General features: G+C 72.2%; 51 protein-coding genes, 1 pseudogene and 1 CRISPR repeat array (2 of these 53 cut by a window edge). Of the genes and pseudogenes, 33 read left to right on the forward strand and 19 right to left on the reverse strand.

Translation table 11 applies throughout. The annotated features are described in order from the left end of the window. From rplT to B082_RS0133785, 7 genes are all read left to right on the forward strand, one after another. Positions 1–242, forward strand: the 3' portion of a protein-coding gene (gene rplT, locus B082_RS0133755) for a 50S ribosomal protein L20 (RefSeq protein ID WP_018103794.1). Its footprint begins 142 nt before the window's first position; the window shows 242 of its 384 coding nt (coding positions 143–384); the start codon falls outside the window, past its left edge; the stop codon is at positions 240–242. Between the two features lie 130 nt (positions 243–372). After that, complete coding sequence (locus tag B082_RS0133760) at positions 373–1,215, forward strand: TrmH family RNA methyltransferase (protein ID WP_018556193.1); 843 nt, start codon at positions 373–375, stop codon at positions 1,213–1,215. Between the two features lie 122 nt (positions 1,216–1,337). Next, positions 1,338–2,489 (forward strand): ATP-binding protein, encoded by a 1,152-nt coding sequence (locus B082_RS0133765; RefSeq protein ID WP_018556194.1) that lies wholly within the window; start codon positions 1,338–1,340, stop codon positions 2,487–2,489. A gap of 155 nt (positions 2,490–2,644) precedes the next feature. Beyond that, positions 2,645–3,772, forward strand: coding sequence for a phenylalanine--tRNA ligase subunit alpha (gene pheS, locus B082_RS0133770; RefSeq protein ID WP_018556195.1), 1,128 nt, complete (start codon positions 2,645–2,647; stop codon positions 3,770–3,772). Beyond that, positions 3,772–6,282 (forward strand): phenylalanine--tRNA ligase subunit beta, encoded by a 2,511-nt coding sequence (gene pheT, locus B082_RS0133775; RefSeq protein WP_018556196.1) that lies wholly within the window; start codon positions 3,772–3,774, stop codon positions 6,280–6,282. The genes pheS and pheT overlap by 1 nt, the downstream gene beginning before the upstream one ends. A 304-nt stretch (positions 6,283–6,586) precedes the next feature. After that, positions 6,587–7,936 (forward strand): hypothetical protein, encoded by a 1,350-nt coding sequence (locus tag B082_RS0133780; protein WP_018556197.1) that lies wholly within the window; start codon positions 6,587–6,589, stop codon positions 7,934–7,936. A 51-nt stretch (positions 7,937–7,987) separates the two neighbouring features. Then, positions 7,988–8,518, forward strand: coding sequence for an NUDIX domain-containing protein (locus B082_RS0133785; protein ID WP_026250459.1), 531 nt, complete (start codon positions 7,988–7,990; stop codon positions 8,516–8,518). Between the two features lie 57 nt (positions 8,519–8,575). Here the strand turns inward: B082_RS0133785 and B082_RS0133790 are convergent, their stop codons facing one another. Continuing rightward, positions 8,576–9,436: a 3-hydroxybutyryl-CoA dehydrogenase gene (locus tag B082_RS0133790; RefSeq protein ID WP_018556199.1), complete on the reverse strand. Its 861-nt coding sequence runs from the start codon at positions 9,434–9,436 to the stop codon at positions 8,576–8,578. 215 nt (positions 9,437–9,651) lie between these two features. On the opposite strand from B082_RS0133790, the gene B082_RS0133795 reads away from it, so the two are divergent. Further along, positions 9,652–10,905 carry a glycoside hydrolase family 10 protein gene (locus tag B082_RS0133795; protein WP_018556200.1) on the forward strand — a complete coding sequence of 418 codons (1,254 nt, stop codon included), beginning with the start codon at positions 9,652–9,654 and terminating at the stop codon, positions 10,903–10,905. A 64-nt stretch (positions 10,906–10,969) separates the two neighbouring features. Here B082_RS0133795 and B082_RS0133800 read toward each other — a convergent pair whose 3' ends face one another. Both B082_RS0133800 and B082_RS0133805 read right to left on the reverse strand, forming a co-directional pair. Then, positions 10,970–11,185 (reverse strand): DUF1918 domain-containing protein, encoded by a 216-nt coding sequence (locus tag B082_RS0133800; RefSeq protein WP_018556201.1) that lies wholly within the window; start codon positions 11,183–11,185, stop codon positions 10,970–10,972. 42 nt (positions 11,186–11,227) lie between these two features. Beyond that, positions 11,228–12,187 (reverse strand): DMT family transporter, encoded by a 960-nt coding sequence (locus tag B082_RS0133805; RefSeq protein WP_026250460.1) that lies wholly within the window; start codon positions 12,185–12,187, stop codon positions 11,228–11,230. On the opposite strand from B082_RS0133805, the gene B082_RS0133810 reads away from it, so the two are divergent. Continuing rightward, positions 12,186–13,652 carry a PLP-dependent aminotransferase family protein gene (locus B082_RS0133810; protein ID WP_026250461.1) on the forward strand — a complete coding sequence of 489 codons (1,467 nt, stop codon included), beginning with the start codon at positions 12,186–12,188 and terminating at the stop codon, positions 13,650–13,652. The genes B082_RS0133805 and B082_RS0133810 overlap by 2 nt on opposite strands. Before the next feature lie 72 nt (positions 13,653–13,724). Further along, positions 13,725–14,300 (forward strand): histidine phosphatase family protein, encoded by a 576-nt coding sequence (locus B082_RS0133815; protein ID WP_026250462.1) that lies wholly within the window; start codon positions 13,725–13,727, stop codon positions 14,298–14,300. A 122-nt stretch (positions 14,301–14,422) separates the two neighbouring features. Here the strand turns inward: B082_RS0133815 and B082_RS0133820 are convergent, their stop codons facing one another. From B082_RS0133820 to B082_RS0133835, 4 genes are all read right to left on the reverse strand, one after another. Continuing rightward, on the reverse strand, positions 14,423–15,202 hold the full coding sequence (locus tag B082_RS0133820) for a Clp protease N-terminal domain-containing protein (RefSeq protein WP_018556205.1): 780 nt from the start codon (positions 15,200–15,202) through the stop codon (positions 14,423–14,425). A 156-nt stretch (positions 15,203–15,358) separates the two neighbouring features. Continuing rightward, positions 15,359–15,856, reverse strand: a complete 498-nt coding sequence (locus B082_RS0133825) for a peptidylprolyl isomerase (RefSeq protein ID WP_018556206.1) — start codon at positions 15,854–15,856, stop codon at positions 15,359–15,361. Between the two features lie 46 nt (positions 15,857–15,902). Then, on the reverse strand, positions 15,903–16,415 hold the full coding sequence (locus tag B082_RS0133830) for a DinB family protein (RefSeq protein ID WP_026250463.1): 513 nt from the start codon (positions 16,413–16,415) through the stop codon (positions 15,903–15,905). Between the two features lie 51 nt (positions 16,416–16,466). Next, positions 16,467–17,255: a LysR substrate-binding domain-containing protein gene (locus B082_RS0133835; RefSeq protein ID WP_026250464.1), complete on the reverse strand. Its 789-nt coding sequence runs from the start codon at positions 17,253–17,255 to the stop codon at positions 16,467–16,469. A 67-nt stretch (positions 17,256–17,322) separates the two neighbouring features. Here B082_RS0133835 and B082_RS0133840 point away from each other — a divergent pair, with 67 nt between their 5' ends. Continuing rightward, complete coding sequence (locus tag B082_RS0133840) at positions 17,323–17,727, forward strand: DUF5997 family protein (RefSeq protein ID WP_018556209.1); 405 nt, start codon at positions 17,323–17,325, stop codon at positions 17,725–17,727. A 96-nt stretch (positions 17,728–17,823) separates the two neighbouring features. On the opposite strand, the gene B082_RS0133845 is transcribed toward B082_RS0133840, so the two are convergent. From B082_RS0133845 to B082_RS0133865, 5 genes are all read right to left on the reverse strand, one after another. Beyond that, positions 17,824–19,293, reverse strand: a complete 1,470-nt coding sequence (locus tag B082_RS0133845; RefSeq protein ID WP_018556210.1) for an FG-GAP-like repeat-containing protein — start codon at positions 19,291–19,293, stop codon at positions 17,824–17,826. A gap of 197 nt (positions 19,294–19,490) precedes the next feature. Continuing rightward, positions 19,491–20,489 carry a type I glyceraldehyde-3-phosphate dehydrogenase gene (gene gap / locus B082_RS0133850; RefSeq protein ID WP_018556211.1) on the reverse strand — a complete coding sequence of 333 codons (999 nt, stop codon included), beginning with the start codon at positions 20,487–20,489 and terminating at the stop codon, positions 19,491–19,493. A 145-nt stretch (positions 20,490–20,634) separates the two neighbouring features. Beyond that, positions 20,635–21,603 (reverse strand): GlxA family transcriptional regulator, encoded by a 969-nt coding sequence (locus tag B082_RS0133855; RefSeq protein ID WP_026250465.1) that lies wholly within the window; start codon positions 21,601–21,603, stop codon positions 20,635–20,637. Between the two features lie 77 nt (positions 21,604–21,680). Then, positions 21,681–22,442 carry a DUF6193 family natural product biosynthesis protein gene (locus B082_RS0133860; protein WP_018556213.1) on the reverse strand — a complete coding sequence of 254 codons (762 nt, stop codon included), beginning with the start codon at positions 22,440–22,442 and terminating at the stop codon, positions 21,681–21,683. Positions 22,443–22,491: 49 nt separating this feature from the next. Further along, positions 22,492–22,926: a VOC family protein gene (locus B082_RS0133865; RefSeq protein ID WP_018556214.1), complete on the reverse strand. Its 435-nt coding sequence runs from the start codon at positions 22,924–22,926 to the stop codon at positions 22,492–22,494. Between the two features lie 229 nt (positions 22,927–23,155). On the opposite strand from B082_RS0133865, the gene argC reads away from it, so the two are divergent. From argC to B082_RS0133890, 5 genes are read left to right on the forward strand one after another with little or no spacing between them, the layout of a single operon-like run. Then, a complete protein-coding gene (gene argC / locus B082_RS0133870) occupies positions 23,156–24,184 on the forward strand; it encodes an N-acetyl-gamma-glutamyl-phosphate reductase (RefSeq protein WP_026250466.1) in 1,029 nt (342 codons plus the stop codon). Then, complete coding sequence (argJ, locus tag B082_RS0133875; RefSeq protein WP_018556216.1) at positions 24,181–25,335, forward strand: bifunctional glutamate N-acetyltransferase/amino-acid acetyltransferase ArgJ; 1,155 nt, start codon at positions 24,181–24,183, stop codon at positions 25,333–25,335. Before argC ends, argJ begins: the two co-directional genes overlap by 4 nt. Beyond that, on the forward strand, positions 25,332–26,234 hold the full coding sequence (gene argB, locus B082_RS0133880) for an acetylglutamate kinase (RefSeq protein ID WP_018556217.1): 903 nt from the start codon (positions 25,332–25,334) through the stop codon (positions 26,232–26,234). Before argJ ends, argB begins: the two co-directional genes overlap by 4 nt. Beyond that, the gene (locus B082_RS0133885) at positions 26,231–27,442 is read left to right on the forward strand and encodes an acetylornithine transaminase (RefSeq protein WP_018556218.1); all 1,212 of its coding nucleotides are present in this window, start codon (positions 26,231–26,233) and stop codon (positions 27,440–27,442) included. The genes argB and B082_RS0133885 overlap by 4 nt, the downstream gene beginning before the upstream one ends. Positions 27,443–27,452: 10 nt before the next feature. Then, on the forward strand, positions 27,453–27,989 hold the full coding sequence (locus B082_RS0133890) for an arginine repressor (protein WP_018556219.1): 537 nt from the start codon (positions 27,453–27,455) through the stop codon (positions 27,987–27,989). Between the two features lie 15 nt (positions 27,990–28,004). Here the strand turns inward: B082_RS0133890 and B082_RS0133895 are convergent, their stop codons facing one another. Further along, positions 28,005–28,712 (reverse strand): L,D-transpeptidase family protein, encoded by a 708-nt coding sequence (locus B082_RS0133895; protein ID WP_018556220.1) that lies wholly within the window; start codon positions 28,710–28,712, stop codon positions 28,005–28,007. 28 nt (positions 28,713–28,740) lie between these two features. Then, positions 28,741–29,910: a hypothetical protein gene (locus tag B082_RS0133900; protein ID WP_018556221.1), complete on the reverse strand. Its 1,170-nt coding sequence runs from the start codon at positions 29,908–29,910 to the stop codon at positions 28,741–28,743. Positions 29,911–30,139: 229 nt separating this feature from the next. On the opposite strand from B082_RS0133900, the gene argH reads away from it, so the two are divergent. Beyond that, a complete protein-coding gene (argH, locus tag B082_RS0133905) occupies positions 30,140–31,573 on the forward strand; it encodes an argininosuccinate lyase (protein ID WP_018556222.1) in 1,434 nt (477 codons plus the stop codon). Positions 31,574–31,639: 66 nt separating this feature from the next. Next, positions 31,640–32,611: an aldo/keto reductase gene (locus tag B082_RS0133910; protein ID WP_018556223.1), complete on the forward strand. Its 972-nt coding sequence runs from the start codon at positions 31,640–31,642 to the stop codon at positions 32,609–32,611. Between the two features lie 4 nt (positions 32,612–32,615). Here B082_RS0133910 and B082_RS0133915 read toward each other — a convergent pair whose 3' ends face one another. Then, positions 32,616–33,140: a hypothetical protein gene (locus B082_RS0133915; protein WP_018556224.1), complete on the reverse strand. Its 525-nt coding sequence runs from the start codon at positions 33,138–33,140 to the stop codon at positions 32,616–32,618. Between the two features lie 84 nt (positions 33,141–33,224). Between B082_RS0133915 and B082_RS0133920 the strand changes: the two genes are divergently transcribed. Together B082_RS0133920 and B082_RS0133925 are read left to right on the forward strand one after the other, a co-directional pair. Further along, positions 33,225–33,776, forward strand: a complete 552-nt coding sequence (locus B082_RS0133920) for a TetR/AcrR family transcriptional regulator (RefSeq protein WP_026250467.1) — start codon at positions 33,225–33,227, stop codon at positions 33,774–33,776. Then, positions 33,773–35,317 (forward strand): MFS transporter, encoded by a 1,545-nt coding sequence (locus B082_RS0133925; protein ID WP_018556226.1) that lies wholly within the window; start codon positions 33,773–33,775, stop codon positions 35,315–35,317. Before B082_RS0133920 ends, B082_RS0133925 begins: the two co-directional genes overlap by 4 nt. 105 nt (positions 35,318–35,422) lie before the next feature. Here the strand turns inward: B082_RS0133925 and B082_RS0133930 are convergent, their stop codons facing one another. Further along, positions 35,423–36,094, reverse strand: a complete 672-nt coding sequence (locus B082_RS0133930; protein ID WP_026250468.1) for a lysophospholipid acyltransferase family protein — start codon at positions 36,092–36,094, stop codon at positions 35,423–35,425. A 234-nt stretch (positions 36,095–36,328) separates the two neighbouring features. Between B082_RS0133930 and B082_RS0133935 the strand changes: the two genes are divergently transcribed. From B082_RS0133935 to B082_RS0133940, 3 genes and pseudogenes are all read left to right on the forward strand, one after another. Further along, a complete protein-coding gene (locus B082_RS0133935; RefSeq protein WP_018556228.1) occupies positions 36,329–37,483 on the forward strand; it encodes a glycerophosphodiester phosphodiesterase in 1,155 nt (384 codons plus the stop codon). A gap of 124 nt (positions 37,484–37,607) precedes the next feature. Continuing rightward, positions 37,608–37,733: pseudogene (locus B082_RS40175) on the forward strand (sigma-70 family RNA polymerase sigma factor); the annotation flags it as partial. A gap of 37 nt (positions 37,734–37,770) precedes the next feature. Beyond that, complete coding sequence (locus B082_RS0133940) at positions 37,771–38,277, forward strand: GNAT family N-acetyltransferase (protein ID WP_018556229.1); 507 nt, start codon at positions 37,771–37,773, stop codon at positions 38,275–38,277. Between the two features lie 31 nt (positions 38,278–38,308). On the opposite strand, the gene B082_RS0133945 is transcribed toward B082_RS0133940, so the two are convergent. Next, positions 38,309–38,752: a hypothetical protein gene (locus B082_RS0133945; protein ID WP_018556230.1), complete on the reverse strand. Its 444-nt coding sequence runs from the start codon at positions 38,750–38,752 to the stop codon at positions 38,309–38,311. A gap of 2 nt (positions 38,753–38,754) precedes the next feature. Continuing rightward, positions 38,755–39,114: a hypothetical protein gene (locus B082_RS0133950; protein ID WP_018556231.1), complete on the reverse strand. Its 360-nt coding sequence runs from the start codon at positions 39,112–39,114 to the stop codon at positions 38,755–38,757. 632 nt (positions 39,115–39,746) lie between these two features. On the opposite strand from B082_RS0133950, the gene B082_RS0133955 reads away from it, so the two are divergent. The 9 genes from B082_RS0133955 (at position 39,747) to cas3 (ending at position 55,025) form a co-directional block, all read left to right on the forward strand. Further along, positions 39,747–40,805 (forward strand): methionine ABC transporter ATP-binding protein, encoded by a 1,059-nt coding sequence (locus tag B082_RS0133955; RefSeq protein WP_018556232.1) that lies wholly within the window; start codon positions 39,747–39,749, stop codon positions 40,803–40,805. Further along, positions 40,802–41,470 carry a methionine ABC transporter permease gene (locus tag B082_RS0133960; protein WP_018556233.1) on the forward strand — a complete coding sequence of 223 codons (669 nt, stop codon included), beginning with the start codon at positions 40,802–40,804 and terminating at the stop codon, positions 41,468–41,470. Before B082_RS0133955 ends, B082_RS0133960 begins: the two co-directional genes overlap by 4 nt. A gap of 73 nt (positions 41,471–41,543) precedes the next feature. Further along, positions 41,544–42,401, forward strand: a complete 858-nt coding sequence (locus B082_RS0133965) for a MetQ/NlpA family ABC transporter substrate-binding protein (RefSeq protein ID WP_018556234.1) — start codon at positions 41,544–41,546, stop codon at positions 42,399–42,401. Between the two features lie 102 nt (positions 42,402–42,503). Then, positions 42,504–43,181 (forward strand): GNAT family N-acetyltransferase, encoded by a 678-nt coding sequence (locus tag B082_RS0133970; RefSeq protein ID WP_018556235.1) that lies wholly within the window; start codon positions 42,504–42,506, stop codon positions 43,179–43,181. 98 nt (positions 43,182–43,279) lie between these two features. Next, a complete protein-coding gene (gene cbiE, locus B082_RS0133975) occupies positions 43,280–44,518 on the forward strand; it encodes a precorrin-6y C5,15-methyltransferase (decarboxylating) subunit CbiE (RefSeq protein ID WP_018556236.1) in 1,239 nt (412 codons plus the stop codon). Positions 44,519–44,850: 332 nt separating this feature from the next. Continuing rightward, positions 44,851–48,318 carry a nicotinate-nucleotide--dimethylbenzimidazole phosphoribosyltransferase gene (gene cobT, locus B082_RS0133980; RefSeq protein WP_018556238.1) on the forward strand — a complete coding sequence of 1,156 codons (3,468 nt, stop codon included), beginning with the start codon at positions 44,851–44,853 and terminating at the stop codon, positions 48,316–48,318. Positions 48,319–48,647: 329 nt separating this feature from the next. Further along, positions 48,648–49,898 carry a uroporphyrinogen-III C-methyltransferase gene (cobA, locus tag B082_RS0133985; RefSeq protein ID WP_018556239.1) on the forward strand — a complete coding sequence of 417 codons (1,251 nt, stop codon included), beginning with the start codon at positions 48,648–48,650 and terminating at the stop codon, positions 49,896–49,898. Between the two features lie 63 nt (positions 49,899–49,961). Further along, positions 49,962–50,873, forward strand: a complete 912-nt coding sequence (locus B082_RS0133990; RefSeq protein ID WP_018556240.1) for a TrmH family RNA methyltransferase — start codon at positions 49,962–49,964, stop codon at positions 50,871–50,873. A gap of 155 nt (positions 50,874–51,028) precedes the next feature. Then, positions 51,029–51,911: a CRISPR direct-repeat array (repeat unit 30 nt; unit sequence CGGAACACCCCCGCGTCGGCGGGGAGGACG). A gap of 291 nt (positions 51,912–52,202) precedes the next feature. Further along, a complete protein-coding gene (cas3, locus tag B082_RS0133995) occupies positions 52,203–55,025 on the forward strand; it encodes a CRISPR-associated helicase Cas3' (RefSeq protein WP_234018315.1) in 2,823 nt (940 codons plus the stop codon). A 141-nt stretch (positions 55,026–55,166) separates the two neighbouring features. Here the strand turns inward: cas3 and B082_RS39370 are convergent, their stop codons facing one another. Continuing rightward, positions 55,167–55,337, reverse strand: a complete 171-nt coding sequence (locus B082_RS39370) for a hypothetical protein (RefSeq protein ID WP_018556242.1) — start codon at positions 55,335–55,337, stop codon at positions 55,167–55,169. A gap of 299 nt (positions 55,338–55,636) precedes the next feature. Here B082_RS39370 and casA point away from each other — a divergent pair, with 299 nt between their 5' ends. Continuing rightward, positions 55,637–56,604, forward strand: partial view of a type I-E CRISPR-associated protein Cse1/CasA gene (casA, locus tag B082_RS0134005; RefSeq protein WP_018556243.1) — the 5' portion only. It continues 619 nt past the right edge of the window; 968 of the gene's 1,587 nt are visible here — the first part of the coding sequence; its start codon is at positions 55,637–55,639; its stop codon lies off the right edge, out of view.

Below are 56,604 nucleotides of genomic sequence, written 5' to 3' on the forward strand. Positions count from 1 at the left end.
ACGACCGCAAGAAGCGCAAGGGCGACTTCCGTCAGCTGTGGATCCAGCGCATCAACGCCGCTGCCCGCCAGAACGGCATGACGTACAACCGCCTCATCCAGGGTCTGAAGGCCGCCAACATCGAGGTGGACCGCAAGATCCTGGCCGAGCTCGCGGTCAACGACGCCAACGCGTTCGCCGCCCTCGTCGAGGTCGCCCAGAAGGCCCTCCCGAGCGACGTCAACGCCCCGAAGGCCGCCTGATCCAGGCCGCACTTCTGGTTTCCGAACCGGACCCGCAGGCGCTCGCCGTCTGCGGGTCCGGTGCGTTGCACGCCCCGTCACCACCCGTCACGACCCGCACCCTCGTACGCAGAGAGGCTCGCCGCCGATCATGGGCATCCCTGAACTGATCTCCCCGCGTTCGCCACGGGTCGCCGCCGCCCGGCGGCTGGCCAGGCGCAACTTCCGCGGCAAGGAGCGCAGGTTCATCGCCGAGGGGCCGCAGGCCGTGCGCGAGGCCGCCGTCCACCGGGGCGACGACGGCGAGCCGACCCTGACCGAACTCTTCGCCACCGTCGAGGCCGCCGAGCGCTACGCGCCCATCATCGAGGCCGCCCACGACGCGGGCGCCCGCGTCCACCTCGCCGACGGCGACGTCCTGGCCGACGTCTCCCAGACCGTCACCCCGCAGGGGCTGATCGGGGTCTGCCGCTTCCTCGACTCGCCCTTCGAATCGATCCTCGCCGCCCGCCCCAAGCTGGTCGCCGTCCTGGCCCACGTCCGCGACCCCGGCAACGCCGGCACGGTGCTGCGCTGCGCCGACGCCGCGGGGGCCGACGCGGTCGTCCTGACCGACGCCTCCGTCGACCTGTACAACCCCAAGTCGGTCCGTGCCTCGGTCGGTTCGCTCTTCCACCTGCCGGTCGCCGTGGGCGTGCCGGTCGAGCAGGCGGTACGGGGGCTGCGCGGGGCGGGCGTGCGCATCCTGGCCGCCGACGGCGCCGGAGCGGACGACCTGGACGACGAACTCGACGCCGGCACGATGGGCGGGCCCACCGCCTGGGTCTTCGGCAACGAGGCGTGGGGCCTGCCCGAGGGGACCCGCGCCCTGGCCGACGCCGTCGTGCGGGTCCCGATCCACGGCAAGGCCGAGAGCCTCAACCTCGCCACCGCCGCCGCGGTCTGCCTGTACGCCTCCGCGCGCGCCCAGCGCCCCCGCCGCACGGCCGGCTGACCCCGCCACGCACTCCTGCCCCCAGCGGAGAGTCCCCGCAGGGTGTCGCTCCGTCACCGACGACTAGTAGGGTGACGAACTCGGGGGCCCACTGCACCGGTTCGAGAGGTGGGGTACGGGATATGGCTGTCGGCATGAGCGGGCCGCGGGCGACACGCGCGGCCGTCGTGCGCGCCGCCGGTGAGCCGGACTGCGTGACCGTCGCGGGCACCGGCCCCGGCGGACAGGCGCTGGACCCCGACGACCTCCCCGACGGGCTGGTCGTCGCGGACGAGAGCGGCCGGATCATCTGCTTCAACGCCGCCGCCGTCCGCATCACCGCCGTCCCCAGGGCCGCCGCCCTCGGCCGCCCGGTGGAGCACGCACTGCCGCTGGAGGACCTCAAGGGCCGCCGCTGGTGGGAGCTGACCGACCCCTACGGCGGCCTCGCCACCCGCGTCGGCCAGCCCGAGCGCAACCTCCTGCTGCCCGGCGGCCGCGAGGTCCTCGTCTCCGCCCGCTACGTACGCGAGAGCCCCACCGGACCGGTGAGCCGGCTGGTGATCAGCCTGCGCGGCACCGAGGCCCGGCGCCGTACCGAGCGCAGCGACGCCGAGCTGATCGCGACCGTCGCCCACGAACTGCGCTCGCCGCTGACCTCGGTCAAGGGCTTCACCGCGACCCTGCTGGCCAAATGGGAGCGGTTCACGGACGCCCAGAAGCGCCTGATGCTGGAGACCGTCTACGCGGACGCCAACCGGGTCACCCGGCTCATCACCGAGCTCCTGGACATCTCACGGATCGACTCGGGCCGCCTGGAGCTGCGGCGCCAGCCCGTGGACCTCTCCGCAGCCGTCGAGCGCCACATCCGGGCGCACACGGCGGCCGGCCAGGACCCCGGCCGCTTCCTCGTCCGCACCTGCCAGCCGCTGCCCGCCGTGTGGGCCGACCCCGACAAGGTCGATCAGGTCCTCGGCAACCTGCTGGAAAACGCGGTGCGCCACGGGGAGGGAACTGTCACCATCGACGTGGCACCCGCACCGGCGAAGAGCGACGAGAGGGGAGCGGCCGTCACCGTGAGCGACGAAGGTCCCGGCATCCCCGAGGAGTCCATGAGCCGTGTCTTCACCCGGTTCTGGCGGGGGAGCAAGCGCGGCGGCACGGGCCTCGGCCTCTACATCGTCAAGGGCATCGTCGAGGCCCACGGCGGCACCATCACGGTCGGCCGCGGCCCCGGAGGCGGCGCCGAGTTCCGATTTATGCTGCCCGTGAGCACGCCGGCCTACATGCAGTAGCGGGCCGGAGCGGCCCACGGGCGCCCCGCACATCTCGTGACCCTTAGACTCGACCCTTGGCACCTTTGTGCCCTCCTGGCGTCGAGCGGGGCCACGGGGGCCCGGGGGTATCCCCCGGTAAGCGCAGTACCAGCCAATCGGAAGTACGGGAAGAGATGTCGGCACCGAACAAGTCGTACGACCCAGTCGAGGTCGAGGCACTGAAACCGGAAGAGATCGAGCGCATGCGGGACGAGGCGTTCGCCGCCTTCGCCGCCGCGGGCGACCTCGACGCGCTCGCCCAGGCGAAGACCGCGCACACCGGCGGCACCTCGCCCCTCTCGCTCGCCAACCGCGAGATCGGCGCGCTGCCCCCGCAGGCCAAGGCCGAGGCCGGCAAGCGCGTCGGCCAGGCCCGCGGTGCCGTGGGCAAGGCCCTCGCCGCCCGCCAGGCGGAGCTGGAGGCCGAGCGGGACGCCCGCGTCCTGGTCGAGGAGGCGGTGGACGTCACGCTGCCCTACGACCGCACCCCGGCCGGCGCCCGCCACCCGCTGACGACCTTCATGGAGCGCGTCGCCGACGTCTTCGTGGCCATGGGCTACGAGATCGCCGAGGGCCCCGAGGCCGAGGCCGAGTGGTTCAACTTCGACGCCCTGAACTTCGTGCCCGACCACCCGGCCCGGCAGATGCAGGACACCTTCTTCGTCCAGGGCGCCGACGGCGCGAAGAACGACGAGTCCGGTGTCGTCCTGCGTACCCACACCTCGCCGGTCCAGGCCCGCACGCTGCTCGACCGCGAGCCCCCCGTCTACGTCGTCTGCCCCGGCCGCGTCTACCGCACCGACGAGCTGGACGCCACGCACACCCCGGTCTTCCACCAGATCGAGCTGCTGGCCGTGGACGAGGGCCTCACCATGGCCGACCTGAAGGGCACCCTCGACCACATGGTCCAGGCGCTCTTCGGCGCCGACATGAAGACCCGGCTGCGCCCGAACTTCTTCCCGTTCACCGAGCCGTCCGCCGAGATGGACATGGTCTGCTACGTCTGCCGCGGCGCGTCCGTCGGCAACCCGGACCGCCCCTGCCGCACCTGCGGCAGCGAGGGCTGGATCGAGCTGGGCGGCTGCGGCATGGTCAACCCCAAGGTGCTCACCGCCTGCGGCGTCGACCCCCGGAAGTACAGCGGATTCGCCTTCGGGTTCGGCATCGAACGGATGCTGATGTTCCGCCACAACGTAGAAGACATGCGAGACATGGTCGAGGGTGACGTCCGGTTCACCCGGCCCTTCGGGATGGAGATCTGATGCGCGTCCCGCTTTCCTGGCTGCGGGAGTACGTCGACCTGCCGGCCACCGAGACCGGCCGTGACGTACAGGCCAAGCTCGTCGCCGTCGGCCTGGAGGTCGAGACGGTCGAGCAGATCGGCGCCGGCCTCACCGGCCCGCTGGTCGTCGGACAGGTGCTGACCATCGAGGAGCTGGAGGGCTTCAAGAAGCCGATCCGCTTCTGCACGGTGGACGTCGGCACGGCCAACGGCACCGGCGAGCCGCAGGAGATCGTCTGCGGAGCCCGTAACTTCGCCGTCGGCGACAAGGTCGTCGTGGTCCTGCCCGGCGCCGTGCTGCCCGGCGACTTCGCGATCGCCGCCCGCAAGACGTACGGCAAGACCTCGCACGGCATGATCTGCTCCACCGACGAGCTCGGCATGGGCGACGACGGCACGCACGGCATCATCGTGCTGCCGCCGGAGCACGAGGCCGGCACCGACGCCATCGAGCTGCTCGAACTCGTGGACGAGGTCCTCGACATCGCCGTCACGCCCGACCGCGGTTACTGCCTGTCGATGCGGGGCGTCGCCCGCGAGACCGCCACCGCCTACGGCCTGCCGCTGCGCGACCCGGCTCTCCTGGACGTGCCCGCGCCCAACGCGTACGGCTACCCGGTCAAGGTCTCCGACCCGATCGGCTGCTCCCGCTTCACCGCGCGCACCGTCGTCGGACTCCAGCCCGAGGCCCGTACGCCGATCTGGATGCAGCGCCGGCTCCAGAAGGCGGACATGCGGCCGATCTCGCTCGCCGTCGACGTCACCAACTACGTGATGCTCGAACTCGGCCAGCCGCTGCACGCCTACGACCGCACCCGCATCGACGGGCCGATCGGGGTGCGCCGCGCCGAGCAGGGCGAGAAGCTCACCACGCTCGACGGCGCGGCCCGCGTCCTGGACGCCGGGGACCTCGTCATCACGGACAACCGCGGCCCCATCGGCCTCGCGGGCGTCATGGGCGGCGCCGACACGGAGATCGCGGACGCCGCCGAGGGCGCGCACACCGCCGAGGTCGTCATCGAGGCCGCGCACTTCGACGCGATCTCGATCGCCCGCACCGCACGCCGCCACAAGCTGCCCTCCGAGGCGTCCAAGCGCTTCGAGCGCGGCGTCGACCCGCAGGCCGCCGCCGCTGCCGCGCAGCGCACCGTCGACCTGCTGGTGCTCCTGGCCGGCGGCACCGCCGAGGCGGGCGTCACCGAGGTGACCGCCCCCTCCGCGCCCCGCACCATCACGATGCCCGCCGACCACCCCGACAAGGTCGCCGGTGTCACCTACGGCCGCGAGACCGTCGTGCGCCGCCTCCAGGAGGTCGGCTGCGACGTCTACGGGCAGGACGAGCTCCTCGTCACGACCCCGTCCTGGCGGCCCGACCTGAACGAGCCGAACGACCTCGCCGAAGAGGTCATCCGGCTGGAGGGCTACGAGAACCTCCCCTCCACGCTCCCGACGCCGCCCTCGGGCCGCGGGCTCACCGACCGCCAGCGGCTGCACCGCCGCGTCGGCCGGGCGCTCGCGGGCGCGGGCTACGTCGAGGCGCTGAACTACCCGTTCATCGGCGAGGCGGTCCTCGACCAGCTCAGTCTGGAGGCGGACGACGACCGCCGCCGCACCGTCGAGCTGGTCAACCCGATCTCCGACGAGGAGCCCTCGCTGCGCACCACGCTGCTGCCGGGTCTCCTCGGCGCGCTGCGGCGCAACGACGGCCGCGGCAGCCATGACCTCGCGCTCTTCGAGACCGGTCTCGTCTTCAGGCCGTCGGGGCAGGAGACCAAGCCCGTCCGGCTGCCCGTCGACCGGCGCCCGTCGGACGAGGAGATCGCCTCGCTCGACGCCGCGCTGCCGCGCCAGCCGCGACACGCCGCCGTGGTCCTCGCGGGCGCCCGCGAGCAGGCCGGCTGGTGGGGCAAGGGCCGCCCCGCCGACTGGGCGGACTCCGTCGAGGCGGCGCGCACCGTCGCCCGCGAGGCCGGTGTCGAGGTCAGCGTCCGCGCCGACCGGCACGCCCCGTGGCACCCGGGCCGCTGCGCCGCGCTGTATGTGACGGTCGCCGGCGAGGAGACCTTGTTCGGACACGCGGGCGAGCTGCACCCGCGCGTCATCAAGGAACTCCACCTGCCCGATCGCGCCTGCGCCATGGAGGTCGACCTCGACGTCCTGGAGCAGGCCGTCGACGGCGTCCTGCGGGCCCCGCGGATCTCCACCTTCCCGGTGGCTACCCAGGACGTCGCGCTGGTCGTCGGCCAGGACGTGCCCGCCGCCGACGTGGAGCGGGCGCTGCGCGCGGGAGCCGGTGAACTCCTGGAGTCGCTGCGACTGTTCGACGTCTTCACGGGTGAGCAGATCGGCGAGGGCCGCAAGTCCCTGGCGTACGCGCTGCGGTTCCGTGCCGGCGACCGCACGCTGACGGTCGACGAGGCGAGTGCCGCCCGGGACGCGGCGGTGGCGTTGGCCGCCGAGCGCACGGGCGCGGTGCTGCGCGGCGCGTAGCCGCTCCGCACGATGAGGAGGGGCGTATCCGGGAGACCGGATACGCCCCTCCTGCGTCTCGCAGGTCCTCTCCGCCGCGGAGTGTCGGGCAGGCCGGCGGGGGACTGCGCGGGGGGCGGTCGCCGTGCTGTACGAGGGGGAGCAGGCGACCCGTCCGCTTCCTGCGAGGGATTCATTCAAGCGAGCCGCCGGGCCGTGCGGCAGCGTGCGCGGCGGGACGGTTCGGGCATTCCGTTCACACCCCGTGTGAATCGTGCTCCACTGGGGCGACACGTCCTGGCGTGCCGACCCACCGGAGGGGGACATGGGGCCAAAGGAGCCCAACACTGCGCTGGAGGCTCTGATCGACGAGGCGGGCGTCTCCCGGGCCGGACTCGCCGCCCATGTGAACCGCGCCGGCCGCACCCGGGGGCTGGGCCTGCGCTACGAACACACCGCCGTCGCCCGCTGGCTCAAGGGCCAGCGCCCGCGCGGCGAGGTGCCCGACCTGATCTGCGAGGTGCTCGGAAACCGCCTGTGCCGGGCCGTTTCACTGGACGACATCGGCATGGCCGCCCCCGACGGCCACGCGCCCGCCCAGGGCTCCTCGCTCACCGGCTTTGTGGAACGGGCCACCGCCGTCTGGCGGTCCGACGCCCAGCAGCGCCCGCACGTCGTCACCGCGCCGGCCGCCACCGGGACCACCGCGGTGATGCCCGTCTGGGAGTGGGAGAACCCCCCGGAGGACGCGGATGTGTCACGGGCCGGGCCCAACCGGGTCGGCGCGGCCGACATAGCAACGCTGCGGGCCGCCCGTGACCACTACGAACTGATGTACCGCAGGGCCGGCGGAATCGCGACGCGTTCGCGCGTCGTCGGTTTCCTCAACGCCGAGACCGCCCCCTTGCTGCGGGGCGGCTACAGCGACACGACGGGGCGTCAGCTGCACCGCGCGGCGGGCGCGTTGGTGGCCGTCGCCGGGATCTGCGCCTACGACTCCGACGCGCACGGCCTCGCCCAGCGCTACTTCCACCAGGCGCTGCGCCTGGCCAAGGCGAGCGGGGACCGGGGGCTCGGCGGCTATGTGATCGCCCTGCTGGTCAACCAGTCGCTGTTCCTGGCCGAGTACCGCCAGTCCGTGGCCTTCGCCGAGGCGGCCCTGCGCGCGGCGGGACGCGAGATCACCCCCGCCCTCGCCGCCGACCTCCACGCGATGCAGGCCAAGGCGTACGCCCGGCTCGGGGACCGGGTGGGCGCGCTGACGTGCATCGGCCACGCCGAGTCGGAGGCCGCCCGGATCCGGCCGGGCCGGGAGCCGGACGAGACGGGGTACGTCCAGCCGGGGCTGGTCGATGTGCAGGTGGCGGAAGCGCTGTTGAGCCTCGGGGATCTCGCGGGGGCGCGGGAGCACGCGGTGGCGGCGGTGAGCACGCCCGCGCACGACCGGGGCATGGTCCACCGGCTCGCGATGCTGACCACTATCGAGCTGCGGCAGGGCGAGGCGGACCGGGCGGCGGTCACGGCCACCGAGATGGCGGACCGGGCCCGCGGCATGGAGTCGCAGCGGCTGCGTGACCGGCTGCGGACGGTGCGCGAGGAACTGGTCGCCAGCGGGTGCGCGGACGCGGAGCGGGCCGCCGAACGGGTCGAGGGGGCGCTGCGCGTACCGCTGTGAGCCCCGGTCTGCTGCGATACGGCCACCTACGAGCAAGAAGGTGGCAGAACTGTGCAATGGACGAATCTGAACGAACAGACTGTGTATGAGAACCGTTGGTTCCGGGTCAATCTGGCCGACGTCGTGCTCCCCGACGGGGGCCGTCTCGACCACTTCGTGATCCGGCTCCGCCCGGTGGCGGCGGCGACCGTCGTCAACGCGGCGAACGAGGTGCTGCTGCTGTGGCGGCACCGGTTCATCACCGACAGCTGGGGCTGGGAACTGGCCGCGGGCGTGGTGGAGGACGGCGAGGAGCCGGCCGCCGCGGCCGCCCGGGAGATGGAGGAGGAGACCGGCTGGCGTCCCGGCCCATTGCACCCGCTGCTGACCGTGGAACCGTCCAACGGCCTCACCGACGCCCGGCACCACTTCTACTGGGGCGAGGAGGCGGCCCGGACCGGGGAGCCCCGCGACGCCTTCGAGTCCTCGCGCCGCGAGTGGATACCGCTCAAGCTGGTACCCGACCTGATCGCCCGCGGCGAGGTCCCGGCGGCGGGCATGGCGGCCGGGCTGATGATGCTGCACCACTTACGGCTGGGCTGAGCCGCACCCGGTCCGGGCGAGGGACCGCGCGCCCCTCGCCCGGACCGGTCCGCGCCGTCACGCGTACGGGTAGAACCCCGACCCCGTCTTGCGCCCGAGCCGGCCCGCGTCCACCATGCGCTGGAGCAGCGGGGGAGCGGCGTACAGGGGCTCCTTGTATTCGGCGTACATCGAGTCGGCGACCGAGGCCACGGTGTCCAGGCCGATCAGGTCCGCGAGCTTGAGCGGGCCCATCGGGTGGGCGCAGCCCATCTCCATGCCGTTGTCGATGTCCTCGCGGCTGGCGATGCCCGACTCGAACATCCGGATCGCGGAGAGGAGGTACGGGATCAGCAGGGCATTGACGACGAAGCCGGAGCGGTCCTGGGCGCGGATCGGGTGCTTGCCCAGTATGTCCTGCACCACGGCCTCGGACCGTGCGATCGTCTCGTCCGAGGTGGTGAGCGCGGGGATCAGTTCGACGAGCTTCTGCACGGGCGCCGGGTTGAAGAAGTGGATGCCGATGACCTGGTCCGGCCGGGAGGTGGCGACGGCCAGCTTCACCAGCGGGATCGAGGAGGTGTTGGAGGCGAGGATCGCGTCCGGGCGGGTCACCACCTGGTCGAGGACCTGGAAGATCTCGGTCTTGACCTGCTCGTTTTCCACGACGGCCTCGATGACGAGGTCACGGTCGGCGAACTCGCCGAGGTCGGTGGTGAAGCTGAGGCGGTCCAGCGTCTCGTCGCGCTCCGCCGCGGTGATCTTGCCGCGCTCCGCCGCCTTCGACAGGGAGTTGTGGAGCCGGGTGCGGCCGATCTCCAGCGCCTCGCCGGTCGTCTCGGCCACCTTGACGTCCAGGCCGCTGCGGGCGCAGACCTCCGCGATGCCGGCGCCCATCTGGCCGCAGCCCACCACTCCGACGCGTGCAATGTCGGCCATAGAGTCCGTCACCTCGTGCCTCTCGATGTTCTCCGTTCGGCGGCTTCCGTCTGATTCCGGGCTCCACCACGACTCCACGACGTTACTCCGTCGCCTGCCGGGGATCGCGGGCCGGGGCGGGCATGCTCGGACCTGCGCCCGGATTGCGGGCATATGAACGAGTGCGGAGAAGGGGCAGGTGCGGCGCGATGCGAGGAGTGACCCGAAGGGGTTGGGTGACCGGTGCGGCCGGGGCGGTCGCCGGGGTGGCGGGGGCGGCGGCCGTGGCCGGTGACGCCGCCGTCGCGACGCCCCGGCGGGCCCCGGCCCGCCCGGGACCGGCCGGCCGGCGGGACGTGGTGCGGCGCGAGCTGCGCGGCATGTGGGTGGCGACCATCGCCAACACCGACTGGCCGTCGAAGGCCGGGCTGTCCGCCGACGCGCAGCGGGCCGAGTTGATCGCGTACCTCGACCGGGCCGTCGAGCGGAAGCTGAACGCGGTGATCCTCCAGGTCCGCCCGTCCGCCGACGCGCTGTGGCCCTCCGCTTACGAACCGTGGGCCCAGTGCCTGACGGGGGTGCAGGGCAAGGACCCCGGTTGGGACCCGCTGGGCACCGCGGTCCAGGAGGCGCACAGCCGGGGGCTCGAACTGCACGCCTGGTTCAACCCGTACCGGGTGGCCAACCACACGGACCTCTCGAAGCTGACCGCGAGCCACCCGGCCCGGCGCCACCCCGACTGGGTCCTGCCCTACGGCGGCAAGCTGTACTACAACCCGGGCCTGCCCGAGGTCCGCGCCTTCGTGCGGGACGCGATGCTGGACGCGGTCCGCCGCTACGACATCGACGCGGTGCACTGGGACGACTACTTCTACCCGTATCCGGTGGCCGGCGAGACCTTCGCGGACGGCGCCGCCTACGAGAAGTACGGCGCGGGCTTCCCGGACAGGGCCGCCTGGCGGCGCGACAACACGGACAAGCTGGTACGCGAGACCGCCGAACGCGTCAAGGCACTCAAGCCCGGCGTCCGGTTCGGGATCAGCCCCTTCGGCGTCTGGCGCAACGCGGCCACGGACCCGGCCGGCTCGGACACCAGGGCGGGCGTGGAGACGTACGACGACCTGTACGCCGACACCCGGGGCTGGATCAAGAAGGGCTGGATCGACTACATCTGCCCGCAGCTCTACTGGAACATCGGCTACCCGGCGGCGGACTACGCCGTGCTCGTGCCCTGGTGGTCCGAGGTCGTACGCGGCACGGGCGTCGACCTCTTCATCGGCGAGGCGCTCTACAAATGCGGCGACCCGGCCCAGCCCGCGGCCTGGCAGGACCCGGCGGAGCTGTCGCACCACATCGTCCTGGCGGCCCGGCACGACCAGGTCCGCGGCCACGCCTACTTCTCGGCGAAGAGCGTGGTCACGGACCGGATCGGCGCGCTGGACCGGGTGGTCGCCGACCACTACCGGTCACGTGTGCGGCCGCCGCGCTGACGGTTGGGGCCATGGGCCTTTCATCCGGATCGCCGCCGGGCGCGGGCTGATCCGGAGAAAGGCCCTACGTGATGTCCGCGTCCCGGCCGGACGCGCAGCCGGTGTGCTGGACGACCGTGTCGGGGCCCGGCGCGAGCAGATGTTCGTGTCCGTCGTCGAAGCGGACGCGGTACGGGGGAGTGCCCCCGGCCCCGAGGACTTCGACGATCTCCGCGACCCGGTCCTGCTGTCCCACGGTCCTGCCGTGCGTCAGCAGCCGGTCGCCCGTGTGTGCCTCCATCGGGAGTGACCTCCTCACGGGTGGCGTGCCGTTGCCGCCAGTCTAAGACCGGGTACGCCCGGCGCGCTGGGTGAGCGCGATGCAGACCAGGACCGCGACGGCGGCCACCGGCGCCGCCGCCGCGACCTGTTCGTCCAGCAGGAAGAACGACCAGAACAGGGTCAGCAGCGGCTGGGCGAGCTGGAGCTGACTGGCCCGCGCCACCCCGATCTCCGCCATGCCCCGGTACCAGACGTACAGACCGAGGAAGGTGGAGACGGCCGACACCCAGACGAGCCCGACGACCCCGTGCGCCGTCAGCCGCACCGGCTCGTACGCCAGCGCGACGGCGGTACCCGCCAGCGCGAGCGGCAGCGTCAGGATCAGCGCCCAGCCCGTCACCTGCCACCCCGGCATCACCTTCGCCAGCCTGCCGCCCTCGGTGTACCCGGCCGCGCACACCAGCAGCGCCCCGAACAGGAACAGGTCGCCGGCCGACAGCGCCCCGCCGCTCTGCGCCACGGTGAAGGCGATCACCACGGCAGCCCCGGCCACCGCCGCCGCCCAGAACGCGCGGGGCGGGCGTATCCCGGTCCGCAGCGAGGAGAACACGGCCGTGGTCAGCGGCAGCAGCCCGACGACCACCGCCGCGTGCGAGGTCGTCGACGTCCGCAGCGCCAGCGTCGTCAGCAGCGGGAAGCCGACCACCACGCCGCCCGCCACCACGGCCAGGCCCGCCCAGTGCTCCCGGGCCGGCACCCGCACCCGGGCCAGGAGCAGCAGCCCGCCGGAGAGCGCCGCCGCCAGCAGGCTGCGCAGCGCCACCAGGGACCAGGGCCCGAAGCTCTCCAGGCCCCACACCGTGGAGGGGAAGGTCAGCGAGAACGTCACGACACCCAGGAGCGCGAGCAGCGTCCCCCGCCGGGCCGGCCGACGGGCGAAGGGGGCGGGACGCGGGAGGCCGCCCCCGGCGGGCTCGACCGCTATCGTGACCTGTGAAGTAGCGCTATCCTCTGCTCTCATGCGTGAGCGTAGCAGCGTGGTGGAGCTGGCCACAGCCCTGCGGTCGGAGCTGAACCGCTACTCTCCAGGTGAGAAGCTGCCGTCCAGTCGTGCCCTGGTCGAACGGTTCCGGGCCAGTCCGGTGACCGTGTCGCGGGCCGTCGCCCAGCTCGCCGCCGAGGGCCTCGTCGTCACCCGCCCCGGCTCCGGCGCCTACCGGGCCCGGCCCCTCGCCGACGCCGCGCCCCCGGCCGGCGACACCTCCTGGCAGGAGGTCTCGCTCAGCGGCGACGGCGGCCCCGAGGCGGTCCCCCGTACCGTCGACGTCTCCGGCCTGCTGGTCAGCCTGGTCGCCCCACCGACCGGCGTCATCGAGCTGAACGGGGGCTACTTGCACGCCTCGCTCCAGCCCGAACGCGCCCTCGCCGCCGCCCTGACCCGGGCCGGCCGCCGGCCGGGCGCCTGGAGCCGTCCGCCCATCGACGGGCTGACCGAACTGCGCGCCTGGTTCGCCCGGGACATCGGCCCCGCGCTCGGCGCCGCCGACGTGCTGATCACCGCGGGCGGCCAGAGCGCCCTGGCCACCGCGCTGCGGGCGCTCGCCCCGCCCGGCGCGCCCGTGCTCGTGGAGTCGCCCACCTACCCCGGCATGCTGGCGGCCGCCCGAGCCGCGGGGCTGCGCCCGGTCCCCGTCCCGGTGGACCGCGACGGTGTGCGCCCCGACCTGCTCGCCGCAGCTTTCCACGCCACCGGCGCCCGCGTCTTCGTGTGCCAGCCCCTCTTCCAGAACCCGACCGGCACCGTCCTGTCCAAGGCCCGGCGCCCCGAAGTCGTCCGGATCGCCCGGGAGGCGGGGGCGTTCGTCATCGAGGACGACTTCGCCCGGCTCCTCGCCCACGACGACGCGGGCCCGCTGCCCAGACCGCTGGCCGCCGACGACCCCGACGGAGTCGTCGTCCACACCCGCTCGCTCACCAAGGCCGCCTCGCCCAGCCTGCGGGTGGGCGCGCTCGCCGCCCGGGGCCCGGCCCTGGAGCGGCTGCGCGGCATCCAGATCGTGGACAGCTTCTTCGTCCCCCGGCCGCTCCAGGAGGCCGCCCTCGAACTGGTCGGCTCACCCGCCTGGGGCCGCCACCTGCGGTCCGTGTCGGCGGAACTGCGCGCCCGGCGTACGGCGATGACGGCGGCGCTGCGCGAGGCGCTGCCCGGCCTCGCGCTGCCGCACATCCCGGTGGGCGGCGGCTACCTCTGGCTGCGGCTGCCCGGGGCCGAGGCCGGGACGGACGAGTCCGCCATGGTCCAGGCGGCGCTGCGCGCGGGGGTGGCCGTCGCGCCGGGGCGGCCCTACTTCGGCGCCGAGCCCCCGGCACCGCAGATCCGGCTGAGCTTCGCCTCGGTCGCCGGGCCGGCCGAACTCGCCGAGGGCGTGCGCCGGCTGCGTACCGCCTGGGAGGGCACCCCGGCCGTCCTGCCGCCCGGACCCTGACCGAGGGATCCGTCGTACGGGTGTGCGGAGGCACTCTTGACCGGCGCCGCGATCGGCTCCACGATCGCGGCCATGAGTGTTCGAGTCTCGCTCGTCGCCGCAGCGCGTGGTTCCGCCCTGCTCGCCGAGCGCTTCGACGACGACCGGCCGCTCGACGAGGCGGGCTGGCACGCGGTGCGGTTCGCCGCCCCCGCTCTGATGTCCCTGGGCGACGCCGAACTGCGCTACTGCTCACCGACCCCGCGCAGCCGCGCCACGGGCCGGGCGCTCGGCTTCCACCCGCTGGTCCAGCCGGCGCTGCGCGACTGCGACATGGGGCGGTGGCGGGGCTGCACACTCGCCGATGTCACCGCGCGCGAACCGGCGGCCGTCGACGCCTGGCTGGCGGACCCGCGCGCGGCGCCGCACGGCGGCGAACCGCTCCTCGCGTTCATCACACGGATAGGCGGCTGGCTGGACACCCGCCCCGCCTGCGACGGCGCCATCGTCGCGGTCGCCGAGCCTGCCGTCGTGCGGGCCGCCCTCGTCTACGCGCTGAAGGCCCCGCCGTCCTCGTACTGGAACGTGGACGTCGGCCCGCTCTCCACCGTCACGCTCACCGGCCTGCCGCGCCGCTGGTCCCTGCGCCTGGAGGCGGGGGTGGGCTGAGGCGGGGCCGCTTTGGGGCCGGGCGCTTTGGGACCACGACGGACACGAACATCTGCTCGCACCGGGCGCGGCGGCCGGTGCGCGGGGCGCCGGCCGTCGCGCCCGGATGCGCCACGTGGCGGTCAGTCCTCCTGGCCGGGGGCCTTCGGCTCCCCGGGGGCGGGCGTGCCCTGGGCGGCGACCAGGAGCGAGAGCGCCTCGGAGATGCCCCGCTCGGCGGTCGCCTTGTCGATGCCGAGACCGCTGAGCACGCCCGAGCCGTCCTCGTGCTCCAGCAGGGCGAGCAGGATGTGCTCGGTGCCGATGTAGTTGTGCCCCATCCGCAGGGCCTCGCGGAAGGTCAGCTCCAGCGCCTTGCGGGCGTCGCCGTTGTACGGGATCAGCTCGGGGATCTCGCCCTCCGCGGCGGGCGGCAGCGCCTCGGTCGCGGCCTGCCGGACCGAGTCCAGGACCACGCCCTGCGCCCTGATGAACGCGGCGGCGAGCCCTTCCGGCTCACTGAGCAGACCGAGGACCAGGTGTTCGGTGCCGATCTCCGCGTTGGAGGCGGCCCGCGCCTCGTTCTGCGCGGCCATGACCACGTTCTTGGCGCGCGCGGTGAAGCGGCCGAAGCCCTGGCTCGGGTTGAGGTCGGAGCCCTCTGCGGGGTCCTTGGCGACGAAGCGCTTCTGTGCCGCCTGCCGCGTCACCCCCATGCTCTTGCCGATCTCGGTCCAGGAGGCGCCGGAGCGGCGGGCCTGGTCCACGAAGTGGCCGATGAGGTGGTCGGCGACGTCGCCGAGGTGGTCGGCGGCGATGACGGCGTCCTGGAGCTGGTCGAGGGCGTCGGGATGGACCTTCTTGATGGCTGCGATGAGGTCGTCGAGACGGACGGGTTGCGTCGGACCTACGGGATTCGTCATGTGTCAACCGTAAGTTGACAGGTGAGGGGTGTCAACTATCGGTTGACGCTGCATCGATCCTTACGTTCTCGCCACGAATGACGGACGCGCCGGCCGACGGTGTACGTCGTCCGGCGCGTCCGGTCGGCTGTCAGCCGAGAGGTGCGGGGTGCGGGATCAGAGGACCCCGGAGTCGGCGATGGTGACCTTCGCCTTGGTGCGGCCGCTCTGCGAGCCGAGGGCCTCGATCTTCTTGACCAGGGACATGCTGTCCTCGTCGGCGACCTCGCCGAAGACGACGTGCTTGCCGTCCAGCCAGGACGTCACGATGGTCGTGATGAAGAACTGCGAACCGTTCGAGTTCGGGCCGGCGTTGGCCATGGAGAGCAGGCCGGGCTTGGTGTGCGCCAGCTTGAAGTTCTCGTCCTCGAACTTGGCACCGTAGATGCTCTTGCCGCCCGTGCCGTCGCCACGGGTGAAGTCGCCGCCCTGGAGCATGAACTCGGGGATGACGCGGTGGAAGGAGGAACCCTTGTAGCCGAAGCCGTTCTGCCCGGTCGCCAGCTGGCGGAAGTTCTCAGCGGTACGGGGAACGACGTCGTCGAACAGATTGAAGACGATCCGCCCGGCGGGCTCGTCGTTGATGGTGATGTCGAAGAAAACCTGACTCGTCATGGAACCATCCTGACATCTTCCCGGACCGCCCCGGCGCCCCGCCCCCTCACACGCCCGTCTTCCCGTCGATCCGCTCGCGCAGCAGATCGGCGTGTCCGCTGTGACGGGCGTACTCGCCGATCATGTGGTGGTGGATCCACCGGAGATTCACCTCGCCGCCCATGAAGGGCACCGATTCCTCCAGCGACCGCGCCGCGCACACCGCGCGGGACACGGCGATCTCCTCCTGCCAGGCCGCTACGGCACCCGCGAATGCGGCGTCCCCGGAGAGCTCGAACCCTCCGCTGTGGGCCCCGGGACCGGCCGGCCCGCCGTGCAGCGGCGGCACGTCCTCACCGGTCAGGATCCGGCGGAACCAGGTTCGCTCGACCTCCGCGAGATGCTGGACGAGCCCCATCAGCGTCAGCGACGACGGCGGTACGGAGGCGAGGCGCACCTGCTCCTCGGTGAGGCCCTCGCACTTCTCGGCCACGGTGGCCCGGTAGAAGTCGAGCCAGCTCTCCAGGCCGGTCCGTTCGTCGGCGTCCAGCGGGGGCATCGGGCGTGCGGTGTGCGTCATGGTCACCGATGCTGCCAGGCGGGTCTGACAGTCGCGCCCCGGACCGCCTGCCTACGGACGCCGGCGGGGCTTGGCGCGCTTGGCCGCCGCCCCGCTCCTGGCCCCGCGCGCGCCCTTCGCGCCCTTGGCTCCCGCGGAACCGCTCTTCCCGGCCGCGGGCTTCCGCCGCGCCCCCTGGCCGCCCCCGTCGCGCTTGGGCTTCTCCTTCGCAGGGGCCGCGGGCGGAGTGGAGCGCCCCCGCGAGCTGTTCACGGTCCGCCCGCGCACGATGCCGATGAAGTCCTCCACCCGGTCGGTGGTCTTCTCCTGCGGCCACGACAGCGCGATGCGCGACTCCGGCGCGTCCGACAGCGGGCGGTACGTCAGGTCCTTGCGGTGGTGCAGCCGGGCGAGCGACTGCGGGACGACGAGGACGCCCACCCCCGCCGCCACCAGTTCCACGGCGTCCGCCGTCGTCGCCGGACGCTCGATCGCGGGGCGGCCGGGCAGCCGCTCCCAGACCAGGGTGTCGTCCTGCGGGTGGAGCACGATCTCGTCGGCCAGCTCGGCGAGGGACAGCTCGTCGACGGCTGCGACCACGTGGTCCTTCGGGACCACCACGACGGTCGTCTCCGTGTAGAGGGGGATCGCGCTGAGATCGGTGCCGTCGACGGGCAGCCGGACGAACCCGGCGTCCGCGCCGCCCGCGCGCAGCAGGTCCCGCGCCCCGGCGGCGGGCACCGGGACGAGGTCCAGGGGGATGCCGGGCAGACGCTCGTGCCAGATCCGTACCCACTTGGTGGGCGTCACTCCGGGGACGTACGCCAGCCGGAACGAAGGGGATGCTTCCGAGCCTGTCACCCCGCCAGGTTACCGGTCGTGCCGGTCGTGGTCGGATCGACCGCAGGCGCTGGATACCCTTGGCACCATGAAGTCCCACCAGAGCGCCCAGACCATGAAGCCCGCGACCGCGGCGAAGAAGCTGGGTGTGTACCTCGACGCCACCCCCGCCGAATTCCAGGACGGTGTCGTCTCGCGCGCCGAGCTGGCGGCCCTCCAGGCCGACCCTCCCCAGTGGCTGCGCGACCTGCGGAGCAATGGCCCGCACCCGCGCCCGGTCGTCGCCTCCAAGCTGGGCGTCTCCATCTCGGGCCTGGCCCGCGGCGGGGTCACGGAACCCCTGACCACGGAGCAGATCGAGGCGCTGAAGCAGGACGACCCGGAGTGGCTGCGCAAGGAGCGCGCCACCCAGGCCGACGTCCGCAAGGAGAACGTCCGCATCAAGGAGCGGAACGCCGAACGCGAGGCGAAGGAGCGGGACGACCGCGCCTGACCCCCCGGGGAGACGCCTGTGGGTGGCCCCCGTCCCGTACGCACAGAACGGGGGCCACCCACACGTCGTTCGGAACAGGGGCCACCCACACGTCGTTCAGTCGCTGATGCCGGGCCCGTTGTCGTTGGACAGGTTCAGGCCGAACCCGGCCCCCTTCACGAGCGCGCCCAGGTCGACCGGGTTGAACGCGAAGGCACCCGCCGCGGTCAGGCCCGAGGAGGTGCCGCGCAGGGACCACACCGCGCCGCCGTCCGCGACCGCCTCCAGGTCCTCGCCGGGCGCACCGGCCACCAGGTCCGCCCTGCCGTCGTTGTCGAGGTCGAGCAGCCGGACCGAACCGCCGAAGTGGTCACCGGCCTCCGCCACGCCCGGCACGCCCGCGGTCTCCTGGTGGAAGGCCTGCGCACCGGTGCCGCTCAGACCGCCGGGGCCGCCCTTCAGCAGCACGACCGCGCCCGCCGCCCTCGTCTTCTCGATGGCCTCGAACGGCACACCCACCGCCAGGTCGGCGTAACCGTCGCCGTTGACGTCGCCCGCACTGAGCCGGGCGCCGAACTGGTCGCCCTTCTCGCTCACCCCGGGCACGCCGGCGGTGTCCTGGGTGATCGTCTTGGTCCGGGTGGTGCTGGGGCCGGAGGCGGAGCCGTAGTAGATCCTGACGGTGCCAGGGTCCGCGGGGAAGTCCTCCACGATGTCGCCCGGTACCACGCGGGTGGCGAGGTCGTCCTTGCCGTCCTTGTCGAAGTCACCCACCGCGAGGGCCGAGGCGCCGGGGAGCGGGGTGGAGAGCGGCGACAGACCCTCGGGGGTGCCCAGCCACAGCTTGGCGCCCTCGGAGTGCTCCTCGTACACGTAGGTCGTGCACAGGTCGTCGATGCCGTCGCCGTTGAAGTCGCCCACGGCGGTGGTGCCCATGTAGTTGTCCGTGTCGAACATCGTCACCAGCTGCTCGCGGGCGGGCACCCCGGACCGGTCGAACGGCCCGTACAGCACGCTGCGTTCCTCGTACTCCCCGCCGTGGTCCAGCATCAGGTCCGTGGTGCCGTCGCCGTCGAAGTCACCCGCGGTGAGGTTGGACCCCACCTGGCTGTCGGGCGGCGCGGCCAGCCGCACCGCGCCCTGTCCGGTCAGGCCGCCGGTGCGGCCCCACAGGACGATCACCGAGCCGAAGTTGTTCGGGGACGTCAGCCATTCGTTGGCGTACAGCGCCAGGTCGGTCAGGCCGTCGTGGTCGAGGTCCTCGGCGACCATCCGGGAACCGAGGCTGTTGCCGTTCTCGGGTTCGCCCGGCACACCGGGCGTGTTCTGGTCGATGACGGTCGTGTGCGCGGTGCTCAGGCCCTGTGCGGAGCCGTAGGCGACGGTGATGTACCCCGCCCACTCATGGCCGTCGACAGCGGCGGCGGGGGCCGCGACGACGACGTCCTGGTAGCCGTCCCCGTTGAAGTCCTCCCGCACGGTGGTGGTTGCCGTTCCCCCGGCCGTACCCGCGTGCCCGCCGCCGGGCGCCGCGACGGCCGTGCCGCAGGACAGCGCCGTCGCGGCACAGACGGTTACGGCCAGCATGGTGCGAATGCCCACAGGATCTCCTTGGTCGCGTACGCGGAGCCATTGGCGTACGAGGTGTGAGGGCTCACAGGGGAGACAGCCGCGAACGGGAGAAGGTTGCCCGGCGAACGGAAGGTGAACTCGGCGCGCGGGCAAAGGAGTCGGGGCCCGGCGGGGGCGGTCCGTGGCCGCCCCCGCACCCGGCCCCGCGCTGCTCAGCTGCCGGCGAGGAGGGTGAGTGTGTCGATCACCCGGTTCGAGAAGCCCCACTCGTTGTCGTACCAGGCGGACACCTTGATGTGGCGGCCGTCGACCCGGGTGAGCGCCGAGTCGAAGATCGAGGAGGCCGGATTGCCGGTGATGTCGGCCGACACGAGCGGGTCCTCGGAGTATTCGAGAACGCCCGCCAGGGGGCCTTCGGCCGCGGCCCGGTACGCCTCCAGCACCTGGTCACGGGTCACGTCGCGCGCCACCGTCGTGTTCAGCTCGACGATCGAACCGACCGGGACCGGTACGCGGATGGAGTCGCCGGACAGCTTGCCCTCCAGGCGGGGCAGCACCAGGCCGATCGCCTTGGCCGCGCCGGTCGTGGTCGGCACGATGTTGACCCCGGCGGCGCGGGCGCGGCGGGGGTCGCGGTGCGGCCCGTCCTGGAGATTCTGCTCCTGCGTGTAGGCGTGCACGGTGGTCATGAAGCCGTGCTCGATGCCCGCGAGGTCGTCCAGCACCGACGCCAGCGGCGCGAGCGCGTTGGTGGTGCAGGAGGCGTTCGACACGATCGTGTGCAGCTCGGGGTCGTACGCGTCGCTGTTGACCCCGTACGCCAGCGTCACGTCGGCACCGTCCGACGGCGCGGCGACCAGCACCCGCTTCGCGCCGGCGTCGAGGTGGGCACGGGCGGCCTTGGCGGAGGTGAAACGGCCGGTCGCCTCCAGGGCGATGTCGACGCCGAGTTCCGCCCAGGGCAGCTTGGCGGGCTCCCGCTCGGCGAGCACCTTGATGCGGCGGCCGTCGACCACGAGGGTGTCGCCGTCCACCGTGACGGGGCGGCCCAGCCGGCCGGCCGTCGTGTCGAACGCGAGCAGCCGGGCGAGGGCGGTGGGCTCCGTGAGGTCGTTGACGGCGACGATGTCGAGGTCGCTGTCGCGTTCGAGCAGCGCGCGCAGCACGTTGCGTCCGATGCGGCCGAATCCGTTGATGGCGATGCGAGTCATGAGATGTCCCTTTCTCTCTCTGCCCCTCCACCATCGCGCCCGGCGGCCGCCCGGGACAGCGGCGCGATCGCCATGGTCCGTAAGGATCCCGCCAGCCCCTCGCGGTCCGCGCGGGAGGCCGCCGCGTGCCGCCCGTCCGCCCTGGTCATTCGCCCTGGGCGAAGGTGCGCCGGTACTCGCTCGGTGTGGTGCCGAGGATCCGCTGGAAGTGCAGCCGCAGATTGGCGCCCGTGCCGAGCCCGACATCGGCGGCGATCTGCTCGACCCCCCGCTCGGAGCGTTCGAGCAGCTCGCGGGCCATGTCGACGCGGGCGCGCATGACCCACTGCATCGGCGTGTAGCCGGTGTCCTCGGCGAAGCGCCGCGAGAAGGTCCGGGGAGAGACGGCCGCGTGCCGGGCGAGCGCGTCGAGGGTCAGGGGCTCGCCCAGCCGGTGCAGCGCCCACTCGCGGGTCGCGGCGAACCGCTCGCCCAGCGGCTCGGGCACGCTGCGCGGCACGTACTGCGCCTGGCCACCGCTGCGGTAGGGCGCCGCGACCAGCCGCCTGGCCGCGTAGTTGGAGGCCGCCACCCCGAGGTCGCCGCGCAGCACGTGCAGGCACAGGTCGATCCCGGAGGCGGCACCGGCCGAGGTGAGCACGCTGCCCTCGTCGACGAACAGCACGTTCTCGTCGACCCGGACCAGCGGGTACTTCGCGGCGAGCGCCCGCGTGTAGTGCCAGTGCGTCGTGGCCCGCAGCCCGTCGAGCAGCCCGGTCGCGGCCAGCGCGAACGCCCCGGTCGAGATGGCGGCCAGCCGCGCCCCCCGCTCGTGCGCGGCGACCAGCGCGTCGATCACCGCCCGGGGCGGGTCGTCCCGGTCCGGCAGCCGGTACCCCGGCACGAACACGATGTCCGCCCAGGCGAGCGCGTCGAGCCCGTGCGTGACGTAGTAGGCCAGCCCGTCGCCCCCGGCCACGAGTCCGGGCGCAGCCCCGCACACCCGGACCTCGTACGGCATGCTCGCCCGGGTCGTGAAGACCTGGGCCGGAATCCCGACGTCGAGCGGCTTCGCGCCTTCGAGCACGAGGACCGCGACGCGATGCGGACGGGGGCGGGAGGATGGCGCCGGCATGGGCGTGAGGGTACGCGGCCGCGCGGCGCCCGCCGCTTCCCCCGGCCCGGCCGCGCAGCCGCGCCGGGCCCCGGGGCCTACGGTTTCGTGGCCGCGGGCGACCCGCCGAGGGTGACCGGGCCGAGGCCCGGCGGCAGGTCGGCGACGGCACGGGCCACGGCCTCCCGGGCGGTGGCGAACCGGCCGAGATCGCCGGTCACCAGCCCCCTGCCCACCCCGAACACACCGTCGCCGCCCGCCGAAAGGCATGGCCCCACCACCTTCAGGGCCGGGCGGGTCGCGGTGGAGAAACGCAGAGCCCAGTGGCTCGTGAACGGGTAGAGGGCACGGAGCGCCGGCTCGGCGTACGCCGCCCCGACCAGGGAGCGGTACGCCGGCGCCCACGGATACTCCAGCCCGGCCGCCTCCTGCCGCAGGCCCTGCCACTCGGACTCCGTCAGCCGTACGGGGTCACGATCCGGCACCTCGAACCGGCCGGTGGGACGCGCGAAGGGCGCCACCGCGTGGATGTCCGCCAGGGACGCCCCGTCGTACCAGGCCCGCGCAGCCCTCGCCACCTGCGCCAGTTGGTCCGTCCCGCCTTCGAGCACCGGCAGGGACTGGAAGGTGTCCGCCCCTCTGATGTGCCACCGCCGCTCGACCCGCCACGCGCTGATCACCAGCGGTTCGCGGTGCGGCAGCGCGGTGGGGACCGCCGCGTGGAACAACGGCTCGGAGCGTGCGGACGTGACGGGGACACCGTCCAGGCGGCCCCCCGCCTCGGCCCGGAGAGCGGCGGCGAGGCTGCCGTGCGCCGCGACTTCGGGGTACAGGGCGGCCGGCCCGCCAGGTGTGGTCATCCCGCCGATCCTGCCCGACCCGGGGCGGGAACGGAACGGGCGCGAGCCGTCAGTCGAGGCAGAACTCGTTGCCCTCGACGTCCTGCATGTTGAGGCACGACTCGTTCTCCTCGTCGGCGAGCAGCAGCTGCCCGCGCACCGCGCCGAGCGGGATCAGCCGCGCGCATTCCGCCTCCAGCGCGGCCAGCCGCTCCTCGCCCACCAGCCCCGTGCCCACCCGCACATCGAGATGCACCCGGTTCTTGGCGACCTTGCCCTCGGGGACGCGCTGGAAGTACATCCGCGGGCCCGCCCCCGTGGGGTCGGAACAGGAGAACCCGGCGTTGCGCCGCTCGGGCGGCAGCGAGTCGTTGTAGGCGTCCCACGTGGCGAACCCCTCCGGGGGCGGCGGCGCGACATACCCCAGCACCTCGCACCAGAAACGGGCGACGCGCTCCGGGTCCGCACAGTCGAAGGTCACCTGGAACTGCTTGATCGTTGCCATGAGTTCAGCCTAGGGGGAGCGGTCTCGTACGCCCATACGAGTCGCTCACCGGCGCCTCGCCGCGCGGGCGACAAGGATGTCCCGCCGGCCCCGAACATCGCCGCACCCGCGAGACCCGGACGCTGCTCGACCGTATCGACGGCGCCTGAGGCATCGCGCAACGCACACACATTCTTTGCATAAAAGTGCATCGCTGCGTATAGTCATGCCATCGACGAGGAGGCTATCGATGGCGGTACGTGCAGCAGTGGCAGGAGCGAGCGGATACGCGGGCGGGGAACTGCTCCGCCTGCTGCTCGTCCACCCCGAGGTGGAGATCGGCGCCCTGACCGCGAACTCCAACGCGGGACAGCCCCTCGGAGCCCTGCAACCGCACCTGCGGCCCCTGGCCGGCCGGATTCTCCGGCCGACCACCGCCGACGTGCTCGCCGGACACGACGTCGTCTTCCTCGCGCTGCCGCACGGGCAGTCCGCCGCCGTGGCCGAGCAGCTCGGTGACGAGGTCCTCGTGGTGGACATGGGCGCCGACTTCCGCCTCCGCGAAGCCGCCGACTGGGAGCAATTCTACGGCTCGCCGCACGCCGGCACCTGGCCCTACGGGCTGCCCGAACTGCCCAGCGGGCGGGCCGCCCTGGCGGGGAGCAAGCGCATCGCGGTGCCCGGCTGCTACCCGACCGCCGTCTCCCTCGCGCTCTTCCCGGCGTACGCGGCGCGGCTCGCCGAGCCCGAGGCCGTGATCGTCGCCGCGTCCGGGACCTCCGGCGCCGGCAAGGCGGCCAAGCCGCATCTGCTCGGCTCCGAGGTGATGGGCAACATGTCGCCGTACGGCGTCGGCGGCGTCCACCGGCACACGCCCGAGATGATCCAGAACCTCAGCGCCGCCGCCGGTGAGCCCGTCACCGTGTCCTTCACGCCGACCCTCGCGCCGATGCCCCGCGGCATCCTCGCCACGTGCAGCGCGAAGGCGAAGCCGGGGACGAGCGCCGAGACCGTACGCGCCGCCTACGAGAAGGCCTACGCGGACGAGCCGTTCGTCGATCTGCTGCCCGAGGGGCAGTGGCCCGCGACCGCCGCCGTGTACGGCTCCAACGCCGTACAGATCCAGGTGGCGTACGACGCGGCGGCCGGCCGGATCATCGTGATCAGCGCCATCGACAACCTCGCCAAGGGCACCGCGGGCGGCGCCCTGCAGTCCATGAACATCGCCCTCGGACTGCCCGAGGACACAGGTCTTTCCACGATCGGAGTCGCACCGTGAGCGTCACGGCAGCACAGGGATTCTCGGCGGCGGGCATCGCCGCCGGAATCAAGGAGAACGGCAACCCGGACCTGGCCCTCGTGGTCAACAACGGTCCGCGCCGCGCCGCCGCGGGCGTCTTCACCTCCAACCGCGTCAAGGCCGCCCCGGTCCTGTGGTCGGAACAGGTCGTCAAGGGCGGCGAGGTCACCGCCGTCGTCCTCAACTCCGGCGGCGCCAACGCCTGTACGGGCCCGCAGGGCTTCCAGGACACCCACGCCACCGCCGAGAAGGCCGCCGAGGTGCTGGACGGCCACAGCGCCGGTGAGATCGCCGTCGCCTCCACCGGGCTCATCGGCCTCCTGCTGCCCATGGACAAGCTGCTCCCCGGCATCGAGAAGGCCGCGGCCGCCCTCAGCGAGCACGGCGGCGAGAAGGCCGCCATCGCCATCAAGACCACCGACTCCGTGCACAAGACCGCCGTGGCAGGCGGCGAGGGCTGGACCGTCGGCGGCATGGCCAAGGGCGCCGGCATGCTCGCCCCCGGCCTGGCCACCATGCTCGTCGTGCTCACCACCGACGCCGACGTGGACGCCCCCGCGCTCGACGCCGCCCTGCGCGACGCCACCCGCACCACCTTCGACCGGGTCGACTCCGACGGCTGCATGTCCACCAACGACACCGTGCTGCTCCTGGCCTCCGGTGCCAGCGGGATCACCCCGGAGCAGAAGGACTTCGCCGAGGTCGTACGGGCGGTCTGCGACGACCTGGCCCGCCAGCTCATCGGGGACGCCGAGGGCGCCTCCAAGGACATCCGGATCGAGGTCGTGAACGCCGCGACCGAGGACGACGCCGTCGAGGTGGGCCGCTCCATCGCCCGCAACAACCTCCTCAAGTGCGCGATCCACGGCGAGGACCCCAACTGGGGCCGGGTGCTCTCCGCCATCGGCACGACGAAGGCCGCCTTCGAGCCGGACGCGCTGAACGTCGCGATCAACGACGTGTGGGTGTGCCGCGAAGGCGCCGTCGGCGAGGACCGCGATCTGGTCGACATGCGCTTCAGGGAGGTCCGGATCACCGCCGACCTCGCCGCGGGGACCGAGTCGGCGGTCATCTGGGCCAACGACCTCACCGCGGACTACGTCCACGAGAACAGCGCGTACAGCTCATGAGCGCCGCGCGGAAGCACACCGCACTCCCGAAGGCGCAGACCCTCATCGAGGCCCTGCCCTGGCTGACCCGGCACAACGGCAAGACCGTCGTCATCAAGTTCGGCGGCAACGCCATGGTCGACGAGGAGCTGAAGGCGGCCTTCGCCCAGGACGTCGTCTTCCTGCGGCACGCCGGCCTCAAACCCGTCGTCGTGCACGGCGGCGGCCCGCAGATCAGCGCCCAGCTCGACAAGCAGGGCCTGGTCAGTGAGTTCAAGGCCGGGCTGCGCGTCACCACGCCCGAGGCGATGGACGTCGTACGGATGGTGCTCGCCGGGCAGGTCCAGCGCGAGCTGGTCGGCCTGCTCAACCAGCACGGGCCGCTCGCCGTCGGCATGACCGGCGAGGACGCCCACACCATCACCGCCATACAGCACCGGCCCACCATCGACGGCGAGCCCGTCGACATCGGCCGGGTCGGCGAGATCACCGCCATCGACACCGGAGCCATCCAGGCCCTGCTGGACGACGGCCGCATCCCGGTCATCTCCTCCATCGCCCGCTCCGCCGACGACAGCCACGTCTACAACGTCAACGCCGACACCGCGGCCGCCGCGCTCGCCGCCGCGCTGGACGCCGAGACGCTGATGGTCCTCACGGATGTGGAAGGGCTGTACGAGGACTGGCCCAACAGCGACGACGTGATCAGCCGGCTCACCGCCACCGAACTGGAGAAGCTCCTGCCGGAACTCTCCAGCGGCATGGTGCCAAAGATGCAGGGCTGCCTGCACGCCGTACGCAACGGGGCGGAGACGGCCCGCGTCATCGACGGCCGGGTCCAGCACTCGATCCTGCTGGAGATCTTCACCGACGAGGGAATCGGCACGATGGTCGTGCCCGACGCGCAGGGGGAATCATGACCAACGCCGCACTCTCACAGCGCTGGCAGCAGGCGCTGATGGACAACTACGGCACCCCGAAGCTCTCCCTCGTGCGCGGCGAGGGCGCCCGGGTGTGGGACGCCGACGGCACCGAGTACCTCGACTTCGTCGGCGGGATCGCGGTCAACGCCCTGGGCCACGCCCACCCCGCCGTCGTCGAGGCGGTCACCCGCCAGATCTCCACCCTCGGCCACGTCTCCAACCTGTTCATCGCCGAACCGCCCGTCGCGCTCGCCGAACGGCTGCTCCAGCTCTTCGGCCGCACCGGCAAGGTCTACTTCTGCAACTCGGGCGCCGAGGCCAACGAAGCCGCGTTCAAGATCGGCCGGCTGACCGGGCGTACCCACATGGTCGCCACCGACGGCGGCTTCCACGGCCGGACCATGGGCGCCCTCGCCCTCACCGGCCAGCCCAGGAAGCGCGAGGCCTTCACCCCGCTGCCCGGAGACGTCACGCACGTCCCGTACGGCGACGCGGACGCGCTGCGGGCCGCCGTGACCACCGACACCGCGCTGGTGATCATCGAGCCGGTCCAGGGCGAGAACGGCGTCGTCGTCCCGCCCGGGGGCTACCTGGAGGCCGCCCGGGAGATCACCCGGGCCACCGGCACGCTCCTCGTCCTGGACGAGGTGCAGACCGGGATCGGCCGGTGCGGCACCTGGTTCGAGCACCAGGCCCACCAGGGCGTCGAGCCCGATGTCGTCACCCTCGCCAAGGGGCTCGGCGGCGGGCTGCCGATCGGTGCGACGGTCGCGTTCGGCGCCGCCGCCGATCTGCTCGCGCCCGGCCAGCACGGCACGACGTTCGGCGGCAACCCGGTCGCCTGCGCGGCCGGCCTCGCGGTCCTCGACACCCTCGCCGCCGACGGCGCGCTGGACCGGGTGAAGCGGCTCGGCGAACGCCTCCGCAACGGCGTGGAGGCCCTGAACCACCCCCTGGTCTCCCATGTCAGGGGCTCCGGCCTGCTGCTGGGTATCGTGCTCACCGAGCCCCTCGCGCCCCAGGCGCAACAGGCGGCTCAGGGAGCCGGCCTCCTGGTGAACGTACCCGCCCCCGATGTCCTGCGGCTGATGCCGCCGCTGACCATCGGGGACGCGGAGGTGGACGCGTTCCTCGGGGCGCTGCCCGGCGCCCTCGACGCGGCATACGGGGACGGACGATCCGGAGAGAAGCGATCCGGAGAATGAGGCGACGACGATGACCGAGGCGCAGGAATCCGAGTTCGGCGGGCCGTCCGTGCCGCAGACCCGCACGGCACGCCACCGCCGGATCGTGGACATCCTCAACCGGCAGCCGGTGCGCTCGCAGAGCCAGCTGGCCAAGCTCCTCAGCGACGACGGGCTGAGCGTCACCCAGGCGACGCTCTCCCGCGACCTGGACGAGCTGGGCGCGGTGAAGATCCGCAACACCGGGGGCGAGCTGATCTACGCGGTGCCGAGCGAGGGCGGATTCCGCACCCCGCAGGCACCGCTGGGCGGCTCCGCCAAGGAGGAGCGGATGCGCCGGCTCTCCGCCGAACTGCTCATCTCGGCCGAGGCGTCGGCCAACCTGGTGGTGCTGCGCACACCGCCGGGCGCCGCCCAGTTCCTGGCGTCCTCGATCGACCAGGCCGAACTGCACGACATCCTCGGCACCATCGCGGGCGACGACACACTGATGCTGATCAGCCGTGATCCGGCCGGCGGGCAGGCGCTCGCCGACCACCTGCTGCGGCTCGCGCAGAACGAACGCTGACGGCGGGCGCCGGCCTCAGTAGTTGGTGATCGCGGTCGCGCCGGAGACGGTGCCGATCGCGATGTGGGGGCTGCGGGCCGGATCGGCCCAGGCCAGGATGCGGTCCATCGCGGCCGCCGGTACGGAGACGCAACCGGCGGTCGCCCCGCTGCCGTTGACGTGCAGGAAGATTCCGGCGCCCCGGCCGCGTACCGGCTTGTCGTAGTTGAAGCCGACGACGAGGGCACGCGCGTACTGTGTGGGGTACGCGGTCAGCTGCTCGGACTCGGCGGCCCGGCAGTCGGCGGGCAGCGGCTCCACCCAGCGGTTGTAGTCGCGCGCCTCGTTGTCCTCGCACCACCACGAGGCGCTGTTGGCCTGCCGGTACGGGTAACGCGTCCCGGCCGGCGCCGCCTTGGTGCCGAAGGCGTACGGCAGGTCGTACAGGCCGGTGGGCGTCGTCCAGGTGCCCTGCGTGCGTGAGGCGCCCTCGGCCAGGCCCTTGGACCCGAACCGCGCCGCCGCCGTACCGGCCGCCACCCACCGCCCGCCGCGCAGGTCCCACCAGGTGAGCGTGCCGGTCGTGGACGAGGTGGCGTCCGCCATGGCCGTGATCAGCTGGGTGCCGCCGCCCGTGTCGGCCAGCCGCACCGGCAGCGGTGCCGTGGCCAGTGGGGGCCGCCCGGCCCCGACCAGGGCGCCGAGAGCCAGCAGGACCGAACCGGTTGCCAGGAGTCTTCGCATGACCGGACCTTAGAACGCTCCGGCCGGATCAGCGCGGGGAAGCGGCGTATCCGGCGGCCCGCAGCAGCCGTTGCGCCGCCACCCGTGTGGCCCGGGGCCGGTCCGGGGCGTGGCGCGCGTCCAGCCACTCCCGGGGAAAACCGGCCGCGTGCGGCAGCAGGGCGCGGGTGGCCGCCCTGACGACGGGGGGTGACGGATCGTCCAGCAGCGGGGCCAGCCCGTCCCGTGTCACCGCGTCGAGCGCCCTCAGCCCGGTGACCGCCTGGACGCGCACGGCCGGGACCGGGTGGCGGACCAGGGGCCACAGCGTGCCGGCGTCCGAGCGGTCGCCGCACTCGCCGAGCCCGGCGGCTGCGCCGGGCTCGGTGATCTCCCCGCCGCACAGCGCCCGGTACAGGGGCAGCGGGTCGCCCCCGCCCTGGCGCACCACGTACCGCGCGCAGGCCCGTACGACACTCGAACGGTCGGCGAGATGGGCCCGCGCCCCGTCGTACCGTCCGGTGCGCCGCAGCGCGGTGACGCCCGCCGCCCGGACGCGGGGCGCCCTGGCCGTCAGCAGGACGTCGAGCACCTGCCCGTGCTCCTCCTCCCGCATCGAGACGATGGCCGCGTCCGCGCACAGGTCCTGGAGGGTGGCGTCGCCCGAGCGCGCGGCGATGCGGGCCAGCCGGGCCGGCGGGAGGAGGACGCGGTCGACGGCGATGCGGTGGGCGAGCCGGCGCGTGGCCCGGTCCTCGCTCGCGAGCAGGGTGTGCACGGGACCGGCCGGGCCCTCGCGCAGTACGCGGTCGAGCAGATCCACGGCGAACTCGCCCTGCCCGCGCCGGTCCAGCAGCAGGATCAGCGGGGCCTGCGCCAGGAGGCAGGCGGTGGGTGTCCTCGCCAGCAGGGTCCGGGCCCGGTCGCGTACCGGAGCGGCCCAGTCCGCGCAGCGCACGATCAGCAGCGGCAGCAGCGCGGGGTAGCGGGAGACGTGACCGAGCGCCGCCTCACGGACCCTGCCGTCGGGGTGGCACAGGGCGACGGCGGTCGCGGACGCGGAGCCGGCCCGGTCCGGGTGGCTCCCGAGCTCGTACGGCAGGTCCCGCACCGCGTGGTCGAAGGCGACCCAGGACTCCGCCGATGCCGTGCTGCCGAGCGCTTCGTGCGGGGACAGGCCGTCGGCGACGCGCCGCGCCGTCGTCCAGGCGTCGTTCATGATTCCCCCTGAGGTGTGCCGGGTGCCGACCGTATCGGGGGCTGCGGGAGCCGGGCACGCGTATTTTTGGCGGGCCCTCCACCGCTCAACGACGGGCCCGCCACCGTCTTTGACAAACCATGCAGTGGACCGCATAGTTATGCCTGTCAGTGATCGTGGCGGCGGCCGCACCGTGGATGGCGCCGGTGGCCGGGCATCCGATCCCCCTGGTTCTTCCGAGGAGCACGCAGTGAGCAACGGCAACGGCAACGGCGATGTACGTCTCTGGGGCGCCCGCTTCGCCGACGGCCCGGCCGAGGCGCTGGCCCGGCTGTCCGCCTCCGTCCACTTCGACTGGCGGCTCGCGCCGTACGACATCGCCGGCTCCCGCGCCCACGCCCGCGTCCTCAGCAAGGCGGGGCTGCTCACCGAGGACGAGCTGACACGGATGATCGCGGGCCTGGACCAGCTGGAGGCGGACGTCGCCGACGGCTCCTTCACCGGCACCATCGCCGACGAGGACGTCCACACCGCCCTGGAGCGCGGTCTGCTGGAGCGGCTCGGCCCCGACCTCGGTGGCAAGCTGCGCGCCGGCCGGTCCCGGAACGACCAGATCGCCACGCTCTTCCGGATGTACCTGCGCGACCACGCCCGCACCATCGGTGCTCTGGTCGCCGACCTCCAGGACGCCCTGGTCGGCCTCGCCGAGGCGCACCCGGACGTCGCCATGCCCGGCCGTACACACCTCCAGCACGCGCAGCCGGTGCTCTTCGCCCACCACATCCTGGCCCACGTCCAGTCCCTGTCCCGGGACGCGGAGCGGCTGCGGCAGTGGGACGAGCGGACCGCCGTCTCCCCGTACGGCTCCGGCGCGCTCGCCGGCTCCTCGCTCGGCCTGGACCCGGAGGCGGTCGCCGCCGACCTCGGCTTCGAGCGGGGTTCGGTGGGCAACTCGATCGACGGCACGGCGTCCCGGGACTTCGTCGCCGAGTTCGCGTTCGTCACCGCGATGATCGGCGTCAACCTCTCCCGGATCGCCGAGGAGATCATCATCTGGAACACGAAGGAGTTCTCCTTCGTCACCCTGCACGACGCCTTCTCCACCGGTTCCTCGATCATGCCGCAGAAGAAGAACCCCGACATCGCCGAGCTGGCCCGGGGCAAGTCGGGGCGGCTCATCGGCAACCTGACCGGCCTCATGGCCACGCTCAAGGCCCTGCCGCTCGCGTACAACCGCGACCTCCAGGAGGACAAGGAGCCGGTCTTCGACTCCTGCGACCAGCTGGAGGTCCTGCTCCCCGCCTTCACCGGCATGATGGCGACGCTCACCGTGAACCGCGCCCGCATGGAGGAGCTGGCCCCGGCCGGCTTCTCGCTCGCCACCGACATCGCCGAGTGGCTGGTCAAGAAGGGCGTGCCCTTCCGCGTCGCGCACGAGGTCGCCGGCGAGTGCGTCAAGGAGTGCGAGCACCACGGCATCGAGCTGGACGAGCTGACCGACGAGCAGTTCGCCAAGATCTCCGAGCACCTCACCCCGGAGGTCCGCTCCGTCCTCAACGTGGCCGGTGCGCTCGCCTCCCGCGACGGCCGGGGCGGCACCGCCCCGTCGGCCGTCGCCGCCCAGCTCGCCGAGGTCAAGGCGGACCTCGCCGTGCAGCACGCCTGGGCGGACGCGGGCAAGTAGCCGGACACGCATCGCGGGCTACGTTGGAGGGTAGGCGCGTTTCCTGCCGACGACGAGGAGCCCGCGATGCCGTTCGCCCGACTTTCCGCAGCGACCACCCCGACCGCCCACATCGGGCTCGGCCTGGCCGCCGTCGGCAGGCCCGGCTACATCAACCTCCACCGCGACCGGGACCTGCCCGGTGACCGCTCGCCCGACGCCCTGCGCGACCGTACGCACGAACTCCTGGACGCCGCCTACGCGCAGGGCGTCCGCTACTTCGACGCGGCCCGCTCCTACGGCCGTGCCGAGGAGTTCCTCGCCGGCTGGCTGGCGGCGCGCCCGGAGGCGGACGACGTCGTCATCGGGAGCAAGTGGGGCTACACCTACACCGCCGACTGGAGCGTCGACGCAGAGGCGCACGAGGTCAAGGACCACTCGCTCGCCGCGTTCGAACGCCAGCGCGCGGAGAGCGCGGCGCTCCTCGGCGACCGGCTCGACCTCTACCAGATCCACTCGGTGACCCCCGACAGCCCGGCGCTCACCGACAAGGAACTGCACGCCCGCCTCGCGGAACTGGCCGCTGGCGGCGTCAGCGTGGGCCTGTCCACCAGCGGCCCCGCCCAGGCCGAGGCGATCCGGGCCGCCCTCGCCGTCACGGTCGACGGCGCGCCCCTCTTCCGCACGGTCCAGGCCACCTACAACGCGCTGGAGACCTCCGCCGGGCCCGCGCTCGCCGAGGCCCATGCCGCCGGGCTCACCGTCATCGTCAAGGAGGGGATGGCCAACGGCCGGCTCGCGGGCACCCAGGCGCCCGCCGTGGTCCGGGAGATCGCCGACGAGGAGGGGCTCGGCAGCGACGCGGTCGCGCTGGCCCTGGTGCTGCACCAGCCGTGGGCCGGGGTCGTGCTCTCCGGCGCGGCCACCGCCGGCCAGCTCTCCGGCAACCTCCACGCGGCCGTCCTCGGTCTCGACGAGGAACGGCGGGCCCGGCTGGACGCCCTGGTGGAGGAGCCGGAGGCGTACTGGCGCCATCGCGCGTCACTCCCGTGGAGCTGACGCCTCAGCCGTCGCCCTCCCGGCCGTCCGCCCAGGCGGCCAGGGCGTCGAAGTCCGTGCGCTCCAGCCCCACGGCGGGGTCGATCCACCGCAGCAGGCTGTCCCCGGCCGGCCGCCGGGCGGCGACCCACTCCCGGTCCCGGTCGGTGATCTCGTCGTCGACCCACGCGAACGGCCGCCCGGCCGTGTACGCGACCACGTACTGGGTCTTCCAGTACGTCCCCTCCGGTGCCGGCCCGTGCATCTGCGGCCAGTCGACGAACGGCAGCCGGGGCAGCCCGATCCGCGGACCGATCCACTCGTTGGCCTCGTCCTTCCAGGTCGTCGCCCAGACCAGCTCGTAGCGCCCGGCCAGGGTCAGGAGCCGCTCGCCGTGCGCGGGGTCGAGCAGGACGGGCAGGGCGGGGCCCGCGGTCCACCCGGTGGGCCGCATGCGGTGGCGGGTGTAGCCCGGCGGGGGTTCGCGGCGGGAGAGCGCCGCGTACGGATTGAGCGGACCGTCGATGTCGGTCAGCAGCAGCGGCTTCATGACGCCATGGTCCCCGCACCCGGCGGCCGGGGCGAGGACATTTCCGGTGAGACAATCATGTCTCAATTGGTTTAGTGTCGTCTCATGACTCTTGATCGTGAGCAGGTGCTGCGCAGTGCCGCCGCCCTGCTGACCCGCAAATCCACCGCCACCATGGACGAGGTCGCCAAGGCGGCCGGCATCGGCCGCGCCACCCTGCACCGGCACTTCTCCGGCCGGGACGCCCTGGTCCGGGCCCTGGAGGAGCTGGGCATCCAGGAGTTCGGCGCGGCCCTCGACGCCGCGGCGATGGACGAGGGCACCTGCGAGGAGGCGCTGCGCCGGTTCGTCGTCGCCGTCGAGCCGAGCGCCGGACTGCTGTCCTTCCTCGTGACCGAGAACCAGCTCTTCGAGGGCGGCGAGCAGAACGCCGGCTGGGACCGGCTCGACGCCCGCGTCGCCGCCTTCTTCCGGCGCGGACAGGAGCGCGGCGAGTTCCGCATCGACCTGACCCCCGCCTGGCTGACCGAGGCCCTCTACGGACTCATCGGCAGCGGTGCCTGGGCCGTTCAGGCGGGCCGGGTGGCCGCACGCGACTTCTCGTACATGATCGCCGAGTTGCTGCTCGGCGGCGCACGCCGGAGCGTGGAGCAATGAGCAGCGTCGAACAGCGCCCGGAGCCCGCCTTCGAGACGCACCGCCCCGGGCGATGGATCGCGCTGGCCGTGCTGGTCCTCGCCGTCCTGCTGGTGGCCGTGGACGCCACCGTGCTCGGCCTCGCGACCCCGTTCCTCAGCGAGGACCTCGAACCCACCGGCACCCAGCTGCTCTGGATCGGTGACGTCTACTCCTTCGTCATCGCCGGACTCCTGGTCTCCATGGGCAGTCTCGGCGACCGCATCGGCCGCAAGAAGCTGCTGCTGTGCGGCGCCACCGCCTTCGGCGCGGTCTCGGTGCTCAACGCCTACGCCCACACGCCCGAGATGATGATCGTGGCGCGGGCCCTGCTCGGCGTCGCCGGCGCCACCCTGATGCCGTCCACCCTCGCCCTCATCCGCAACCTCTTCCACGACCCGCGCGAGCGGAGCCTCGCCATCGGCATCTGGGGCGCGATGGCCTCGGCCGGCGCGGCCGTCGGGCCCGTCGTCGGCGGATTCCTCCTGGAGCACTTCTGGTGGGGCTCGGTCTTCCTGATCAACCTGCCCGTCATGGCGGTGCTGGTGGTCGTCGGGATCAAGATGATCCCCGAGTCGAAGAACCCGGCGCCCGGACCCTGGGACCTGCCGAGCGTGGGGCTCTCCCTGGCCGGCATGTTCGCGGTCGTCTACGCAGTCAAGGAGCTGGCCGCGCACGGCGGCAGCTGGAAGCTCGCGCTCGTGGGCGTCGCCGGGCTGCTGGCGCTCGTCTGGTTCGTACGCCGGCAGTTCCGGCTCCCCGCGCCCCTGCTCGACATGCGTCTCTTCCACCACCGGGGCTTCTCCGGCGCGGTCCTCGCCGACCTGCTGACCATCCTCGGCCTGTCCGGCCTGGTCTTCTTCCTCTCCCAGTTCCTGCAACTGGTCCAGGGGCGCGGGCCGCTGGAGGCGGGACTCGCCGAACTGCCCGCGGCGGTCGGCGCGGTCACCGCGGGCCTGCTGGCCGGCACGGTCGCCCGGCGCTACTCCGTACGGTCGGTGGTGGCCGGCGGGCTCGGCGCGATCGGCGTGGCGCTGGCCGCGGTCGCCGCCGTCCACCGGGACACCGACTACCCGCTGATCGGCGCGCTGCTCCTGATCGTGGGCGTGGGCGCGGGCTTCGCGTTCACCGTGACCTCCGACGTGATCCTCTCCAGCGTCCCCAAGGAGCACGCGGGCTCGGCATCCGCGGTCTCCGAGACGGCGTACGAACTCGGCGCCGCCCTCGGCATCGCCCTGCTCGGCTCCATCGTGACCGGCGCCTACCAGAGCTTCAACGCCCCCGCGGGCACCCCGCCCGCCGTCTCGTCGGCCGCCCACGAGTCGCTCGGCGGCGCCGTGGAGTCCTCGCACCTGCTGCCGGGCCCACAGGCGGCCGAGCTGGTGTCCGCAGCCCAGGACGCCTTCACCGAAGGGCTGCGGCTCGCCGCGGGCGTGGGCGCCGTCGTCCTCCTGGCGACGGCGGCCGTCGCCTGGTTCCTGCTGCGCGGGCAGGAGCTGGAAGAGGGCATCGTGCACGAATAGCGCCCCGGGCCCACCCGTCCGGTCAGCGGCCGGACGGGTGATCCTCAAAGACGAGAGGGCCCGTCCCCCCAGCCGGGGGACGGGCCCTCTCGTACACCGCGCGGATCAGGCCGCCTTCGCCTTCGTGGCGTACATGTCGACGTACTCCTGGCCGGACAGCCGCATCACCTCGGCCATCACCGAGTCCGTCACCGCCCGCAGCACATAGCGGTCGCGGTCCATGCCCTCGTAGCGGGAGAACTCCATCGGCTCGCCGAAGCGCACCGTGACCTTGCCAGGCCGGGGCAGACCCGAGCCGCCCGGCTGGAGCTTGTCCGTGCCGATCATCGCGAAGGGCACCACCGGCGCGCCCGTCATCAGCGTCAGCCGTGCGATGCCCGTACGGCCCCGGTAGAGCCGGCCGTCGGGGGAGCGGGTGCCCTCCGGGTAGATCGCGAAGGCCTTGCCTTCCTCCAGGATCCGGCGGCCCGTCATCAGCGCCGCGACCCCGCCGCGCCCGCCGTCGCGGTCCACCGGGATCATGCCCACGCCCGTGAAGAACCAGGCCATCAGACGGCCCTTGAGCCCCTTGCCCGTGACGTACTCGTCCTTGCCGATGAAGAACACCGGCCGGTCGCAGCAGATCGGCATGATCATCGAGTCGATGAACGTCAGATGGTTGCCCGCCAGGATCACCGGCCCGGTGCCCGGGATGTTCTCGATGCCTTCCATCCGAGGACGGAACATCAGGCGCAGGATCGGTCCGAGCACTGCCTTGATGAGTGCGAGTCGGGACAACGCTTCCTCCGGAATAGTGGCCGGGCCGGCCGGGGCGACGGATTGAGAGGGTCCATGCAGGTGAGGACGATACTCGCGGGTTCTCGCTGATCGCACATCGGGTTCACACGGCGGATACACCGTGTCGACGCGTGTTTGCGTCATGTTCGTCCAGGTGCCGCCGCCACGACCGTACCGCTGCCTACGCTCGATCCTCGCCCGACAGGTGCCGTACATCACATGCGAGGAGCATTCATGACAGAGCGTGCGCAGGCCGCGCCGGGACGACGGACCGTCATCGGAGCGGGGGCGGCGGTGCTCACGACCGCCGCGCTGGGCGTCACCACAACGGCCCAGGCGGCCGAGAGGCCGGGCCACGGCGGCGGACGCCGCCTGGACCTGCCGGTCCCGACGGTCATCGGCCACCGGGGCACCAGCGGCTACCGCCCCGAACACACGCTGGGCTCCTACCAGCTCGCGCTCGACATGGGCGCGCACATCATCGAGCAGGACCTCGTGCCCACCCGGGACGGCCATCTCGTATGCCGTCACGAGAACGACATCACCGCCACCACCGACGTCTCCGAGCACCCCGAGTTCGCGAACCGCAGGACGACGAAGTCCGTCGACGGCGTCTCCCTCACCGGCTGGTTCACCGAGGACTTCACCCTCGCCGAACTGAAGACGCTGCGCGCCAAGGAGCGCATCCCGGCCAACCGCCAGAAGAACACCCTCTACGACGGCCGCTGGGAGATCCCCACCTTCGAGGAGGTCCTGCGCTGGGCCGACCGCGAGGGCCGGCGCCGGTCCAAGCCGGTCTGGCTGTACGTCGAGACCAAGCACCCCACCTACTTCAGGGGCCTCGGCCTCGGCCTGGAGGAGCCGCTCGCCAGGCTGCTGCGCCGCTACAACCGGCACCGGGCGCAGTCGCCGCTGATCCTCCAGTCCTTCGAGCCCGGCAGCATCCGGCGCCTGTCGAAGCTCGTCGCCACCCCGCGCATCGTGCTGCTGTCGGACGCGGGCACGAAGCCCTGGGACTTCGAGGTGTCCGGCGACCCGCGCACCACCGACGACCTGGTGAAGCCGGCCGGCCTGAAGTGGATGGCCTCCTTCGTACAGGGCATCGGCCCCACCCTGGACCTGATCATCCCCAAGGACGCGTCGGGCCGGCTCGGCACACCGACCACCCTGGTCCGCGACGCCCACGCGCAGGGCCTCATCCTGCACCCGTACACCATGCGCAACGAGAACACCTTCCTGCCCGCCGACTTCCGGCGCGGTACGGACCCCAACGCGTACGGCGACGCGTTCGGCGCCTTCGCCACGTACTTCGCGACCGGGATCGACGGGATCTTCTCCGACAACCCGGACACGGCGCTGCTCGCGGCGGCGGACTTCACCGCGAAGTAGCCCACGGCCGGCGGTCAGGTGACCGGACCCGGCGTCAGCACCCCGCCGACCGGCGCGGGATGGCGCGACGCCGCGCCCGCCCGCCTGCCCGTCGGCCGCGCCCAGCGGTCCCGGCCACCGGTGAATCGCAGGGGAGTTGGGTATGTCACAGGGGAGTTTGGGCCCCATGCGTTCCCGATGCCTTGGATGTCTGCGCAGAATGCTCACGGCGGAGGTTGTAGCTCCTGAACTGCGGGGAAAGGAGCGGTAGACAACCGGCGGATCAGGTGAGCGGGAGGCATGCGCACATGGGCATGAGCGTGATCATCTCGGCGGCGGACGCGCAGGACGCCGAAGAGATTCTGAAGCTTCAGTACCTCTGTTTCCAGAGCGAGGCGGAGCTGTACGGGAATTACCGCATCGACCCGCTCGTCCAGACCCTCGACTCGGTGCGCGCCGAGATCGCGGAGAACCTGGTGTACGTGGCGCGGCTCGGCGACGAGGTCGTCGGCTCGGTGCGCGGCTCGACGGACCCGGAGGGGACGGGCCAGATCGGCAGGCTCTGCGTCCACCCCCGGCTGCGCGGCCACGGCCTCGGCGCCCGGCTGCTGCGGGCGGCGGAAGCGGGCCTCGCCGACGAGCGCGCGGCCACCCGCTTCCGGCTGCACACCGGCCACCGCAGCGAGAGCAACCTGCGGCTCTACCAGCGTGCGGGATACGCCGCCGTCGGCAACACCACCGGCGAGGACGGGGTCATGATGATCCTGCTGGAGAAGGAAGCGCAGGCACCGGCCGCCTACGTGGCCAGCGCTTAGGTCCTGTCCGTACGGCTGCCGCGCCCCGCCGTCACACGGTCCGGGCGCGGCGCAGCCACATCATCCCGGTGACCGGGAGGATCACCGGGATGAACAGGTAGTCCCGGCCGCAGTACGACCAGACGGTGGCGTCGGCGAACGCGGACGGCTCCACCAGGGTCCACGTCCCCACGATCAGCACCCCGGCCAGCTCGGCGGCGCAGCACACCAGCGCCGTGCGGCGCGCCCGCTCGCCGCCACGCACCAGCGAGTACGTGATGAAGCCGTAGACGGCCGCGGCGACGGCCGAGAGCAGATAGGCCAGCGGCGCACGGCCGAAGTCCAGGATCATCTGGACGATCGAGCGGGACGCCGCCGCCACGGTGAACACGCCGTAGAACCAGACCAGGACGCGGCCCGGCCCGGTGCCGAGGTCGAAGGGCCGCTTCTCGCCCTCGTCCGTCGCCGGGGTGCGGTCGGTTTCGGTGTCGGTCACGGTCAGCTTCCCCAGATGTCGTAGAGCCGTACTTCGAGGACGGCCAGGACGACCGCGCCCGCCGCCACCGTCACCGAACCCCACCGGGTCCGCTCGCTCAGCGACAGGAACCCCGCCGCCGGCACGGCCAGGAAGGCCCCGGCCAGATACGCGATGAAGATGGTCATGCCCTGCTCCGGCCGCTCGCCGCGGGCCAGCTGCACGATCCCCACCACCAGCTGCGCCAGGGCGAGGAGCGAGACCACGGCCATGCCCATGAAGTGCCAGTCCTTGGTGGGCTGGTCCCGGTAGGCGGCGAATCCGCACCAGGCGGCGAGGGCGAGGGCGGCCACGCCGACCGCGATCGTCAGGGCGTCAAGCATGAGCCGAGGGTATTACGGGGCGCCCGGCCCGCCGCGTGCGCCCCCGCGCCCGGAGACTCCGGCCGCCCCTGCCCGGCCCGGCGGACGGCGGCGGGCGGGCGCTCCGGCCGGTGACCGTGGCCTTGGCCACAGCGGCCGGAGGCCCCGGCCCGCGGGGGAGCGGGCCGACGGACCAGCTGTCGGCCATATCGCCGCAGGTCAGAGCGGTGTGGCCGGGGAAATCCGCACCGCACGGACGGCCGCTCGCACACCATCCACGGCTGTCCGCTATCCGGACACCCCGCCCTGGCGGAACGTTACGTCTGTTTTACTTGGGCCCATGACCACGACGAGCAGCCGCATCCTTGCGACCGAGGCGATCACGACGCCCGGTGCTCGTTGTATGGGTCGAATGCGCGCCTTCTGAGGGCCCACGACCGAGCCTCGCGCCCCGAAGCGAGACCCGCCCCAGGCCGTCCGCACCCAGCGGAACGAGCCCGCACGGGCACCCCGGCCCGCGGCCACCACCGCGCCCGGCCGCCCCGGGAACCCGCTCGGAACGTCCGATCGACATGTCCGGATCAGTCCCCCCGGACGAATGCCCCGTGCCCGGCGGACACCGCGCCGCGCACTCGACAGTGACGGAAAACCCTGTGATCACCACGACGGGCCTCACCAAGGTCTACCGGTCGCGCGACCGCGAGGTCACCGCCCTGGACGGCGTCGACCTGCACGTCCGCGAGGGCGAGGTGTACGGCGTCATCGGCAGGAGCGGCGCCGGCAAGTCCTCCCTCATCCGCTGCGTCAACCTCCTGGAGCGCCCCACCTCCGGCACCGTGACCGTGGCCGGCCAGGACCTCACCGCCCTCGCGGGCCGGGGCCGCCGCGCCGGCAAGGAACTGCGCGAGGCGCGCAGCCGCATCGGGATGGTCTTCCAGCACTTCAACCTGCTGGCGTCGCGCACCGTCCAGCGCAACGTCGAACTCCCGCTGGAGATCCTCGGCGTCACCGGCCGCGAACGGTCCCGCAAGGCACTCGAACTCCTCGACCTGGTCGGCCTCGCCGACAAGGCCAAGTCCTACCCGGGCCAGCTCTCCGGCGGCCAGAAACAGCGCGTCGGCATCGCCCGCGCACTCGCCGGCGACCCCAAGGTGCTCCTCTCCGACGAGGCGACCTCCGCCCTGGACCCCGAGACCACCCGCTCCATCCTCCAACTGCTGCGCGACCTCAACCAGCAGCTCGGCCTCACCGTCCTGCTCATCACGCACGAGATGGACGTCGTCAAGACGATCTGCGACTCCGCCGCGCTGATGCGCAGGGGCCGCGTCGTCGAGTCCGGCACCGTCGGCGATCTGCTCGCCACCCCCGGCTCCGAACTGGCCCACGAGCTGTTCCCCGTCGGCGGCGCCGCCTCCGGACCCGACCGCACGGTGGTCGACGTCACCTTCCACGGCGACGCCGCCGCCCGCCCGGTGATCTCGCAGCTCTCCCGCACGTACAACATCGACATCTCGATCCTGGGCGCCGCGATGGACACTGTCGGCGGCAGGCAGATCGGCCGCATGCGCATCGAGCTGCCCGGACGGTTCGAGGAGAACGTCGTCCCGATCGGCTTCCTGCGCGAGCAGGGTCTCCGGGCCGAGCCGGTCGACGAACCCGGGACCGCACCCGTACCCGCCCCCGCACCGCTCACCGAGGAGGTGGCGAAGTGACCTGGTCCGAAATGCAGCCGCTGCTCACCCAGGGCACCGTCGACACCCTCTACATGGTGCTGTGGTCGGCCGTCGTCACCGTCCTGGCCGGACTGCCGCTCGGCGTCCTGCTGGTCCTCACCGACAAGGGCGGACTCCTCCGGAACACCCCGGTGAACAAGATCGTCGGCGTGATCGTGAACATCGGGCGCTCACTGCCCTTCATCATCCTGCTGATCGCCCTGATCCCGTTCACCACCTGGGTCGTCGGCACCTTCATCGGGCCCACCGCGATGATCGTGCCGCTCGCCGTGGGCGCCATCCCGTTCTTCGCCCGGCTGGTCGAGACGGCCGTGCGCGAGGTCGACCACGGGCTCGTGGAAGCCGTCCAGTCCATGGGCGGCTCCATCCCGACGATCGTCCGCAAGGTCCTGCTCCCGCAGGCCCTGCCGTCCCTGGTCTCCGGCATCACCACCACCGTCATCGTGCTCATCGGCTACTCCGCGATGGCCGGCGCGGTCGGCGGCGAGGGGCTCGGCTCCAAGGCCGTCACCTACGGATTCCAGCGCTTCGACAACCGGTTCATGCTCATCACCGTCGCGCTGCTGATCGTCATCGTGACCCTGGTCCAGCTGATCGGTGACATCGCCGTCCGCCTGCTGGCCCGCCGCGGCCGCACCACCTGAGACCTCCCGTCCCCCCGAGCCCGCACTCCTTGTCCGGGCGCACCACCATCACCACCTGAAAGAGGCACTTTTCGTGCGTAACACCATCAAGTACACCGCTGCCACCGCCGCCACCGCCGCCCTCGCATTCGGCCTCACCGCCTGCGGCACGGACTCCGACCCGGCGCCCAAGAGCGGCAACGCCGCCGACAGCTCCAAGGCCCTCGTCGTCGCCGCGTCCCCGACGCCGCACGCCGACATCCTCGGCTTCGTCAAGAAGAACCTCGCCGAGCAGGCCGGCCTCAAGCTGGAGGTCAAGGAGTTCACGGACTACGTCCTGCCGAACACCGCCACCGAGACCGGCCAGGTCGACGCCAACTTCTTCCAGCACCAGCCCTACCTGGACGACTTCAACCAGAAGAACGACACCCACCTGGTCTCCGTCGGCACCGTCCACCTGGAGCCCCTCGGCCTCTACTCCAAGAAGGTCAAGGGCCTCGACGGCATCAAGTCCGGCCAGACCATCGCCGTCCCCAACGACACCACCAACGAGGGCCGCGCCCTCCAGCTGCTCGCCGAGAACGGCCTCATCACCCTCAAGGACGGCGTCGGCACCAGCGCCAAGCTGAGCGACATCACCGACAAGAAGGGCCTGAAGTTCAAGGAGCTGGAGGCCGCCACGGTGCCGCGCGCCCTGAACGACGTGGACGCCGCCGTCATCAACGGCAACTACGCCATCGAGGCCAAGCTCAAGCCGGCCGACGACGCCCTCGTCCTGGAGAAGGCCGACGGCAACCCGTACGCCAACATCATCGCCGTGAAGAAGGGCAACGAGAAGGACGCCCGCGTCCAGAAGCTCGTGAAGCTCCTCCACTCCGACGAGGTCAAGAAGTTCATCGAGGACAGCTACGAGGGCTCGGTCATCCCGGCCTTCGGCGACGCCAAGTCCTGACCCCCGCACGGCACTTGCCCGACGAGCCCCGCACACCCCGCCCGGGAGGTGCGGGGCTCCGCCGTACCGACCCGGCCATGCGCCCCCTCCCCGTGATGCTGCATGCTGTGCATTTACACGGTCTTCGGCATGGAGCTGCGCATGACTTCCACCTTCCCGGACATCTCCATCAGCACGGACCGGTTGGTGCTGCGCCCGTTCGACATGGCGGACATCCCCGCGTACATCGAGATGATGAACGACGAACTCGTCACGGCCTGGACCGACGCACCCCATCCCTACGCCCAGGTGGACGCCGAGCGATGGGTGCGCAGGATCGCTCCCGCACACCGCACCAAGGGCGACGGAATCGCCCTGGCCGTCACCGAGTTCCTCACCCAGCGTCTCGTCGGCGCGGTACGGCTGCACCACACCGACTGGCGCACCCTGGCCACCGAGGCCGACTACATCACCGCCCCCTGGGCCCGGGGCGAGGGATACGCCACCGAAGCCATGCTCGCCCTCGCCCAGTGGCTCTTCCGCGACCAGGGCTTCGAGCGCATCGAACTGCGCACCGCCGCCGACAACACCGCCTCCCAGCAGGTCGCGCAGAAACTCGGCTGCATCAGCGAGGGCGTCCTGCGCAACGCCCGCATAGCGCGCTCACAGACCGAGGACGGGGGATGGACCGACATCAGGACCGACCTGATCGTCTGGGGCCTGCTGCCCGAGGACCTCGAAGGCGTCGCCGAACAGCTCGCCGACGCCGGCGGATACGGCACGTACAACGACTGGAAATGACCGGCCCCGGGGCTCCGGCGGGGACCGGGTAACCTCGCCCTGCCTGCCTCCGGGCAACCCGCCCCCGCCTGCGACGACTCCAGGAGAATGACACCAAGATGGCCGACCGGGTCACAGTGATCGGCTGGGACGGCTCCCCGCTGACCAGCGCGGCCGCCGCCGCACTCTCGGCCGCCACCCTGGTGGCCGGCGCGGCCCACCACCTCGCGCTGCCGGAAGTGCCCCGGGACGCGGAACGCATCCGCCTCGGCTCCGTCGACCTCGCCGCCCGCCGGATCGCAGGCCACCGCGGCAGCGCCGTCGTCCTCGCCGACGGCGACCCCGGCTTCTTCGGCGTCGTCCGCACCCTGCGCGCCCCCGAACACGGCCTGGAGGTCGAGGTGGTCCCCGCCGTCTCCTCCGTCGCCACCGCCTTCGCCCGCGCCGGCATGCCCTGGGAGGACGCCCAGACGGTCGTCGCCCATCCCCGCACCCTGCGCCGCGCCGTGAACGTCTGCCGCGCCCACCACAAGGTCGCCGTCCTCACCTCGCCCGGAGCGGGCCCCGCCGAGCTCGCCCTGCTCCTCGAAGGCGTCCACCGCACCTTCGTCATCTGCGAGGAGCTGGGCACCGACCGCGAACAGGTCACCGTCGTCACCTCCGACACGGCCGCCGACCACGTCTGGCGCGACCCCAACGTCGTCATCGTCATCGGCGGCGGCCCCGAGCAGCAGGCCGACGGCGCCTGGATCGCCGGCCGCCACCCCGCCTACCCCCGGGGCGTACGCGGCTGGGCCCTGCCCGCCGACGCCTACCGGGACACCGGCCCCCGCCCGGCGGGGGAGAGCGGCGAGGGCGACGGCCCGGTCCTGCGCGCCGCCCAGCTCGCCCACCTCGGCCCCCGTACCGGCGACCTGCTCTGGGACATCGGCTCCGGCTCCGGTGCCCTGGCCGTGGAGGCGGCCCGGTTCGGCGCCGCGGTCCTGGCCGTGGACAGCGCCCCCGCCGCCTGCGCCCGTACCGCGGCGGCCGCCCGCGCCTTCGGCGTCCAGCTCCAGGTGGTCGAGGGCCGCGCCCCGCACGTCCTGGAACGGCTGCCCGAACCCGACGTCGTACGCATCGGAGGCGGCGGGGCCCCCGTCGTCACCGCCGTGGCCGACCGCCGCCCGGAACGGATCGTCACCCACGCCTCGACCCGCGACGAGGCCGAGGCACTGGGCGCCGCCCTGACCGGGAACGGCTACACGGTCGACTGCTCGCTCCTCCAGTCCGTCGAACTCGACACGACCGCGTGGTCGGAGCGCGAACGCACGGTCGTGTTTCTGCTCTCCGCACTGCGTTCGGACCTCGCCCCCTGACCCGTCCGCACACGGTGCGGGGTAGGCTGGCCGATCGTCGCACCGCTCCGGGATGTTCGTCGCTTCGTTCGTCAATGTCCGGAAAAGGGGACCGTTTTGGTCCGCACTGTGGTACGGCAGAACCCTGGGACGCGCAACGTGGCGCAGTCCACAGCGAGCCGTGGCGAAATGAGCTGCCGCGGCAACGAACGACCGCGAGAATGCAGGATGTCCGCGACCGATTCGTGCCGCGCGGCGCGCCCGCTCGTTCCATTGGACGAGCACCGGCGTGCCGTGTTCGGGCGTCCCGGGCGAAGGGCCGAAGGAGCACTGACGATGGGCGAGGGGAACGCATGAGTGACACCGGCCGGATCCCGGGCGAGGGACTGCCGGAGAACGCGGGCATGGTGGAGCAGCCGGGAGCCCCCGCCCCCGACTCCTACACCTACCTCGAACCCTCCGCGCACACGCCCGAGGACGACGACCTGCTGCTGATGCCGAGCGCGCAGGGCGCCTGGGGCGAGCCCCAGCCGGCCCCGGCCCCCGGCCACTTCGCCGACGGTACGGCCGTACCGGACGCGTATCAGCAGGCGCAGGTCCCGCAGCCGCACGCCCAGGGTCCCGTACAGCTCCAGGAGCAGGTCCCGGTCCAGGTCCCGGAGTACGCGATGCAGCAGGCGGCCGCCGAGCCGCTGCCGCAGACCGGCCGGGGCGCCCACGAGACCGGAGGCCGCGACTCCGGCTCCGTCGACCTCGGCGGCGTACGCATTCCCGCGCCGACCCCCGCCGCCCCGCAGCCCCAGGCCCCGGCGCGCCGCCCGCTGCACCGCGGCCCGGCCTCGCCCGAGCCGTCCTACGGCGGTACGTCGGGTGCCGGCGTGGTCCGCTCGCTCGCCGACCGCGGTCCGGCCGGAGCCCCCCAGGCCCAGACCCAGGCCCCCGCCCCTTCCGCCGCCCGCCACGCGGGCCCGGCGACCGCCGAACCCGAGTACTTCGAGCCCCCGCTCCCGGGCCCCCAGCTCGGCGAGATCCCCCCGCAGGACGGGTACCAGTGGACGGCCCAGCCGACCGCCCCGGAGCCCGTGGCCCAGGCCCCCGCAGCAGAAACGGTCGTCCCGGAGCCGGTCGCGGAGGCAGCCGTTCCGGTGGCCGTACCCGTGGACCAGCCGGTCGTCGTGGCCGAGGCACCGGTGGCCGACGAGGCGGTGCGGGCGGAGGTGGAGCCGGCCCCCGTGGACGGTTACGTGCCGGTGGCCGAGCAGTCGGCCGAGCAGTCGATACAGCCCGAGGCGACGGCCCCGGTCACCGAGCCCGCGCCGGTCGTCGAGCCCGCGCCGGCCGTCGAGCCCGCCCCGGTCGTCGAGCCCGCGCCGGCCGTCGAGCCCGCACCCGTCCTCGTGTCCGCACCCGTGGAGCCGGAGCCCGAGCAGGGGCCCGAGGTCATCGAGACCCCGGACCTGAGCGGCGAGGCGGAGCCTGTGGGGCAGGGGACGCCGGAGCCGGTCCAGGAGCCCGTACAGCCGGACCAGACGGCCGGAGCCCCGGGCGTCGAGGCGCCTCAGGCCGCTGAGACCGCTGCGGCCGCTGAGATCCCTGCGGTCCCTGCCGTCCCGGAGGTTCCTGCGGTCCCCGAGGCCCCCGCGACGGCGGAGGTTGCCGCTGCACCGGAGGCCGCAGTGCTGGCGGAGGCCTCTCAGACCGCTGGGCCTGCGGAGGCCACGGCGTTGCCCGTGCCTCCGGCAGCCTCCGAGATCCCGGAGACCGCAGAGACTGCGGCGACTGCAGAAACCGCCGAGGCCACAGAGCCCACCGAGTCGACCGAGCCCACCGAGTCCCCTGAGGCCGTGATCGCTGCCGAGCCGGCCGAGGTTCCGCTGCCCGCTGAGGTCCCCGCAGAGGTTCCCGCGGTGGCCGAGGCGACCGTCGCGAAGCCCCCGGAGGCCGCGGAGGCCCCGGAAGCACCCCGCACCGACGAGGAGACCGGGCCCGAGTCCGCACAGGCAGAGGTACAGGCCCCCGCCCCGGCACCCGAGGCCGAACCCGGGCCGAAGCCCGAGGGGGAGGCGCCGGAGGAGGTACCCGCCGTCTCGCCACCCGCTCCGGGGTACGACGACGCCGAGCGGGAGGCCGTTCTGCGGGTCATGCGGGAGCGCCGCGACATCCGTAACGGCTTCCGCAGCGACCCCGTCCCGCACGAGGTGCTGCTGCGCGTCCTGGAAGCGGCGCACACCGCGCCCAGCGTGGGGCACTCGCAGCCGTGGGACTTCGTCGTCATCCGGTCGGCCGAGACGCGCCGCTCGATGCACGAGCTGGCACAGCAGCAGCGGGAGGCCTACGCCAAGTCGCTGCCGAAGGCGCGGGCGAAGCAGTTCAAGGAACTGAAGATCGAGGCGATCCTCGACACACCGGTCAACATCGTGGTCACCGCGGACCCGACGCGGGGCGGCCGCCACACGCTGGGCCGGCACACGCAGCCGCAGATGGCCCCGTACTCATCGGCGCTGGCCGTGGAGAACCTGTGGCTGGCGGCACGCGCCGAAGGCCTCGGGGTCGGCTGGGTGAGCTTCTTCGACGAGCGCGAGATGGTGCGGGCGCTGGGGCTGCCGGAGCACCTGGAGGTCGTGGCGTACCTGTGCGTGGGGTACGTGGACGAGTTCCCGGAGGACCCCGAGCTGATGCAGGCGGGCTGGTCGAAGAGGCGTCCGCTGTCGTGGGTGGTGCACGAGGAGACGTACGGCCGCCGCGCCCTGCCCGGCGAGGCTCCGCACGACCTGTTGCAGGAGACGATCTCCAACATCCGGCCCCTGGACGCCAAGGCGCTGGGCGAGGCGTGGGAGCGCCAGAAGCGGATGACCAAGCCGGCCGGTGCGCTGGGCATGCTGGAGATCATCTCGGCGCAGCTCGCCGGACTGTCCCGGATGTGCCCGCCGCCGATCCCCGAACCCGCGGCCGTCGCGGTCTTCGCGGGTGACCACGGGGTGCACGCGCAGGGCGTCACGGCGTGGCCGCAGGAGGTCACGGGCCAGATGATCGCCAACATGCTCGGCGGCGGCGCGGTCTGCAACGCGTTCGCCGCGCAGGTGGGCGCCGAGGTGTGCGTGGTCGACGTCGGAGCGGTCGCGGAGCTGCCCGCGACGCCGGGTCTGCTGCCGCGCAAGGTGCGAGCCGGCACGGCGGACTTCACTGCGGGTCCCGCGCTCACCCGCGAGGAGGTCCACGCGGCGATCGAGGTGGGCATCGAGACGGCACGCGATCTGGTCGCGGCGGGCAACAAGGCCCTCCTGACCGGTGAGATGGGCATCGCCAACACGACGGCGTCGGCGGCACTGATCTGCGTGTACACGGGGATGGACCCGGTCGAGGTGACGGGCCGGGGCACGGGCATCAACGACGAGATGCACGCGCGCAAGATCGACGTGGTGCGCCGCGCCCTCGAACTGCACCAGCCGGACCCGGCGGACCCGATCGGTGTGCTGGCGGCCGTGGGCGGCCTGGAGCACGCGGCGATGGCCGGATTCCTCCTGGGCGGGGCGTCGCTCCGTACGCCGGTGATCCTCGACGGCGTGAGCGCGGGAGCGGCCGCCCTGGTGGCCCGTGCGATCGCCCCGGAGGCCCTGGCGGCATGCATCGCGGGCCACCGCAGCGCCGAGCCCGGCCACGTGGCCGCCCTCAACAAGCTGGGCCTGCGCCCCCTGGTCGACCTCGACCTCCGCCTGGGCGAGGGAACGGGCGCCCTGCTGGCCCTCCCGATCGTGCAGAGCGCGGCGCGCGCGATGCATGAGGTGGCGACGTTCGACTCGGCGGGCGTGACGGAGAAGTAGCCGACGTCCGCGCGGGCTCGGGGGCGTTGGCCCCCGAGCCCGGGGAAACCCAGCCGCTCCGGCGGAGCGGGGCCCGGGGCCGAGCCCGAAACCTCAGCCCCTCCGGCGCTTGAGGAGCGGGGCCCGGGGTCGAGCCCCGGTTCCGGGAAGGGGCGGGTAGGGGAACAGGCCCGCCGCAGGCGCCCCCACCCGCACCGGCACTCCACCCCGCACCCCCACCGCACCCGCACCGCCCCACCCCCACCCCGTATCGTGAACCCCGCACATCACAGCCGCTCCACCGCCGCAGCGGCCGCGCACCCCGCATCGCACGAGGAGCCCGCACCGCCATGGCCGAGCACGCCGATCGCCCCGCTTACCCCGTCGGACTGCGCCTGAGCGGGCGCCGCGTAGTCGTCGTCGGCGGCGGCCAGGTCGCGCAGCGCCGCCTGCCCGCCCTCATCGCGGCCGGAGCGGACATCGTCCTCGTGTCCCCCTCCGCTACCGCGTCCGTCGAGGCGATGGCCGACGCGGGCGAGATCCGCTGGGAGCGCCGCCCGTACGCCGACGGAGACCTGACCGACACCTGGTACGCGCTCATCGCCACCGACGACGACGCGGCCAACGAGGCCGCCTCCGCCGAAGCCGAGCGCACCCGCACCTGGTGCGTCCGCAGCGACGACGCCGAGGCCGCCACCGCCTGGACCCCGGCCACCGGCCGCAGCGAGGGCGTGACCGTCGCCGTGCTCACCGCCGGCGCGCACGGCCGCGACCCGCGCCACTCGGCGGCCGTACGCGACGCGATCGTCGAGGGTCTGCGCGACGGCAGCATCGCCGCCCCGCACCACCGCACCCGGACCGCGGGCGTCGCCCTCGTCGGCGGCGGCCCCGGCGACCCCGACCTGATCACCGTCCGCGGCCGCCGCCTCCTCGCCGAGGCGGACGTCGTCATCGCCGACCGGCTCGGCCCGCGTGACCTGCTGGACGAACTCCCGCCGCACGTCGAGGTGATCGACGCCGCGAAGATCCCGTACGGGCGGTTCATGGCGCAGGAGGCCATCAACAACGCCCTGATCGAGCACGCCAAGGCGGGCAAGGCGGTCGTCCGGCTCAAGGGCGGCGACCCGTTCGTCTTCGGCCGGGGCATGGAGGAGGCGCAGGCGCTCGCCGCCGAGGGCATCCCGTGCACCGTCGTCCCCGGCATCTCCAGCTCCATCTCGGTGCCCGGAGCGGCCGGCATCCCCGTCACCCACCGGGGCGTCGCCCACGAGTTCACCGTGGTCAGCGGCCACGTCGCCCCCGACGACGAGCGCTCGCTCGTCGACTGGGAGGCCCTCGCCCGGCTGCGCGGCACACTGGTGCTGCTGATGGCCGTCGACAAGATCGGTGCCATCGCACGTGTGCTCATCGAGCACGGCAGGTCGCCCGAGACGCCGGTCGCCCTCGTCCAGGAAGGGACGACGGCCGCCCAGCGCCGCGTCGACGCGACGCTCGCGACCGTCGCCGAACGCGCCGCCGCCGAGGACGTCCGCCCGCCCGCCGTCATCGTCATCGGCGACGTCGTCGCGGTCGGCCCGGCCACCGCCCCGACCGCCAGGTAACCAGCGGTAACGGACCTCCTCCAGACCGTTGGCAGCACACACCGGACAAGGCAGTATCAAACCGTGGCTGATCTCATCACCGTCGACGACCCCGACGACCCCCGCCTGAGCGACTACACCGGCCTGACCGACATCGAACTCCGGCGCAGACGGGAGCCCGCCGAGGGCCTCTTCATCGCCGAGGGCGAGAAGGTGATCAGACGTGCCCGGCACGCCGGGTACGAGATGCGCTCCATGCTGCTCTCGGCGAAGTGGGTCGACCTGATGCGCGACGTCATCGACGAGGTCCCGGCGCCGGTGTACGCGGTCAGCCCGGAGCTCGCCGAGCGCGTCACCGGCTACCACGTGCACCGCGGCGCCCTCGCGTCCATGCAGCGCAAGCCCCTGCCGGCCGCCGACGAACTGCTGCGCACCGCCCGCCGGGTGGTCGTCATGGAGGCCGTCAACGACCACACCAACATCGGCGCGATGTTGCCTTTGGGCCTACAAGAGCGTGCTGGTCAACGTCGTATCGCGATCTTCGAGGATATCGTTGATCATGCCAATCTGGGTGCCGCTTTCCGCAATGCGGCGGCTCTGGGAGTGGAGGCCGTGTTCCTCACTCCGCGCTGTGCCGACCCCCTCTATAGGCGGGCTGTAAAGGTGTCCATGGGGGCTGTCCTCGCGGTTCCGTATGCCAGGTTCGAGTCATGGCCACATGACGCCGAAGTCGTCCGGCAAGAAGGCTTCGTGCTCGCGGCTCTCGCCCTCTCGCCGAACTCCATCACGCTCGACGAGCTTGCCGGTCGCCGCTACGAGAAGCTCGCCCTGATGCTGGGTACGGAGGGGGAGGGGCTGTCGGCCGGAGCGCTACAGGCCGCCGACGAGCATGTACGCATCCCGATGGATGCCGGTGTCGACTCACTGAACGTAGCCGCTGCCTCAGCTGTCGCCTTCTACGCCACCCGGCCCACCGAGGCACCGGACGGAAGATAGTTCCAGGTCGCTGTCCGCGGGTGGACTGTGCTCGGCGTACAGCCCGACTATTCTGCCGCCACTTGCGGCTCTGCCTGTGCAAGGATCCCTGACCTGCAGCGAAGGCCCTTTCCGGGCTTTCAGGGTCTTCCCGTCCGCGAGGAAAGCGTGGCAGGCGAAACACCCTCGCGTCGGCGGGGAGGACTTCTTCTTCCTCGGGTTCTTCGCCTCCGGCCGCGGAACACCCCCGCGTCGGCGGGGAGGACTCCGCGCAGGTCATCCGCGCGATCGGTGACGCCGGAACACCCCCGCGTCGGCGGGGAGGACGCTCCCGGGGCCGACGAGCTCCGAATCCGCCGCGGAACACCCCCGCGTCGGCGGGGAGGACGCCGCTTTCGGGTCCGGGTGGGAACTGATCACCGGAACACCCCCGCGTCGGCGGGGAGGACCCCAGCCTCGGGGCGAAGCGGGCACGTTGCTCCGGAACACCCCCGCGTCGGCGGGGAGGACGTGGCGTCGTCTGTGACACCACCCCCCTTCCCCGGAACACCCCCGCGTCGGCGGGGAGGACGAACGCATTGGGGGCGAAGGCTCCGAGTGCGTCGGAACACCCCCGCGTCGGCGGGGAGGACGCAGCGCGACTCCGAATCCCAGGAGAATGCCACGGAACACCCCCGCGTCGGCGGGGAGGACGCTTCTGTGGCCATGACCAGCCGCAGCCCGGCGGAACACCCCCGCGTCGGCGGGGAGGACGAGGACATGGACCTGGAGGACTTCCTGAACGACGGAACACCCCCGCGTCGGCGGGGAGGACGTCTCCTGGCCGTCCTCCCCGAGGGTGACGACCGGAACACCCCCGCGTCGGCGGGGAGGACGAGGAACGGCGCCGCGCCCAGGTGTACGTGGCCGGAACACCCCCGCGTCGGCGGGGAGGACGCGGCCCTCCACTGGACGGGGAGCGGGACCGGCGGAACACCCCCGCGTCGGCGGGGAGGACGACCGCAGCAGGTTTTTCGTGATCAGCTTCTTCGGAACACCCCCGCGTCGGCGGGGAGGACACTTCCTGACCTGCACCTTAAGAAGGGCTTTGCATTTTCTTTGCCTTCCCTGAAGGGATGAGGTGCTCAGTCAGTCGCACGGCGTCAGCCTATCCAATTGCGGCTCCCGAGGTTACCGAGGCGGCGCACGACGGCTCCCGTCAGTGTCCGGGTACGACCATCGGAACCTGGGTATCGGCACTGAATGTCTGTGCCGAGTGCTTGGATGCCATCGGTAGCGGCGTCGCTTCCGTTGCCGGGTCGGGGTCCAAGAAGCGGAGTGGGGTGGGTTGGCGTGCTGCGCAGGCAGGAAGTGCCGGATGAGTCGCTGTGGGGGAAGTCCCGTGGGTTGGATCCGGCGCTGCCTCCTTACCCACTAGTAAGACATCTACTTGACGCAGCCGCGATGGCGCTTCACCTGTGGGACGTGTACCTGGCGGGCAATCAAAGGGTACGTATAGCTGACGGGTTGGGGCTGGCCGGGGAGCTTGAGCGTGCTCGGGCTCTTGTTGCGCTGTGTGCCGGCCTGCACGACATCGGGAAGCTTTCGGGGTTCCAGTTCTGTTCACGGCGAGCTGGGCAGTTCGTCGGCAGCGAGCTGGCGGCAGGCAGTGGTCGGATGAGTGCCGTCCGTGCCGGGCATGACGTGGCGGGCATGACGGCTGCGGCCGAGGTGCTGAAAGTGCTGGGCTTCGAGGACGATGATGAGATGAGCGCCGCTGAACGAGTGGCGGAGATCATCGGAGGTCATCACGGCCGTTTCCATCGTCTTGAGGACGGTGTCGGGCCGGCGTTTCTGGGTGACGCGGCGTGGGCCGGACAGCGGGCCGCGCATGCCACGGCGGTGCACGACGTGCTGGGGGCCCCGGTGGCGCCTGAGTCGTTCGAGGCTCCCGTTGCCGTGTTGGTGACGGGGGTGGTGATGCTCGCGGACTGGCTGGTGAGCCAGGAGGGGTACCTGCGGCGACGGCAGCGGACGCTCGAGCCGTCACTGGCAGCTCACTTCAGGCGTTCCCAGGCGGACGCGGTCACGTTGCTGAGGGATGCCGGGCTGGCTCCGGTGGAACTGCAGCGTATGGGGTTCGCCGAGGCGTACGGCATCGTGGGGGCACCGAATCCCCTGCAGCAGTCGGTCATGGATGAACTGCCGGCTGCGGCGGGTGTCGGGGGGCGGGGCGGCATCATGCTGGTGACCGCTGCGCCCGGTGACGGCAAGTCGGAGACCGCGCTGGAGGCGGAGCGGATCCTGTCGAAAGTCTTCGGGACGCACGGGTACGTGTTCCTGCTGCCGACGATGGCCACCAGCGACCAGATGTACGAGCGGGTCGCCAGGACCTTGTGGAACCGGTCCGGGGAAGATGCCGGGCTGACTCTGGTACACAGCATGGCGTGGCTCAGCGGCGCCTACGCCGACGACGACCTGGACGGCGAGACGGTGGTGACCTGCGACGGCGACGAGGCTCCGGCCGGGCGCCGTCGCCGGGAGGCCGACATGCGGCCGGAGAGGTGGCTGCGTGGATCGAAGCGGCCGCTGCTGGCACAGTTCGCGGTCGGGACGATCGACCAGGCGTTGATGGCTGTTCTGCCGGTGCGGCACAACGCTCTTCGGATGCTGGCCCTTTCGAACAAGACTTTCATCGTGGACGAGGCGCACGCCTACGACCCGTATATGCAGGTGCTGCTGGGCCGGTTGCTGAACTGGCTGGGCTTTTACGGAGTGCCGGTCGTATTGCTGTCGGCAACCTTGCCGGGCTCGGTAGGCGACCGGTTGATCAAGGAGTACTTGCAGGGTGCCGGCCACAAGTCGAAGGCACTGAAGGGGAAGACCTTTCCGACGCCCTACCCGGGATGGCTGTACGTGGACGGCGCGAGCGGACGTTGTACGCAGATGTCCCGGGATAGCCAGTTGGAGCAGGCCCTCTCGCGGAACATGCGGCTCAGGGTGGACGTCGAGCCGGTCGTACACGGGGGTGAGGGCGGGGCGGTGGACAGGATCGCTGTGATCAGACGACTGCTGGAGCCGGTCGCGACAGGTTGCGGCGGTACTGCCCTGGTGGTGTGCAACACGGTGGGTGACGCGCAGGAGACGTACCTGCAGCTTCGCAATGAGATCGACCGGCGCTCCCACCAGGAGGCGGGCGATGTTCTGCTGCTGCATGCCCGATTCCCGGGAGATGTGCGGGAGGAGCGCACGGCCGAGGTCGCTGCGGGCCTGAACCGGAACGGTCCGAGGCCGGCCCGGCGGATTGTCGTGGCCACGCAGGTCGTCGAACAGTCCTTGGACCTGGACGCGGACATCGTCATCAGCGATCTCGCCCCCCTGTCGTTGCTGCTGCAGCGGGCAGGCCGCTGCTGGCGGCATGAGAACCATTGGCAAAAACACGGCTACCCGGATGGTCGAGGCCGCCCTGGGTGGGCGGATGAGCCTCGTCTCGTCGTCCTCGATCCCCTGACGGGCGGTGGGCGGATGCCTGTCCAGTGGGGTGAGGTGTACTCCGAGCACCTGCTCGGCAAGACCTCGCGGAAGCTGGCCGAGATCGAGGAGGGCGGCATCGCCATTCCGGAGGATGTACAGGCGTTGGTCGAGGCGGTCCACGGTGACAGCAAGGACTTCGACTGGAACGCCTCCGGCAACCGCGAAGCGAAGGCGTGGGCGGAGCACAAGGGCAAAGAGACCGCAGAGCGGAGCGTTGCTGCTCTGTGCGCTGTGCCCCGTGTCCGCCAGGTTGCTGCCCTCCATGACCTGCATGACATGGAGGGCGAAGAGGGCGAGTGGGAGGTGTCGACTCGTCTGGGCGCGGACTCGGTGCGCCTGCTGTGCGCCTATGTCCAGGAGGATGGCCGGCTCACTCTCGACGCGGAAGGTATGCAACTGCTGCCCGAAGGGCCCCAGGACGGCAGGACGCCGGTCTCCTTGGTCCGGCAGGTAATGCGCCGCACGATCGCCGTCCGTGCCGACTGGTTCCGTCACGCCGAGCCGGACACCCTTAGTCCGCCCTCCTCATGGGGCGAGCACCCCATGTTGGGAGACATCCGGGTCCTTCGTCAGCCGATCCATCAGGGAAAGGCCCAGGCCGTGAAGGTCGGTGCCAAGACAATGTCCTTGGACCAAGACCTGGGCCTCGTCCGCGCTTAGAACGTCGTGGCTCCGGGTGGAGCACCCCCACATCGGCGGGGAAGGCGTTGAGCTGCTCTCAGCCCCGCGCTCTCCAACTGAAACACCCCCACACAGGTGGGGAGGCGGTCGCATCCGAGTACGGCGACTACCTCCCCAAGGTTACTGGGAGAAGCCGCGGTACGCCTTCCCCGCCCCAGCCAACAGAAGCAGGCACGACCCGATGGTGGCGGGGTCGGGCCTCAGGCTGACGACGATCACGATGATGGCAATCACCACCACCCAGGGCGCCGACGAAGCCCAGGACGCGGGTGTGGTTACGACTCGATGCACGAGGTCTCCTCGAATCAACTCCGATGTGATGAGCGGCAGTTCTACCGGGAGATGCGCTTCGGACACAAGTCGATCAAGTCTCCCCTCCTCTCCTGTCATTTCTCTCCACCCCACTCTCTCCAACCTTCTGAATCTCGCGACGTACATCACTGAAAGGTGCTCTACTGGTTCGGGAGCACAGCACGGGACCCCCTGTGTCAGTGGTGGCTGCTTGAATGCGAAACGCGGCTCAGGCGGGCTCTCGCTGGGGGCTTGCCGTGCCTGTTTTGCGCTGATCATGTTCGTGGAGGGAGCTTTTGATGTCTGGGGGGTTCGACCTGCGGGACGAGCCATGGGTCCCGGTGCGGCTACTGACTGGGGAGTCGGTGCGGCTGGGACTGCGGCAGTTGTTCAAGCAGGCTCATGAGATCGAGGACCTGGAGCTGCCGGTGCCACCGGCAGCAGCCGGGTTGATGCGGATACTGGCTGCGATCACGGCCAGGGTTGCTGTCGTTGGAGACGATCGTCTCGATGACATCGACATCGCCGAGAACGCCAAGGACTGGCTTGATCTGCGTCGGCGGGTTCTGCGGGCCGGCCGATTCGCCCCGGAGGCTGTGGACAGATATTTCGACAAGGGCGTGCCGCCAGGCAGGTTCGACCTGTTCGACGCTGAGCGGCCGTTCTTGCAGGACCCTCGACTGCGTACAGAATGTGTGGACTCCAAGGGTGCACCGAACCCGTCGGGTGTGAACAAGCTGGTGATGGGCCGACCGACCGGCATCAACGGCGCGGTCCTGTTCGGTCACTTCACCGACACCGCTCCAGTTCCTGTGCCGGCCGCGGAAGCCACCTGGCATCTGATCGCCCAGCTCTACTTCGGGCCGTCCGGCCAGTGCACTCCCCGGCGCATCACGCAGGACCGGGCTGGCAGCGGTGATGCGGCACCTCTACGGAAGTCGGTTTCGTACTTCCCGTGGGGCCGTGACCTGTTCACCTCGCTGATCCTGGCCGTGCCAAGGCCACAGGACGAGGAGCTTGGGGAGGAGGACGATGTCTGCCCGTGGGAGGGGGACCTTCCCGACCCGCTGAATCCTGTTTCCGCGATAACGTGGCCGGGTCGGATGCTGACCGGCCGCTCCAGGCATGCGGTGCTGCTCGTTCCGTCATCGGACGGCCGGCAGGTGACGGACGCGTACATCACCTGGTCCACGCACGCCCTGGCCCCTGTGGTGCGGGACCCGTTCCAGATCCTTGACCGGCGCAAGGACGGGAACTTCCAGCCTCG

Origin of the sequence: Streptomyces sp. ATexAB-D23 (genome assembly GCF_000373645.1) — a bacterium.
GTDB lineage: Bacteria > Actinomycetota > Actinomycetes > Streptomycetales > Streptomycetaceae > Streptomyces > Streptomyces castrisilvae.

Excerpts from the sequence above, each read along its gene's own strand:
- B082_RS0133760 (WP_018556193.1), top strand. The coding sequence starts at position 373 with ATGGGCATCCCTGAACTGATCTCCCCGCGTTCGCCACGGGTCGCCGCC.
- B082_RS0133765 (WP_018556194.1), top strand. The coding sequence starts at position 1,338 with ATGGCTGTCGGCATGAGCGGGCCGCGGGCGACACGCGCGGCCGTCGTG.
- pheS (WP_018556195.1), top strand. The coding sequence starts at position 2,645 with ATGTCGGCACCGAACAAGTCGTACGACCCAGTCGAGGTCGAGGCACTG.
- pheT (WP_018556196.1), top strand. The coding sequence starts at position 3,772 with ATGCGCGTCCCGCTTTCCTGGCTGCGGGAGTACGTCGACCTGCCGGCC.
- B082_RS0133780 (WP_018556197.1), top strand. The coding sequence starts at position 6,587 with ATGGGGCCAAAGGAGCCCAACACTGCGCTGGAGGCTCTGATCGACGAG.
- B082_RS0133790 (WP_018556199.1), bottom strand. The coding sequence starts at position 9,436 with ATGGCCGACATTGCACGCGTCGGAGTGGTGGGCTGCGGCCAGATGGGC.
- B082_RS0133800 (WP_018556201.1), bottom strand. The coding sequence starts at position 11,185 with ATGGAGGCACACACGGGCGACCGGCTGCTGACGCACGGCAGGACCGTG.
- B082_RS0133810 (WP_026250461.1), top strand. The coding sequence starts at position 12,186 with ATGCGTGAGCGTAGCAGCGTGGTGGAGCTGGCCACAGCCCTGCGGTCG.
- B082_RS0133805 (WP_026250460.1), bottom strand. The coding sequence starts at position 12,187 with ATGAGAGCAGAGGATAGCGCTACTTCACAGGTCACGATAGCGGTCGAG.
- B082_RS0133815 (WP_026250462.1), top strand. The coding sequence starts at position 13,725 with ATGAGTGTTCGAGTCTCGCTCGTCGCCGCAGCGCGTGGTTCCGCCCTG.
- B082_RS0133820 (WP_018556205.1), bottom strand. The coding sequence starts at position 15,202 with ATGACGAATCCCGTAGGTCCGACGCAACCCGTCCGTCTCGACGACCTC.
- B082_RS0133825 (WP_018556206.1), bottom strand. The coding sequence starts at position 15,856 with ATGACGAGTCAGGTTTTCTTCGACATCACCATCAACGACGAGCCCGCC.
- B082_RS0133830 (WP_026250463.1), bottom strand. The coding sequence starts at position 16,415 with ATGACGCACACCGCACGCCCGATGCCCCCGCTGGACGCCGACGAACGG.
- B082_RS0133840 (WP_018556209.1), top strand. The coding sequence starts at position 17,323 with ATGAAGTCCCACCAGAGCGCCCAGACCATGAAGCCCGCGACCGCGGCG.
- B082_RS0133845 (WP_018556210.1), bottom strand. The coding sequence starts at position 19,293 with ATGCTGGCCGTAACCGTCTGTGCCGCGACGGCGCTGTCCTGCGGCACG.
- gap (WP_018556211.1), bottom strand. The coding sequence starts at position 20,489 with ATGACTCGCATCGCCATCAACGGATTCGGCCGCATCGGACGCAACGTG.
- B082_RS0133855 (WP_026250465.1), bottom strand. The coding sequence starts at position 21,603 with ATGCCGGCGCCATCCTCCCGCCCCCGTCCGCATCGCGTCGCGGTCCTC.
- B082_RS0133860 (WP_018556213.1), bottom strand. The coding sequence starts at position 22,442 with ATGACCACACCTGGCGGGCCGGCCGCCCTGTACCCCGAAGTCGCGGCG.
- B082_RS0133865 (WP_018556214.1), bottom strand. The coding sequence starts at position 22,926 with ATGGCAACGATCAAGCAGTTCCAGGTGACCTTCGACTGTGCGGACCCG.
- argC (WP_026250466.1), top strand. The coding sequence starts at position 23,156 with ATGGCGGTACGTGCAGCAGTGGCAGGAGCGAGCGGATACGCGGGCGGG.
- argB (WP_018556217.1), top strand. The coding sequence starts at position 25,332 with ATGAGCGCCGCGCGGAAGCACACCGCACTCCCGAAGGCGCAGACCCTC.
- B082_RS0133885 (WP_018556218.1), top strand. The coding sequence starts at position 26,231 with ATGACCAACGCCGCACTCTCACAGCGCTGGCAGCAGGCGCTGATGGAC.
- B082_RS0133890 (WP_018556219.1), top strand. The coding sequence starts at position 27,453 with ATGACCGAGGCGCAGGAATCCGAGTTCGGCGGGCCGTCCGTGCCGCAG.
- B082_RS0133895 (WP_018556220.1), bottom strand. The coding sequence starts at position 28,712 with ATGCGAAGACTCCTGGCAACCGGTTCGGTCCTGCTGGCTCTCGGCGCC.
- B082_RS0133900 (WP_018556221.1), bottom strand. The coding sequence starts at position 29,910 with ATGAACGACGCCTGGACGACGGCGCGGCGCGTCGCCGACGGCCTGTCC.
- B082_RS0133910 (WP_018556223.1), top strand. The coding sequence starts at position 31,640 with ATGCCGTTCGCCCGACTTTCCGCAGCGACCACCCCGACCGCCCACATC.
- B082_RS0133915 (WP_018556224.1), bottom strand. The coding sequence starts at position 33,140 with ATGAAGCCGCTGCTGCTGACCGACATCGACGGTCCGCTCAATCCGTAC.
- B082_RS0133920 (WP_026250467.1), top strand. The coding sequence starts at position 33,225 with ATGACTCTTGATCGTGAGCAGGTGCTGCGCAGTGCCGCCGCCCTGCTG.
- B082_RS0133925 (WP_018556226.1), top strand. The coding sequence starts at position 33,773 with ATGAGCAGCGTCGAACAGCGCCCGGAGCCCGCCTTCGAGACGCACCGC.
- B082_RS0133935 (WP_018556228.1), top strand. The coding sequence starts at position 36,329 with ATGACAGAGCGTGCGCAGGCCGCGCCGGGACGACGGACCGTCATCGGA.
- B082_RS0133940 (WP_018556229.1), top strand. The coding sequence starts at position 37,771 with ATGGGCATGAGCGTGATCATCTCGGCGGCGGACGCGCAGGACGCCGAA.
- B082_RS0133950 (WP_018556231.1), bottom strand. The coding sequence starts at position 39,114 with ATGCTTGACGCCCTGACGATCGCGGTCGGCGTGGCCGCCCTCGCCCTC.
- B082_RS0133970 (WP_018556235.1), top strand. The coding sequence starts at position 42,504 with ATGCTGTGCATTTACACGGTCTTCGGCATGGAGCTGCGCATGACTTCC.
- cbiE (WP_018556236.1), top strand. The coding sequence starts at position 43,280 with ATGGCCGACCGGGTCACAGTGATCGGCTGGGACGGCTCCCCGCTGACC.
- cobT (WP_018556238.1), top strand. The coding sequence starts at position 44,851 with ATGAGTGACACCGGCCGGATCCCGGGCGAGGGACTGCCGGAGAACGCG.
- cobA (WP_018556239.1), top strand. The coding sequence starts at position 48,648 with ATGGCCGAGCACGCCGATCGCCCCGCTTACCCCGTCGGACTGCGCCTG.